38 protein-coding genes and 1 pseudogene are annotated in these 42,683 nt (G+C 45.1%); 22 read left to right on the forward strand and 17 right to left on the reverse strand.

What is annotated here, in order from left to right:
- A partial coding sequence (locus ACLGGO_RS23460; protein WP_446421113.1) for a filamentous hemagglutinin N-terminal domain-containing protein occupies nucleotides 1-2,080 on the reverse strand: 2,080 nt, incomplete at its 3' end.
- Between the two features lie 473 nt (nucleotides 2,081-2,553).
- On the opposite strand from ACLGGO_RS23460, the gene ACLGGO_RS23465 reads away from it, so the two are divergent.
- Nucleotides 2,554-2,715 (forward strand): ribbon-helix-helix domain-containing protein, encoded by a 162-nt coding sequence (locus ACLGGO_RS23465; RefSeq protein WP_006104592.1) that lies wholly within the window; start codon nucleotides 2,554-2,556, stop codon nucleotides 2,713-2,715.
- A gap of 353 nt (nucleotides 2,716-3,068) precedes the next feature.
- Here ACLGGO_RS23465 and ACLGGO_RS23470 read toward each other — a convergent pair whose 3' ends face one another.
- The gene (locus ACLGGO_RS23470; RefSeq protein WP_446336794.1) at nucleotides 3,069-3,485 is read right to left on the reverse strand and encodes a hypothetical protein; all 417 of its coding nucleotides are present in this window, start codon (nucleotides 3,483-3,485) and stop codon (nucleotides 3,069-3,071) included.
- A gap of 102 nt (nucleotides 3,486-3,587) precedes the next feature.
- Nucleotides 3,588-5,168 carry an IS200/IS605 family accessory protein TnpB-related protein gene (locus ACLGGO_RS23475; RefSeq protein ID WP_446336795.1) on the reverse strand — a complete coding sequence of 527 codons (1,581 nt, stop codon included), beginning with the start codon at nucleotides 5,166-5,168 and terminating at the stop codon, nucleotides 3,588-3,590.
- Nucleotides 5,169-5,430: 262 nt separating this feature from the next.
- Between ACLGGO_RS23475 and ACLGGO_RS23480 the strand changes: the two genes are divergently transcribed.
- Nucleotides 5,431-7,452: a caspase family protein gene (locus ACLGGO_RS23480; protein ID WP_446421114.1), complete on the forward strand. Its 2,022-nt coding sequence runs from the start codon at nucleotides 5,431-5,433 to the stop codon at nucleotides 7,450-7,452.
- A gap of 154 nt (nucleotides 7,453-7,606) precedes the next feature.
- Here the strand turns inward: ACLGGO_RS23480 and ACLGGO_RS23485 are convergent, their stop codons facing one another.
- The 3 genes from ACLGGO_RS23485 to ACLGGO_RS23495 form a co-directional block, all read right to left on the reverse strand.
- Entirely contained in the window at nucleotides 7,607-8,002 is a 396-nt protein-coding gene (locus tag ACLGGO_RS23485) for a PEP-CTERM sorting domain-containing protein (RefSeq protein ID WP_446421137.1), read from the reverse strand.
- 239 nt (nucleotides 8,003-8,241) lie between these two features.
- Entirely contained in the window at nucleotides 8,242-9,468 is a 1,227-nt protein-coding gene (locus ACLGGO_RS23490; protein WP_446421115.1) for a family 10 glycosylhydrolase, read from the reverse strand.
- Between the two features lie 346 nt (nucleotides 9,469-9,814).
- The gene (locus ACLGGO_RS23495; protein WP_446421116.1) at nucleotides 9,815-10,339 is read right to left on the reverse strand and encodes a DUF3122 domain-containing protein; all 525 of its coding nucleotides are present in this window, start codon (nucleotides 10,337-10,339) and stop codon (nucleotides 9,815-9,817) included.
- Nucleotides 10,340-10,409: 70 nt separating this feature from the next.
- Here ACLGGO_RS23495 and ACLGGO_RS23500 point away from each other — a divergent pair, with 70 nt between their 5' ends.
- The 4 genes and pseudogenes from ACLGGO_RS23500 to ACLGGO_RS23515 all read left to right on the forward strand — a co-directional run bounded on the left by ACLGGO_RS23500 (nucleotide 10,410) and on the right by ACLGGO_RS23515 (nucleotide 11,455).
- Nucleotides 10,410-10,745 carry a cupin domain-containing protein gene (locus ACLGGO_RS23500; RefSeq protein WP_446336799.1) on the forward strand — a complete coding sequence of 112 codons (336 nt, stop codon included), beginning with the start codon at nucleotides 10,410-10,412 and terminating at the stop codon, nucleotides 10,743-10,745.
- A 12-nt stretch (nucleotides 10,746-10,757) separates the two neighbouring features.
- The gene (locus ACLGGO_RS23505; RefSeq protein ID WP_446336800.1) at nucleotides 10,758-10,886 is read left to right on the forward strand and encodes a hypothetical protein; all 129 of its coding nucleotides are present in this window, start codon (nucleotides 10,758-10,760) and stop codon (nucleotides 10,884-10,886) included.
- Nucleotides 10,887-11,069: pseudogene (locus tag ACLGGO_RS23510) on the forward strand (hypothetical protein); the annotation flags it as partial.
- On the forward strand, nucleotides 11,012-11,455 hold the full coding sequence (locus ACLGGO_RS23515) for a DUF3598 family protein (protein ID WP_446336801.1): 444 nt from the start codon (nucleotides 11,012-11,014) through the stop codon (nucleotides 11,453-11,455). The pseudogene ACLGGO_RS23510 and the gene ACLGGO_RS23515, both read left to right, overlap by 58 nt.
- Nucleotides 11,456-11,512: 57 nt before the next feature.
- Here the strand turns inward: ACLGGO_RS23515 and ACLGGO_RS23520 are convergent, their stop codons facing one another.
- Entirely contained in the window at nucleotides 11,513-12,304 is a 792-nt protein-coding gene (locus ACLGGO_RS23520; RefSeq protein ID WP_446421117.1) for a YdcF family protein, read from the reverse strand.
- Nucleotides 12,305-12,458: 154 nt separating this feature from the next.
- Between ACLGGO_RS23520 and ACLGGO_RS23525 the strand changes: the two genes are divergently transcribed.
- The 3 genes from ACLGGO_RS23525 to ACLGGO_RS23535 all read left to right on the forward strand — a co-directional run bounded on the left by ACLGGO_RS23525 (nucleotide 12,459) and on the right by ACLGGO_RS23535 (nucleotide 15,404).
- Nucleotides 12,459-13,064 carry an HD-GYP domain-containing protein gene (locus ACLGGO_RS23525; protein ID WP_446336803.1) on the forward strand — a complete coding sequence of 202 codons (606 nt, stop codon included), beginning with the start codon at nucleotides 12,459-12,461 and terminating at the stop codon, nucleotides 13,062-13,064.
- Between the two features lie 355 nt (nucleotides 13,065-13,419).
- Complete coding sequence (locus ACLGGO_RS23530) at nucleotides 13,420-15,183, forward strand: S8 family peptidase (protein ID WP_446421118.1); 1,764 nt, start codon at nucleotides 13,420-13,422, stop codon at nucleotides 15,181-15,183.
- Nucleotides 15,180-15,404: a hypothetical protein gene (locus ACLGGO_RS23535; RefSeq protein WP_446336805.1), complete on the forward strand. Its 225-nt coding sequence runs from the start codon at nucleotides 15,180-15,182 to the stop codon at nucleotides 15,402-15,404. The genes ACLGGO_RS23530 and ACLGGO_RS23535 overlap by 4 nt, the downstream gene beginning before the upstream one ends.
- A gap of 223 nt (nucleotides 15,405-15,627) precedes the next feature.
- On the opposite strand, the gene ACLGGO_RS23540 is transcribed toward ACLGGO_RS23535, so the two are convergent.
- Complete coding sequence (locus ACLGGO_RS23540; protein WP_446421119.1) at nucleotides 15,628-16,425, reverse strand: hypothetical protein; 798 nt, start codon at nucleotides 16,423-16,425, stop codon at nucleotides 15,628-15,630.
- 258 nt (nucleotides 16,426-16,683) lie between these two features.
- On the opposite strand from ACLGGO_RS23540, the gene argB reads away from it, so the two are divergent.
- Nucleotides 16,684-17,583, forward strand: coding sequence for an acetylglutamate kinase (gene argB, locus ACLGGO_RS23545; protein ID WP_446334058.1), 900 nt, complete (start codon nucleotides 16,684-16,686; stop codon nucleotides 17,581-17,583).
- 167 nt (nucleotides 17,584-17,750) lie between these two features.
- Here the strand turns inward: argB and ACLGGO_RS23550 are convergent, their stop codons facing one another.
- A complete protein-coding gene (locus ACLGGO_RS23550) occupies nucleotides 17,751-18,098 on the reverse strand; it encodes a hypothetical protein (protein WP_446421120.1) in 348 nt (115 codons plus the stop codon).
- 484 nt (nucleotides 18,099-18,582) lie between these two features.
- Here ACLGGO_RS23550 and ACLGGO_RS23555 point away from each other — a divergent pair, with 484 nt between their 5' ends.
- A complete protein-coding gene (locus ACLGGO_RS23555) occupies nucleotides 18,583-18,942 on the forward strand; it encodes a hypothetical protein (RefSeq protein ID WP_446421121.1) in 360 nt (119 codons plus the stop codon).
- 626 nt (nucleotides 18,943-19,568) lie between these two features.
- Nucleotides 19,569-21,638, forward strand: a complete 2,070-nt coding sequence (locus ACLGGO_RS23560; protein WP_446421122.1) for a DICT sensory domain-containing protein — start codon at nucleotides 19,569-19,571, stop codon at nucleotides 21,636-21,638.
- 169 nt (nucleotides 21,639-21,807) lie between these two features.
- Here ACLGGO_RS23560 and ACLGGO_RS23565 read toward each other — a convergent pair whose 3' ends face one another.
- Complete coding sequence (locus ACLGGO_RS23565) at nucleotides 21,808-22,125, reverse strand: hypothetical protein (RefSeq protein WP_446421123.1); 318 nt, start codon at nucleotides 22,123-22,125, stop codon at nucleotides 21,808-21,810.
- A 54-nt stretch (nucleotides 22,126-22,179) separates the two neighbouring features.
- Here ACLGGO_RS23565 and ACLGGO_RS23570 point away from each other — a divergent pair, with 54 nt between their 5' ends.
- Nucleotides 22,180-23,535, forward strand: coding sequence for an inorganic phosphate transporter (locus ACLGGO_RS23570; RefSeq protein ID WP_446421124.1), 1,356 nt, complete (start codon nucleotides 22,180-22,182; stop codon nucleotides 23,533-23,535).
- Nucleotides 23,536-23,702: 167 nt separating this feature from the next.
- Here the strand turns inward: ACLGGO_RS23570 and ACLGGO_RS23575 are convergent, their stop codons facing one another.
- The 3 genes from ACLGGO_RS23575 to ACLGGO_RS23585 form a co-directional block, all read right to left on the reverse strand.
- Nucleotides 23,703-24,539 (reverse strand): Uma2 family endonuclease, encoded by an 837-nt coding sequence (locus tag ACLGGO_RS23575; RefSeq protein WP_446421125.1) that lies wholly within the window; start codon nucleotides 24,537-24,539, stop codon nucleotides 23,703-23,705.
- 161 nt (nucleotides 24,540-24,700) lie between these two features.
- On the reverse strand, nucleotides 24,701-27,436 hold the full coding sequence (locus tag ACLGGO_RS23580) for a VIT domain-containing protein (RefSeq protein ID WP_446421126.1): 2,736 nt from the start codon (nucleotides 27,434-27,436) through the stop codon (nucleotides 24,701-24,703).
- 729 nt (nucleotides 27,437-28,165) lie between these two features.
- Nucleotides 28,166-28,336, reverse strand: coding sequence for a hypothetical protein (locus tag ACLGGO_RS23585; RefSeq protein WP_446421127.1), 171 nt, complete (start codon nucleotides 28,334-28,336; stop codon nucleotides 28,166-28,168).
- A gap of 334 nt (nucleotides 28,337-28,670) precedes the next feature.
- On the opposite strand from ACLGGO_RS23585, the gene ACLGGO_RS23590 reads away from it, so the two are divergent.
- From ACLGGO_RS23590 to ACLGGO_RS23615, 6 genes are all read left to right on the forward strand, one after another.
- Nucleotides 28,671-30,356 carry a hypothetical protein gene (locus tag ACLGGO_RS23590; protein WP_446421128.1) on the forward strand — a complete coding sequence of 562 codons (1,686 nt, stop codon included), beginning with the start codon at nucleotides 28,671-28,673 and terminating at the stop codon, nucleotides 30,354-30,356.
- A gap of 120 nt (nucleotides 30,357-30,476) precedes the next feature.
- Entirely contained in the window at nucleotides 30,477-30,740 is a 264-nt protein-coding gene (locus tag ACLGGO_RS23595; protein WP_446421129.1) for a DUF4258 domain-containing protein, read from the forward strand.
- Nucleotides 30,727-30,924: a DUF2283 domain-containing protein gene (locus ACLGGO_RS23600; RefSeq protein WP_446354236.1), complete on the forward strand. Its 198-nt coding sequence runs from the start codon at nucleotides 30,727-30,729 to the stop codon at nucleotides 30,922-30,924. Before ACLGGO_RS23595 ends, ACLGGO_RS23600 begins: the two co-directional genes overlap by 14 nt.
- A 210-nt stretch (nucleotides 30,925-31,134) precedes the next feature.
- Complete coding sequence (locus tag ACLGGO_RS23605; RefSeq protein WP_446421130.1) at nucleotides 31,135-31,362, forward strand: hypothetical protein; 228 nt, start codon at nucleotides 31,135-31,137, stop codon at nucleotides 31,360-31,362.
- A gap of 149 nt (nucleotides 31,363-31,511) precedes the next feature.
- Entirely contained in the window at nucleotides 31,512-32,885 is a 1,374-nt protein-coding gene (locus tag ACLGGO_RS23610) for an NB-ARC domain-containing protein (protein WP_446421131.1), read from the forward strand.
- A gap of 72 nt (nucleotides 32,886-32,957) precedes the next feature.
- Nucleotides 32,958-34,664, forward strand: coding sequence for an EamA family transporter (locus ACLGGO_RS23615; RefSeq protein ID WP_446421132.1), 1,707 nt, complete (start codon nucleotides 32,958-32,960; stop codon nucleotides 34,662-34,664).
- 115 nt (nucleotides 34,665-34,779) lie between these two features.
- On the opposite strand, the gene ACLGGO_RS23620 is transcribed toward ACLGGO_RS23615, so the two are convergent.
- The 3 genes from ACLGGO_RS23620 to remA form a co-directional block, all read right to left on the reverse strand.
- Nucleotides 34,780-35,766, reverse strand: a complete 987-nt coding sequence (locus ACLGGO_RS23620) for a GGDEF domain-containing protein (protein ID WP_446421133.1) — start codon at nucleotides 35,764-35,766, stop codon at nucleotides 34,780-34,782.
- A gap of 354 nt (nucleotides 35,767-36,120) precedes the next feature.
- Entirely contained in the window at nucleotides 36,121-36,684 is a 564-nt protein-coding gene (gene gmk, locus ACLGGO_RS23625; protein ID WP_446339301.1) for a guanylate kinase, read from the reverse strand.
- Nucleotides 36,685-36,699: 15 nt separating this feature from the next.
- On the reverse strand, nucleotides 36,700-36,966 hold the full coding sequence (gene remA / locus ACLGGO_RS23630) for an extracellular matrix/biofilm regulator RemA (RefSeq protein ID WP_446339300.1): 267 nt from the start codon (nucleotides 36,964-36,966) through the stop codon (nucleotides 36,700-36,702).
- A 245-nt stretch (nucleotides 36,967-37,211) separates the two neighbouring features.
- Between remA and ACLGGO_RS23635 the strand changes: the two genes are divergently transcribed.
- Nucleotides 37,212-39,197 (forward strand): Rqc2 family fibronectin-binding protein, encoded by a 1,986-nt coding sequence (locus ACLGGO_RS23635; protein WP_446339299.1) that lies wholly within the window; start codon nucleotides 37,212-37,214, stop codon nucleotides 39,195-39,197.
- Between the two features lie 267 nt (nucleotides 39,198-39,464).
- Here the strand turns inward: ACLGGO_RS23635 and rsmI are convergent, their stop codons facing one another.
- Complete coding sequence (rsmI, locus tag ACLGGO_RS23640) at nucleotides 39,465-40,292, reverse strand: 16S rRNA (cytidine(1402)-2'-O)-methyltransferase (RefSeq protein WP_446421134.1); 828 nt, start codon at nucleotides 40,290-40,292, stop codon at nucleotides 39,465-39,467.
- A 213-nt stretch (nucleotides 40,293-40,505) separates the two neighbouring features.
- On the opposite strand from rsmI, the gene ACLGGO_RS23645 reads away from it, so the two are divergent.
- Both ACLGGO_RS23645 and ACLGGO_RS23650 read left to right on the forward strand, forming a co-directional pair.
- Nucleotides 40,506-41,639 carry an AAA family ATPase gene (locus ACLGGO_RS23645; RefSeq protein ID WP_446421135.1) on the forward strand — a complete coding sequence of 378 codons (1,134 nt, stop codon included), beginning with the start codon at nucleotides 40,506-40,508 and terminating at the stop codon, nucleotides 41,637-41,639.
- A gap of 36 nt (nucleotides 41,640-41,675) precedes the next feature.
- Nucleotides 41,676-42,632 carry a hypothetical protein gene (locus tag ACLGGO_RS23650; protein ID WP_446421136.1) on the forward strand — a complete coding sequence of 319 codons (957 nt, stop codon included), beginning with the start codon at nucleotides 41,676-41,678 and terminating at the stop codon, nucleotides 42,630-42,632.
- Nucleotides 42,633-42,683 lie beyond the last annotated feature (51 nt).

Here is a 42,683-nt window from a genome sequence, read left to right on the forward strand (position 1 = left end):
TGGGTTGCGGTTGGGGATTGGGTTGCGGTTGGGGATTGGGTTGCGGTTGGGGATTGGGTTGCGGTTGGGGATTGGGTTGCGGTTGGGGATTGGGTATGGGGTTGGTTTGGTTAGGTGTGATCTGAACCTGACCCATATCGCCTGGTGGGAGAGCATCTTGGTTGATATTGACTGGTGTAATCGAACCCCCTGCTGTCAAGGTTACGTCGCCTGAATTACCTTGTCCTTGTTCACTGGCATCTATACCATTAATGCTAATATTACCTCCGGCTGTTACTGTTACAGAACCCGCATCACCCTGTCCTTTATCACTGGTGTTGATAGTGTCAGTCGTAATATTTCCTTGAGCCAACAGATTTACAAAACCAGAATCGTCTCCACTACCCATACTTGTAGTCGCCGTTATAGTGTCTGTAATAATGTCACCCGTGGCAAACAATATTACAGGACCTGCATCAGCTTGGTTAAGTACAGAAACTTCATCGGAAGTGTTAATATTTCCTACATTGATACTTCCTGGTGGCAGCGATAACGGCGATCCTGGTGTTTGAAAATTGGTTGATCCTTCAGTTGCAGGAACGTTAGTAGAAGTTACCGCATCCAACCCAGCTCGCAAAATCAGGGTTGGTTGACTGGTCAAAAGCTGCAAATCTGAATTAGAAATTCCTGCATTAGCATCAAGAGAATCATCGGGTCTAGTAATCGTAATATTGCCCCCCTGGATACTACCTGTCGCCTCTACCAAAAGGGCTGCACCTGTATAATCTCCAAACTCAACATCACCATCGACCCGAATAATTGGGTCGTAAAGGCTAACAAAATCACCTGGCTCACCGGACAAATTGAGAATCGAGAAATTTCTCCCACTAGCAAAGTGAGCATCGCCAGAAATATTGCCATCGCTGACTAAACTGAGATTACCACCACTTTGAAACGGTGTCTGCGGATGATTCAGCGCTAAGATATCAATACCCTGATTCCCTTGAATGTAGAGATTTCCTCCAGCTTGGGCAAGAAACGGATTGACCACACTATCTCGCACCCGTACTGTATTGTTTGCCAGCAGATTCAAATCTCCCGTTGTCTGTAACTGACTCTCCACTAAGGTAAGATTATGCTGAGCTGACAGTGTAGCCGTCTGGGAATTCACATCACGCGCCACAATATCCCCATTTTCCACAGCGATACCCGATCCCACTAATTGGACGTCTCCATTACCATTCACCTGCAAACCAGGTATCTGCCCACTCCCGGTTAACAACTGAGGTAAATTTAGAGGAGTCAATGGGATTGAAGCAGAGGGTTGAACCTCTAAACTCAGAACATGTCCAGCTTGGCTAATCCGCACCATACTCTCACCAGGGACAGTTGTCACACTAATTTCTCCGCCTAGTGCTGTTAAGCTACCCGTACTGACAACCGTACCCCCAATTAAGCTTAAATCTTGTCCGGGTTCTACTGCCAAATTACCCGCGTTCACAATTGACCCAGGATTTGTGGTATTAAAGGTAAAAGCACTGGGTTGACCAATTAATGCAGCATAATTATTTGCCCCTTGTGCATTAAACCAATTATCGCCAAAACCAATACCCGTAGCCGTCGTAGCGGTAAAGGATGCGGGAACATTAAGTTGGGCATTTTCACCAAATACAATACCCGCAGGATTTATTAAAAATAGATTAGAATTTCCCCCAGTCACTTGCAGCAACCCATTAATGACGGAAGGGTCGCCACCTGTCACACGAGACAGAATATTTTTGATATTAGGATCAGAAATAAAATTAGCGGTTTGGTTCGCGTCTAAACCAAACTCGCTGAAGCTATGAAAACGATTTGCGCCATCCCCAGAGGTTTGCCCCCCGGTAATGTCAAACTGATCGCCATTGGATGTGACAACCGTTCCCGTCCCATCTGGCGCTTCAACAACTGATTGAGCTAACCCCCCCGTTGGTAAACTTGCTAGGAGTAACGTCAACAGTAGATACTGGATTCGTTTACCTTTTTTTTTGGTCATGGCGAATAGATTGGCAACCACCAGCCAGTAATTTGTCAATACTGTTGTGTTCATCTTGTCTGTCATTGGTTGTTGCCTATTTTAGGGTCAGGACTAATCAGAATTAATGACGGTTTTATCAGCTCTTGGGTTTCCTCATATTTTAGCAATTAATAGAGCAAGTTTGATTCATGATTCTACTTCATAGAAGCTTAATAAATTAGATTCTTTGTGAAGCTGCAGCCCTAGAATTAAAGTGCGATATCGTTTTTTTAGTCGCCCCTAAAAATATTATAAATAATTATCAGACTTGTGGGACTTTTGAGGCGCATCCCCTTTGGCTGAATTTGTCCCGTGGATATCTTGGCAATTTTCGGATGACTGAACCTTCGCAGCACAAGTTTTCCACTATCCAGGTTGAGTGTTGCTTGTACTCGCTTCTATCCCAGCACAAGTTTACGTTAAACTATATTATTTTAATGTATAACAAAGTTAGATTGTGCAATAAACAGTGAAAAATTATATACTGGAATATGTTGAAGCATTAAAATTTAGGGCTGATGAAACTAAAAGGGCGGGTCACGGCTTATTTACCGGAAGAAATCCAGAGAGCCTTAGAACAGTGGGCAGAGGAAGAAAGTCGGTCACTGAGTAGCCTAGCGACCTACTTGTTAACTCAGGCTGTCAAAGAGCGTCAACAACAACAAAACCAATCGAATTAGTGCAGTCGGCGCGAAAAAAGCCGACAGGTTGGGCAGTTTTGTTTTGTGGCGGTAGTTTATGGTCGCGGTGAGTTCTGAAAGTTCAAAACTTGACATCCTCACCGTCCTTGTAGGACGGTGATTCCCTACCAGGTCAAAGTTTTGGATAACCATCTATCAGCCAATTGACGTAAAAGATTAAGAAGTTTTGCTGAGGCTAGAACCCATCCTCAGAAGACACAATAGCATGTAGGGACAAATCAGAACCTGAATGGTTTAGGGCTTGGGTATGATGTTTGAGGAACTAGCACGCGACCTCAAACATCATGCACAAGCCCTCTCTCTCTTTACTGATTAGGCTCAGGCTAGGCGGGCTAGTTCGACTGGACTGGCTGGTTAAACTCTAGCAGGGATTGAGTTCCAGGGAAATAGGTTGCCCAAAACGAAACAATAGGACGTCGTTTCCAGTTCTGACGACTCACTTGTAGCAACAAAATGGGGGCGATCGCGTTATTATGTTGCCCAACAATCGTCACGGCGACATCAGTGACCAAAATATCGCCATCGAAACTGCGTTGTGCGGCGGCTCGAGCAACGGCTTCAGCGCGGCGGAGAAAGTTGGCGTAAGTTTCCTCTGGCTGACTGTTCAGAGGCACTTCCACTCGCGCTGTGTAAGCACAAGCCATCTCAGGAGCGATCGCGGCTGTCATCAGCCAACTGATACTGGTACAACCGAACAACACCCATAAACCGAGGGGCGCAATTTGTTTTCGGGCAATTGACTGGATCATCGGGGTAGACGAGGAGTTGAATGAAACAGAAATTTTAACAGCACAAGCTTGATCAGATAACCGCTAAAAAATATCTATGCAAAACGGGAGCATGATACGCCGTCACACGGTATAACGACTTCCTGTCGGATTCTCACCGACCTCTCCAAGCTCCCCGAAAGGATTGTCAACAGCCGATATCGCTTCATCCTCCGCAGGAGAATGAAAGCCCCGTACTGGGCGTAACCTGGAGTAGACTGTCAGTCTAGGCTGGAAAAAAGAATGGCGAGATGAGCCTTTGGCTCGTTTCGCCACTGACCGCCAGTCTGACCAAACGTGCTTCCGTGGTTCCGTTCCTTGGTAGGCTGATTTGGCTGGCAGTCTTTCTGATAGACCCATCCCACGTCGCGCTAACACCAAAGCAGCAGCCGTGGCACTATTCATGCCATACATAGACATGAACTTCACTAATCCAATCCAGCTACTGTAGGCTGGATTCACTTGAATAACCTGGATACCTAACTTAAAGCACCTGGCTTTAAGTAATTGAAGGAATTTGGAGTAGGCAAAGTTACTCAACATACGGCATGCCCTTGCATTTAGTTCGCGCAATCGTTTTTTCTTTTCCGTAAAATCGAGTTTTTCGACAACAATGGGACGCTTATGCTCCAAGGCTAACGTAGTCAAGTCAGTAATGACATCAACCAGAATAGCCTCAGTGCGTCCCTTGGGCTGAGATTGAATATTGACCTTGAGAGGACCAAAGCCGTCTAGATTCCCATCCTGATCAGTCATTGCCCAGCCAATGCAGTTGGGGTTAAGGTCTACACCGATGGCTCCCCAAGAAACGGGGGCACTTATCCTGGGAGCGGGTTCAACATCAAAAGTGATATGGATTTCCCACTCCGTTAAACTTTTCTGGATGAATCGATAGGTTAAGGCTTGTCGGTTATACCAAGCTGTTGCCAATAAGTCTGTCCCATGTTTGGGTAATCGAATCGTCCATTGGATGTATTTTCCATATCGCTTTTCTAGGCCATAAGGAACTCGAATATGAAGGAACTTCCCAATTAGATCCAACTGGCAAATCTGATTCCCGTAAGATTCGTCTTTGGAACCAATCATCTCCACGGTATATTTATTGCCCAGATTTACGTGAACAGGAGCGGTTTTGCTCTGGGCGATTTTTTGCCTCAACTTGTGGGTGTACCGTTTCTTTTGATGAAGTTTAACTTGGGCTTGCCTGAACAGAGTTAAATGATGAGCGCACCGCATGGGGCAAGCGTCTGGGTATTTGGGTTTGAGGGACTTTGGCACTTTCTTCTTTTTCCCTCGGTTTACCTGTTCTACCGCTTGCAGATAATAGGAGTGCGCTTTAATTTTTTTTTCTAAATTCTTAATAACTTCCGTTGCGTGTTTGAGTTTGCCCTGAAGTTCCTCTAGATGATTGCTACGGCATTCTTTGACCGACTTAACTGCGCCTTCAACATAGGCAATAATACTGTTCGCTTGTCGCTTGTTGATGTTGTGGTTTTGCTGTAGTTGAGTATTAAGCTTTGACTTACTGGGAGGCTTTTGCTCTAAAAGTAGCTTTAGGCACTCAATCTTAGCATCATAGCCGAGTGTCGCCGCGTCATTCAAAAACGCCACCGCCCAAGGGTTGGTTGTTGTAGTGACATAAGTGCGGGATTCGCCTTGGGTCATGACAGGAGTAAAACCTATTATTTGTGTATCTTACAGAGATTTATCCGAGGAGTCAACAGCTTCACCCCTATCGACAACCACCGACCCATAGATTTTTCAGCCAAAACCTCCCTTGTCGATTATCGGTAAATCTAGGTATTTGCGCGACTGCTGCAAACCCTGCAAAGGCAGATTTTGATTAAATCTTCCCGTTGGAGACGATTTGAGGGTTATCCTGGCGCAAGGGTAAGGGAAGTAATAGAATGATTGTGTCCAAAACGTCTTGATCAAGACTGAAACATTAGTCATACAAGACGATAGCAAACCTGACCAAGTTCCCGCCGCCAACGTCGAAAACCCTCTCCCCATGGCAAATTACGCTTGTGTTGCAATTGGCATCAATCGCTATCAGTTTTTACCGCCCTTGAACTACGGACAGGCGGATGCTCAAGCCTTGTGGCAGTTTCTGGTGCAGCAAGCGGAGGGGTCATCCCAGGATTATTTATTACTAACCGATCATTCACCCCTGATTGATCGCCAATCCACCTATCCCACTCAGGACAATATTTGGCGCTGGCTGGAAGCGATTCGCCAACCCTCCCCGACGAACGGCAAAAATTCCTCGTCGAGGGGTTGGCGGTGGTTCTTTTTCAGTGGCTATGGTGTCTGTTGGCAACAAACCGATTACCTGATGCCCATTGATGGGAATCCACAGGATATTCCTCGGACTGGGATATCAATGCGATCGCTGCTGAGTTCTCTTAAGCCTCAAGGGGATGAAAACCTGCTGGTTCTGCTGGATATTAACCGATCGCCTGGACTGCAAGCCGGTAAAGCTGTTGGTGCCCAAACTGTGGAATTAGCCCGTCAGATGGGAATTACCCTGATCCTCTCAAGTCAACTGGGGCAATTTTCCCACGAAGCGACGGCGTTGCGGAATGGTTTGTTTAGCACCGCGTTACTGGAAGCTCTGGGCTACTATCAAAGGGATCTAACCCTAGCAAACTTAGAGCAGTATTTATGCGATCGCTTACCGGAGTTAAGTCAACACCACTGGCGACCTATACAGACGCCTTTAATGATCATCCCTTCACAGACAACCCGAAAACAGCTCATTTTGCCCCTGTCCCTGTCCGCTTCAGCCGAACAGAAAACGGCGACAACCATTGCCTCAACATTAACATCGGGTGACCCGACAAATGGCAAGTCAGCCTATCAGGAATCCTCTACTAATAATGGCGCAACAGTCCCTGTCTCCAAGTATGCCGTTGCCATACCGGACAAAAAACCGACCAACTCGTTAATACCCAAGGGTTTTGATGAACATCCCCAGTCAATAAAAGCTTTGGTTAAAGCGCCTGATTCAGCTTCACAGGAGGATAAGCCAGACAATCAATGGAAACAATGGCTGCTGCGAGTGGGTGGACTGATACTGGTTTTGGTACTGATGCTAGTCACTCTCAAGATTCTCAACCGCCAAACTGGGACAAGTCCCCAGATCATCGAGTCTGTACCAGAAACCCAACCCAACGCCGATGAAGAGACTGTCGGTTCAGTGGGTCAAACTCCCGTCGCCTCACCAGAACCTACCCCTTCGCCGCTTCCCCCCTCACCCGTGGAAAATCAGGCTATCGCACCGACTTCTGAGGTTAAGCCCAGGGAACAGCCCCTAGACTCACCCTCGCCCTCTGATCCAGAATCCATGCAAGCAAATCAACGAATTTTGGCACAAGCCAAAGGCACAATCCAACCCAATCAAGCCTCACTCTTCAGTCAAGCGATCGCCCAAGCCCAGAAAATTCAACCCGATGAACCCCTTTACCAGGAGGCGCAACAGGATATCCAGCGCTGGAGTCTGGTGATTCTCGATTTAGCCGAAGGACGTGCCAAACAAGGGAATTTTGCTTCTGCGATCGCGGCGGCAAAATTAGTTCCTTCTACCTATCCCTCGATTTATAATCAGGCGCAGTCGGCGGTTAAAACCTGGCAGACTCAAGCCCAACAGCAGCAGCAAAACCAAGGGCTTATTCAAACCGCTAAACAGCAACTGCGACCAAATCAAGCCTCTTCTTATAATCGCGCGATTAATACCTTGCGTCAAATTCCCGTCGGTCAACCGGGTTATGCTCAAGCGCAACAGTTAATTAACCAATGGAGTCGCCAGATTTATTTAATCGCCCATTCCCGCGCATGGCGGGGTCAGTTGTCACTGGCTAGACAAACCGCTGCCTTAGTTCCGCCGGGGACTCCATCATACCAAGCCGCGCAGCAGGCGATCGCACGGTGGCAGAATGGTCAACAGTAAGCTCTTCCCTTCTTCCCCTATCACAACTCTGATAGACTTACACCATCAACAAGTGGTAGCGTGGTAGCTCCCGTTTTGTAAACGGGGGAGTAAAGCGCTGATGGCAGCTTACTTGTTTGATTTTTTGTCAGTCCGACTTCATTCTATGTAATGACTAGCTTTTGTTCTGCTTTTGGGAATTTCCTCGTTTGAGTAAGGTTCCACAACCTAGTACAGTAGCTAAGCCTAGTAAAGTAGTTGGTTCAGGAACATTTTGGGAAACAGATTCGTACCTGAGATTATCAAAAGCAAATCGAGAATCATTGAAAGTTACTTCAGCACGTACAAAAGGTGTCGTGCTTTCAACACCTAAGAATCCACCAACAAAGTCAGGATCAGGAATTCCATCTGCGGAAATACTTCCCAGAGAAAAATTATTTGCATCGAATAGTTCTACAGTAGTAGCGTTAGGAACAAAACCGAAGAAATCATTTACGGCGAACCCATATCCTAGGCGGTTCTGTGGATTGGGAAATATTAATGATAGTACCCCAGCAGTAGTTCCCTCAATATTAGCTACAGCAAGCTATACATCAATCTTTACATGGCGCGAGTATAATCAGCACCTGCAATTAAAACCGAATTCCCTGCATCTGCGATCGCGTCTTCGCCTAATGCTTCACTTTGCTGGTTAAAATACACCTGTTGATACTCAGACATCGCCCGCTTCCCCCGCTCTACAGTGTGCTTCTGTTCTGGAATTCCTCTATTTTATGCCAATTCGCCTCTCAACCACCATTTTTCGGGGTACTAGTTACTCGTATGCGTAAACGTTTTCAGAGAAGCCGCCGCCTCTTCGGGTTTTCCTGAAGCGGGAAAGACTAAAATACTCTTAATTTTGGGATTATTAACCAGTTCTTTTAAGCGAGAAAACTGCTGATCGGAAATAGAAACTCCCGCATAGTTTTCGGCATAATTCAACTCCTCTTGAAAATTGTCGTCATTATAAACTTGAATAAAAACCCGATCAACATTCCAATTTTCCCAGTCTGCCGCAAAATAACGTTTACCCCAATACGGATTATGATGGCAAATATCGAAACTAACATTTGGGTTAGCTTGCTTCATATCCGCTATCATTTGCTGTACAAAAGTAGTCAAATGAGTCGTGCGATCAACTTTTCCGGGTAAGTCGGCATGATAACCCAGGTAATCATCCCACTGAACCGCATCAATAGTGGGATACTTTTGCACAAACTCGACTAATATATTTTTGAAAAAACTACCGACTTCTGGGAGTTCCACATCCAGTAAGTAGTGATCAATGCTGGGATAGGTTTTATCCACTCCAGGCACAATCCATCGTTTAGAAATTGCTGTGTCAAAAATCGGACTATTTTTATCGAGTTTAATCCCCTTCTCAAAATAGGCGTGAACTTGCATTCCCTGCTTGTGTGCCTCATCAATTAACCAGTCTAACCATTGCTCTTGAAATTTATTGGGACAACTTTTGTATCCAAAGGTTTGCTGCATGACCTCACTGTTATACATCGTGCAACCATTCCCCCACACGCCATGAATAATTGTATTGATGCCTTGAGCGCGATAATACCGAACTCGTTCGCGAATCATTTTTTCGCTAGCATTATTCGTGGCTTGATATCGACTTAAATAAATTCCCCGAATTTCTTTTTTCTGCCAAGGTGTTTGAGGTGATGGGGATGGATTTGGGGGTAGGGGTAATGGTGAAACTTGGGGACTAGTTGTCGGTGTCTGAGTGGGAGTAACTGACGCCACGGGAGAATTAACAATCGGTGCGTTGGGGATAGGCGCAGGAGGTAATGGCGGCGGAGTGGGTTGTTGATTATTAACCGCCGTGGGTTGTTGATTCGTTAGTGGATTATTTGGCAAAAATTGGCTAATCGCGACGAGATCGAGATGCCTAAAGCCCCAATAACCTACTCCTAACAAAACGAGGATTAATGAAATGGGTATCGAAGTACATCCACATCCTTTGTTTTCTTTTTTAGATGGCATGGTAACATTAGTTATTGTTTAATCATGACATGGCTTGGAGAAAGAGATTCCCGTTGCAGTTGGCTTAGGGGTGTGAGTCGCAACTGCCAGAAACCCCTTCCCCCCTACCCCTAGCTTAACCCACGGCTGAGTTGGTTGATTCCGGTTGCGATCGCGTCTTTATTGACCCTAACTCTATTGTGTCCCCTTTTTCGCGATCGCGTCTGGCTTTAAAATCTCTTTTTTGGGGCATAGAAAAATCGAATTAAAATCAGGTTTGGCATCAGTCAAGGTCAGGTTAAGCTAAAAATAGGGTGAGGAATGTCGGAAAAAATCTGCTTCTCGTACAGATTCGGCGAATTATAGGTTACCGAATTTCTGTGAGCAACAATTGCCACTCGATAACCAAAGATTTAGGAATGATTAAGGAAAGGGGTTGTCCACCTTTGAGGGGTATGGAAAGATTCAGAGATTCATCAGCTTGTAATTTGGCAAAGACATCGGTAACATCATACTGACCAACATTAGGTGCAGGCGCGGCTTGGGCAAAGACATCGGCGGCGGTGAGAAGTTTACCGTCTGCTGTGGTAATTTCCAGGAATTGGGGATGGGTAAACTCAGCCATACCCGGAAAGCCAACTAACCGCAGATTCAGGCGCGTTGTCTGACCTGGTATTATTGTTTTGAACAGAACCACCTGCCAAGTTCTTCCTGATTCATCTTTCAACGACTCCTGAGAGTGATAGCGCATAATTCCCGGCGCGTCTTGGTGTTGTCGAAGTACAGCGACGGCTGGCGGAGTTATGAACGTGGCTTGGAGCAGGAGTAATACCAGAAAAAATCTACCAAGCGCTAGAAGTTGAGAAAAGCATTGTTGAATAGGATAAACCATAAGTGCTAAAGATAAAGCCAACTCAAAGAAGTTTGAACATTTTTAAATTGTGCCATAGGAGAAAATCATCATGACCGGTCAAATTCCCAGCCAATCATCATTTTCATTGCAACTACGCGATCGCATCGAATATCCTGAAGGGGGTGTACTGAGTAAAGTTATTCATAAAGATGACAAATGTGACCACACGTTGTTCTGTCTAGCGGCTGACACGAGTATTTCTGAACATACGTCACCTCGTAACGCTACGATTAATGTGATTGAAGGAAAGGGTATCTTTACTTTGGAGGGTAAGGAGATTCCATTAGAACCGGGCGTTTTTATTTCCATGCAGGCTAATGCTCCCCACGCTTTAAAGGCTGAACAAAATTTGGCGTTTCTGTTAACGCTATGGAAAAATGACTGAGGATTAAACCAATTGGATTGTGTACCTGCACCCATCGAACTGCTTCACCCTCATCCCCAATTACGAAATGTCTTAGTTTATTCTGAAGGAACTGGAGAAACAGGGGCGACACTCATTGACAATGTGGATTTAGTCTGTTAAAGTTCATTTAAATTTTCTGGGATGGGGGGTTCGCGAATGGGAGCAGCCGCACTGACAGAATTTATGAGGAAGAAGGCGCTTTTAATTAAAACTGACTCTCAGTCTGATCCGTGTAAGAATACTATATGTCAAGTATTAAAGATGAAATGCCTCTCCTTGCCCGTCATGAAGGAGACTGGGTAGGAACTTACATCCTAGTTGATAATCAAGGAACGGTTCTTGACAAACATGAATCTCACTTAAGTTGTCAGTTCCCTGACACAGGTTCATATCATTATTATCAAATTAATCGCTATCACTGGTCTGACGGCAAACGGGAGGAGCATAAATTTCCTGCAATCTATCGGGATAAAGCCCTCTGGTTTGACACAGAACGCATTCAAGGGAAAGCCTGGGAAGTTGATTCGGCAACAATTATCCTACACTTTACCTACAAGACAATACCGGATAGTTATTTATATGAAATGATTCAACTGAGTCCCTGCAATAACCATCGCTCCCGCACCTGGCATTGGTTTAAAAGTCATCAACTCTTTCAACGCACATTGATTCAAGAAGAACGCAGATAAAATAGTCATTCGTCATTTGTCATACTCAAGGGAGTGAGAAGCAAGCTACGTCATTCGTCATAGCCATCCTCGCAGCCAATAAACGGCTGTACCAATATATTCCTTGATCGCGCGGGTTGTCTTATCTAAATTTTGAGTATCTGGCAAACCATTCAACAAAGTAGCTGCTAGACTACTATTCGATTCATTCAATTCTTGTTGAGTGACCAAAAAATCCGTCGGTGCTGGAATCGCCTCAATCCCCTGACGCAGAAAAATCCGTAGGGCGCGGGGCATGTGCATAGCGGAGGTAACTAATAGTACCTTTTGTATTCCTTGCTCCTGTAAAATTTGCCGCACATTGATAGCATTTTGGTGGGTGTTAAGTGACGCAGGATCTTGTAAAATAGCTGAGGGAGGAACGCCGATCATTTCTAAGATTACAGCCATATCTGCTGATTCCGGAGAACCCCCACCTCGCCACTCAATCCGTCCCCCAGAAGCAATAACTAAAGGCGCTTTGCCTTCCTGATAAAGCTGCGCCCCATAAAAAACGCGATCGCCTGCTTCATTTAAATCCGGTGCAGGGCGCGGCGGAAAAGCCGATCGAGTTGCCCCCCCCAAAACCACGATTGCCTCCGCCTGGGGTAATTCGGTAGGGGGGATATGCTGCCACTCTAGGGATTGAACCATGCTATTGGCAACCCAACCGTTACTGGTGACTAACAAGATAATCAATCCTAAGGCGATAGGTATGGGAACCCAACGGGGACGTTTCCAGGACAAGACTAACGCCACAACCATCAGTACGCAAGCGAGTCCTAATGGATATACAAATAGGGGGAGTAGCTTGGAGAGAAATAGAAACATACAGCAGGAAATTAAAAATACACAATTCAGATTTTATCAAGCCCTTGTGGTAAGGTTAAGAATATAGCAATTAAGCCCTATACTCTATAAAGCGGCTCACTAACCTCAAAAACAATGCAACAATAAAAGTAACCTAGACTTATTCTGAAGTGGAATGCTTCGCCCCGGCGACGCCGATATCTTAAATTTTCTTGAACAAATCCAGCTGGCTCGAAACGTCACGGCTGGTCTACGCTGCTATCGTCTGCGAACGATGTGCTTACATTTTGGACGGTGGCTGAAACTAGATAAAACCCAACTGCGCCAGCTTGTTTTCCTGAGTTACTGTCATGGCTTAGGAAAACTCAGCATTCCTGACTCGATTTTACTCAATCCCGGTTCGTTAAGTGAACAGGATTGGGTAAAAATTCGCGAGTATCCAGAAGTGTCTGCTTTAGTCTGCAAGCAACTTCCTGTGTTGAGAGAATTCGTCCCTCTAGTGCTATCTCATCAAGAACGACTCAATGGCACCGGCTATCCCAAAGGACTCGAGGGCGATGAAATTCCGTTTATTGTCCAAGTTTTCCAGCTTGTCAATATCGCTGATGCTATTATCAGTAAGCGACTCCATCGTACCCGGAATGAACCCCCAAGCGATCGCCCCTACTGGATGCAAGCCATAGAAGAGATTACCAAGGAGATGGAAGTCGGCGCACGAGATCCCAACTTATGCGAGAAGTTTTTCCGGTTTCTTGAGCTGTTCTATCAAGGCGGCGGGTGAAGGGAAGCTGGGGGAGCTGGGGGAGTTATCAGTTATCAGTGAGCAGTTATCAGTGATCAGGAGCAGGGGGAGCAGGGGGAGCAGGGGAAGCAGGGGAAGATGGGGAAGCTGGGAAGAGTTATGACAGTTGTAGGGGCGGGTTTTACTACTATCCTTTCTGACCTCACCCTGATGTGCCTAAACCCGCCCCGATTCGTAGACCAATAACAAAGAACCAATGTGGCAACAGATTTTGCCAGAGGTTGTACGAATAGCAAATGACAAGGGGTTGCTCTAAATTTCCTGTTCCCTGTTCCCTGCAATAACAATAAGCTATCGTAGAGGTTAAACTGGCACGATATACGGATGGTTGCCAATGAAAAAGTTTTTGTTACTGTGTTTGTTTGTCATTGGGCTAAGTTTTGCCCTTCTCAACTTTAAAGGGTTGGCAAATCAAGGGGAATTTGGCTCAATTGTACTGGATTTCCGGGAAGATATTCCCGCCACAGAGATTAGCGCTGAGGTGGACGCGATCGCACAAAAATACGGTGTGACGCCGCGACTCAATAGCGAATTCTCTGACGTTGACAATATTTACATTTTGGAGGGCGATAAGCAACTCCTGCGTCAGCTCAAACGCTCAGAACTGGCAAAGGACACGGAATATATTGAACCCAACTACATCTACAGTACGTTTTTTGTTCCCAACGACCCCAACTATAGCCAGCAATGGAATCTCCGCAGCATTAATGTGGAAGCCGCATGGGATGAAACGCGGGGAAGTGGGATTACAGTCGCGGTGATTGATACTGGGATTAGTCCAGTTCCTGATCTCAAAGATACCAAACTCGTCGAAGGGTACGACTTCGTAAACGATAAAGTTGACGCCTTCGATGATAATGGTCACGGGACTCACGTTGCCGGAACCATTGCCCAATCTACCAATAATAGTTACGGGGTTGCTGGCGTGGCGTATGAAGCCAGTCTCATGCCCTTAAAAGTATTGAGTGCGGGTGGCGGTGGTACGATTTCTGATATCGCGGAAGCGATTAAATTCGCCGCCGATAATGGCGCGGATGTGATCAATATGAGCTTGGGCGGTGGCGGTGAAAGTAAACTCATGCAAGAAGCAATCGACTATGCCTATAACAAAGGCGTCGCGATTATTGCCGCAGCAGGGAATGCCAACCAAAATTCCGCCTCCTATCCCGCCCGTTATCCCCATGTTCTGGGTGTTGCCGCTGTGGATTCGGCTGGCGTAAAAGCCCCCTATTCCAACTACGGTGCAGGGGTTGACATTTCTGCCCCTGGTGGTAGTGAAGCGGGTAAGATTGTCCAAGAAACCATTAATCCCAAAACCAAAACTGCCATGTTTTCCGGCTTTCAGGGAACCAGTATGGCAGCCCCCCACGTTGCTGGGGTAGCGGCTTTGGTAAAAGCCAGTGGGATCGATAATCCTGATGAAATATTCAGCGTTCTCCAACAATCCAGCCGCCCGGTTGAAGATGACCCCCTCAACCACTTTGGCGCTGGACAATTAGATGCCGCCGGTGCGGTGAAATTAGCGACGAAGGGACAAATTACCTTCCGTGATTTCTTCCGTTGGTTGCGCGATAATGGCTATCTCAATCTCCGGTTCTGGATTGATGGTGGTGCGGTTGCGCTGCTGCCGAAAGTTCTTATGGTTCTGGGTTCCTACCTCTTGGCGTGGTTCTTACGGACTTATTTGTCCTTTGGCTGGAGTTTGACCACGGGGTTAGTGGCTGGAAGTTCAGGATTATTCTTCCTGCGCGGCTTCTATATCTTTGACTTACCCCAGTGGCCCCTACGAGTCATGGGCAGTTCGATTCCAGAATTGGGTACAGCGATTCAAGGCAGTGGGTTATTAAATCCCATTTTTGCCAGCGTGCTGATTCCCTTTATCTTAGTGGCACTGTTCCTGGGACATCCCCAATGGAAATGGGTGGCGATTGGTTCAGCTTTAGGTGTTGCCAGTTGCTTAGCGGTGAGTGCGGTAATGTCTCCCAGTCTTCTGTGGTTAGGAAGTGGCATTGGGGCGCGTCTATTTTTAATGGCAAATGCTCTTTTGTGCTTTGGACTTGCCTATTTTGCCTCTAAAGAAGAAGGGAGATTTGCATGAGCATTAATGTAACGGGCAAAATCGAACACAAGGATATTGGCATGGGGGCTTGGGCTTTAGTTGCCGATTCTGGAGAAACCTATGAACTTCAGGATGCCCCCGATGAGTTACAGCAACCTAACCTGAAGGTGAAGGTGAAAGGAGAAGTGCGAGAAGATGTAATGACCACAGCAATGATTGGTCCTGTCCTCGAAGTAAAGTCCTTTGAAGTGATAGATTAAACTGAAAATCTAGGCTCTCCCGTAATTGATGTGATACCTAAAAACTGATCACATTAATAATTACGGGAGAGTTGCTTTTTAGGGGATAACTGACTTTATGGTAGGGGCACGGCATTGCCGTGCCCCTACAGGTAGCTTACTAAGATTGATAAGAACTTAGCTGTTCTTAGCTGTTCGCTTCATTACCCGCCCCTTCAGATAACCAATGCTACCAGACTAAATATTATTGAGCAGAGGGATAGATTGATTTAGCAATGAATACAGGCTTATTCTCGTATTCGGCTTCCAGTTGGCGTTTGACATCCAAATCCCAGGTTAAATCATAATCCCGTTCAAATTCAGCAGAGACAAAGGAACGTATCTCACCCGTCACGACGACATCTTCACCTTCGACCATGGTTCTCTCCGGTGCGACTAAGGTGAAGACCAATAAATCACCGCCACCCGCTAACTGATCTTCATCGAGGGTAAAGGTATTATTACTCCTAATCTCTTCCACTTCACCCTCTACAGCCACGGTTTTATTGTAGAATTGGCTAGGATTTTGGGTAATTTCTCCGGGTTTGGGTGCAAGTGCCAGTGATTCGGCAACAATCGCGGGTTTGTTTTCGTAGTCTGTATCGAATTGCAAGTCTAAGTCGAATTCTTCCTCAAACTCTACCATATTAAACTGGCGCACTTCACCGATGACTTGGACTTCAACATCGTCATCTTCTGGCAGGGTAAAGGGTTCGCCTGAGGTATTGACCACGATAATTTCATCACCGCCAAAAAACTCATCCTCTGAGATGGTAAAGGAGACATTATCCAGAACCTGTCTCACTTCGCCTCTGATTGTCACGGTTTGACCGATGAGTTGTTCGGTGTTCTCCTCGACTTCCTCCGCCGTCACGTTTTCTTCCTCTTGTCCAGCGGTGACAACCTCTTGCGTGGTGTCGGCGCAGGAGGGAAGTAGCACAGCTATTAGCGCTAAGGCGATCGCACTAGCAGGTAAGCTTTTACGATAGTGTTTAATAAACATGTATGAATGTCCTCTGAATAGTCAGCAAATCTTAGAAGTAAGGCTTCCACCCTTCATTCAAAGGCTTTTCTTGCGGCGACGCATCTTTCTGGTGGAGTAGCGATGAACTCTATCCCATGGATGATTTTGGCGAATAGGGAGATGGGGAAGCAGGGGGAGCAGAGGGAGCAGGGGGAGCAGGGGAAGCAGGGGGAGATATTTAATAAAGAAATGATCTAAACTGCTTGGGATATCTTATTGATCTTCCAGTTCCTGTCGATGACAAAAGAAAACAATCACGATTTAATCCGGGAAGCCGAAGCAACCCGTGTGCAGATACTCAGTGAAGCTCTACCTTACATCCAGCAGTTTGCCGGAAGGACAGTTGTGGTGAAGTATGGGGGGGCGGCGATGAAGGATAGCAACCTCAAAGATAAAGTGATTCGGGATGTTGTCTTCTTATCCTGTGTCGGCGTTCGTCCCGTCGTGGTTCACGGCGGGGGTCCAGAAATTAATAGCTGGTTGGATAAGCTGGGGATTGAACCACAATTCAAGGATGGGTTGCGGGTGACGGATGCGCCTACGATGGATGTTGTGGAGATGGTTCTCGTGGGTCGAGTTAATAAGGAGTTAGTCTCTTTGATTAACCGGGCTGGGGGTTTAGCCGTGGGACTTTGCGGTAAGGACGGGAATTTAATCAAAGCCCGTCCCGAAGGGCGCAAGGGGATTGGCTTTGTCGGAGAAGTCAGCAGTGTTGATATTAAACTGGTGGACTCTTTGGTCAAAAGTGGCTACATTCCAGTTGTGTCAAGTGTTTCAGCCGATGATACAGGTCAAGCCTATAATATCAACGCTGATACCGTTGCTGGTGAAATAGCAGCCGCTTTGGGAGCAGAAAAGTTAATTTTGCTCACCGATACTCCTGGGATTTTGCAGGATTACCAAGACCCCTCCACTCTAATGGCTAAGCTGGATATCCAACAAGCACGAGAGTTAATGGTATCGGGCGTTGTGGCTGGCGGTATGATACCTAAGGTCAACTGTTGTGTGCGATCGCTGGCTCAGGGGGTACGGGCGGCTCATATTATTGATGGTCGAATTCCCCACGCCCTACTTTTAGAAATTTTTACCAATAAAGGAATTGGTTCTATGATTGTGGCATCTGAATTTACGACTTAGCACTGCTTAGCTTCAACTATCCACCAGTCAAAATTATTCCCAGACGTGCCCTATTAGTCTGGAACATTGCTTCCCTTAGAGGGGCGGGTTTAGTCAAGTTATCGGACATCGACAAAACGTTATCGGTAAAACCCGCCCCTATGATTTGGTGTTTGGTATGTGGAAGGTTACTTACTTCTGTTTAATAATCCCGTCAATGAAGTGGGGCGTTTCTGGGCACGCTTTCTCGCTTTAGCCTCTCGACGCTGTTTCGCCAGGCTTAATCCACTTAGCTTGACGGGTGGTTCCTCTGGCTCATCTTCTGGCTCATCTTGGGGTTCAGAGGGTACGGTACTCGGTTCATCTTTACTTTTCCACCAAGCTACAACCCAGCCGCCAGCAATTCCCCCAACAGCACCCACTAAAATACTGAAGGGAACCGAGTATCTCAATAAGAACAGGCATAGCAAAAATACTAACCATAGTCTCAGCGCGACTGGGAACCCATCTGAGAAACCTGGGAAAAGTTTATTCATTCCTTTATTCCTTTATTCTTTGCCGTTACATATTATCTTGAGAGGTTCATCCTACTAAGGTAGGATATTAATGAGACTGGCACGAAATAAACCTACCTATAGGTCTGCATAGATACTATGTTTCATTTACTCACCCTTTGTCCTTTTGTCAAGGGGAAATTTTTAAATATTGTGTGAAGATAGAATACATTGGCTTTGATAACAAAAATTTATACGTCAAGGGATTTGCCTGGTTAAAACGGTTAAGTTTATTTAAGGATTGTAAATATATTTTACGAATATTCAGGCAGCTTCATCAACGTACATTGAGCGAAGGTTTTCAACTCCTCATATATGTAAACTTTTTCTTAACAACTATTTAAATTAATAATAACTTAATTTCTTTATTTATGTAAAGTTTTTGTGAACCTGGCAAAAAACCAGGAATTTAAATTATAAATCACTGTATTCTAAATATTAAGATACAGATTACCCCATTACTAATATGAATAAACTCTTAATAGCTGTGACTTTATCACTGTCTATTCTTCTAGAAGCTTTAGGAGGAAATTCGGTAGGCGCATTAACGATAAGAAGTTGGAACAGCGCCAATCAGCGTGGGGGTGATTTATTCAATGCCGGAAATGGCACATTCCAATATAGTGCATTCAGTTCTAGTCTTCTTGAACGTTCACATACTATCCTTAGTTCAGATGATTTTTTGTATAATTCTAACAATCAAAAAGCCTATTTAAATTTCATCGAGTCTAAACAATTGAGAATACCTGTTCCGGAAACATCAACGGTATTGGCTCTATTGACATTAGGAATTTGTGCTGTCGGAAACAAGTTCACTAAAAATTAAACACAGGTGTCAAGGCTAGCCAGTTTTTGGTTTAACGTTTCGCCTGTCATTTTGGGGTCATTTTTCGTCGGTATATTGATTCGGCTCTCCCGGATGCTTGGGTCAAAATGTAGCAAATCATACAAAAATTAATTTTAAATAAAGACTGAAAGCATTGTTCAGGCTCATAGGGGACATATCAGCGTTACCAGCACCCTGAGAAAGGGTTCGACGTTTCAAATTGCTCTATCCCTGATTCGAGCCATTCCCTCAACTTGACATCTTCCCAGGGGCATGGGGTGACAAGCTTGCTTGTTCATCAAAATTTGTGGCTTTCCTCCGCTCTGAGAGCGTCAGGTAAGCTGGGGAGGAAAGCCGTCCTCCATAAAGGTACAATCTAAAAAGGAATTTTATCGGGTTCGCTAGGTGGAAGTTACCTCATTTTGTACCATAGGTTGATAGGACAAGTTATCAAATCTAGATGACACCAAAGCGGTTCTTTGCAGAATCGCGTCCCTTTGGTATTCCCCATACCTGCCGATTGTTCTCGATCAATTGGGTATTGCGGCGATTTAATTCATAAAAAAGGGGATTTGTCAAGGGTTTGTTGCCAAGCTCAAGCTAAAAACTGCTTATCGCTTATTTGAATGATCATCAAAACTTCGGTGCTGGCTCACTTACTCCAAGCCATGCCCCAACTGCGGCAACAAGTATATTTCAAAGCGTCTTTGACCGCACTCTCCCATGCAATGGAAGATCAGGTCTTGGCTGGTTCGGAGCAGCCGTTGGTGATTGCCTGTTTTCAGCGAGAACGCTTCTATCGTCAGGAAGCCCATCGCTATCGGCGTATTGCTCAACGGACACCTCATGTCTATGTATTAGCCGCACCGGAAACTGATTTCAAGAATAGCTCAGAGCACCACGAAACCGTGGCATTTGATCCGGGCGATGGCTTAAGTCACGAGTGGCATTTAGTCGTAATTGGTTCGTACTATGCCAACTGTTTGATTTGCCGAGAAAAACCTGTGTCTGTCTCCAATAGCGTCAATGGCGAGATGGATACCTCTCGACGTTTTGAGGGAATTTGGACATTTGACCGAACGGTTAGTGCAAAAGCCGCCGAGTTGCTTCTGGATCGCATTGCCAGCTATCGACCTGAATTAGCGGATAAAATCGAACAGGCAAAAGCTCAGTATATTGGCGACTCATTAGGGGTAAGTTCTCAATCAAGTCAAACCTCAGACGTGAATCCGCAAGACTCACCTAATCCAGATCCGTTTGTGCAGCGGTTGGTGACTTACTTACAAGCTGGTCAGTATAAACTCCTGAAAGCATATCGCTCGATCGCGGCTCAAGAACAACGAGAGCGTTTGGTAAATTCGATTAGCACGGCAATTCGGCGATCGCTCGATCCTCATGAAGTCCTAGAAATCGCGGTGCAAGAGTTAGGACGAGCCATGGGTTCCTGTCGCTGTCTGATTTATCGCTGTAAAGCAACGGATACTCAAGCTACGATTACCCATGAATACATGGAAACCCGAGGACGCGATCGCACCATCCTTTGCTCAACTTTAGGTAGCCCTTGGCCCCTAAAAGACAATTCTCTGTTTCAAGGAATTGTCGAACATCAAGAGTCCATTTCCGTAGAAGATACCCAAAACGATCCTCGGCTGAACCAAACACCGAGTAAAAGCGCCAATTCCCCGTCTTCTAACTTAAAGGAATTGGTGCAAACCTTTAGTATGCGCTCTTGGCTAATGGTTCCCGTATTATATCAGGGTCAGTTGTTGGGTATGGTTGAGTTACACCACTGTGGGGAAATCCCTTATCGGTGGAAGGATGAAGAACTCGCCCTCGTCGAAGCGATCGCGACTCAAGTGGGTGTCGCCTTAATCCAAGCTGAAGCCTATGCGAATCTGCAAGATTTGAACCAACAACTCGCAGCCCTTGACCGCACTCGTAGTAATTTAGTCGCAATCACGGGTCACGAACTCCGCACCCCCCTGTCAACCATTCAGGTTTGCCTAGAAAGTCTGGCTAGCGAGCCGGATATGTCGCCAGAATTGCGTCAAGTGATGCTCAATACCGCCCTTGATGACGCCGAACGTATGCGGAAACTGGTGCAAGACTTTCTCACCCTCTCCCGCCTAGAAAGTGGTCGTGTGGAATGGAATGTAGAAGCCATTTCTCTACAAGAGTGCATTGAGTTAGCCCTCAGCCGGATCAACGTCCATTGGTCACAGGAGCGGCGACCGAATATTATTAATCAAGTTCCTACCGATCTGCCCTTAGTCCAAGCAGATGGCGAGTGGCTGGTGGAAACCCTTGCCAAACTGCTAGACAATGCCTGCAAATTTACGTCCTCCCAAGGAGAAATCACAATTGGGATTCAAACCAATGGGAATTCTATGTTAAAAGTGACCGTAGCCGATACAGGGCGGGGTATTGAACCCAATCGCTTAGAAGATGTCTTTGATCGTTTTTATCAAGAAGAAGGGGCGCTGCGACGGACTACAGGCGGCACAGGCTTAGGTTTAGCAATTTGTCGCCAAATTGTCAAGGGGTGGGGCGGTAAAATTTGGGCAGACTCGGCGGGTAAAGACCAGGGTTGTCAGTTTCACTTTACGGTGCCAATGATTGCACCGACATCAAAATCCCAGCCATCTAAAGCGAAGGGAAAAGGTAGTCGTAAGGGGTCAAGAGTTAAGCGAAAGTGAATTGAGGATTACTCGGTTAGATCAAGTCTAGTGGTATGAATTATATTTTTTTAACGCAGAGTACGCAGAGGATATCGCAGAGGTACGCAGAGGAATTGAGCGGACTTGAATGAAAATTTTAGAGAATTTGGAAACAACTGGAAATCGAGGAGCTATCCCTATTTTTTTCTTAAATTTTATAGCAGGGATTATTTTTGATGATGGGCGTTTGGACTTCGTTCATCCAGGAATAATCCCAATCTGGTTCGGATTGTTCAGTTAGGGACACCATATCGCCCTGATAGTTTTGATTGATTTGAATGGCTTTAGAGTGCAAATGTTGAGGGACATAACACAAATCAACTGGCAATCCATGGACTAACAGAAATTCTGCTAATTGCTCAGAATGAATATATATGCCCTCTCGATGCAGACGTTGTAACATTTCCTTAAACGTGTGTCGGCGCTGATCAGTTTTTTGGGGGAATGGTAAGGGTGTGGGTAACATGCTGTGCTAAAACCTCAAGCCGTGCAGGAAATTTTGATGAATAAGGAATAACGAGTGATTTCAATAGCTGTAGTTCAACTCGGTTTAACTGCCATTCTTGCCTTCTATGTAGCCTGGAATTTAGGCGCCAATGATGTTGCTAATTCCATGGGAACATCAGTTGGCTCAAAAGCGGTTACTCTACGGCAAGCGCTAATTATTGCAGGTATTTTGGAGTTTACGGGTGCGGTTTTATTTGGTCAAGGGGTGGCGACAACGTTAGCAACGAAAGTTATTGATCCAACGTTATTTGCCCAAACGCCACAGGTGTTATTACTGGGGATGACTTCGGTGTTACTCGCTTGTGGTTTATGGTTACAAATTGCCACCAGTCTGGGATTACCTGTCGCATCATCCCATGCTGTGGTTGGCGCGATCGCAGGATTTTGTTGGGTGGCGATTGGGGTGCAGGCGGTAGACTGGGGAACGTTGGGTCGTATTTCGTTAACCTGGATTATTACACCCGTTATCAGTGGGATTTTAGCCGCCGGATTTTATAGTATTATCAATACCTCAATTTTAAGGCGAACGAATCCGATTGTTCGGTTACGGGAATGGATTCCTTGGCTAAGTGCTATTCTTTTGAGCATCTTTGGCGCGATTGTGATGCCAAGTTTATTTAATCGTCCTCTATTTTATGCTTTGCCAATTCCTGCTCATGATTTACCCATTATTACGGTTTCAATAGCGGCGATTGTCCTCAGTCTGATTAGTTGGAATCAGTTAGAAAGTGGTTCCTTAAATTTACCTGTTAATACTGAAGAATCGAGAGACAAAAGTATTCATAACGGGGAAACTGGGGAAGGGGAAATTGAAGCTAATATTGTCCCACCCCCTAATTCTGTGTCCCCCTTTCCCTCACCAATTGAGCAACAACTGGCGCGTTTCCAAGTTCTCAGCGCTTGTTTTGTGGCGTTTGCTCACGGTTCCAACGATGTCGGGAATGCGATCGCTCCCTTAGCTGTGATCGCGTATATCATTGCTACGGGTACGGTTCCACTCACTGCGTTTAATATTCCGTTGTGGATTCTTATCGTCGGTGGTGCGGGTATCGTTGCAGGTTTAGCCGTTTGGGGTAAAAAGGTGATTACTACCGTTGGGGAAAATATTATCCCTTTACAACCGAGTAGTGGATTTTGTGCCGAAATTGCCACGGCGACAACTGTTTTACTCGCTTCCCGCTTCGGCTTCCCGGTTTCTACCTCTCACGCCTTAGTGGGTGGTATTGTTGGCATTGGATTGATTCAAAATTGGCGCACAGTTCGCTTTCAAACCCTTAAATCCATTGCTCTGGCTTGGTTAATTACGCTACCCGCCGCCGCTAGTTTAGGGGCAATTATTTTTATCAGTTTACGTGGGATTTTTCTTTAGGCTCTTAAGCAAGGGCGGGTTTTGTTGCTCATTTATCGGCTTTTAATTAGCGTTAGTCCCTAAACCCGCCCCTACAATTGTCCATTTGATTGACTTTGTTCGAGGGAATGCTTATTCCTTAAACCTTATGTGCCTTCAGAATTATAGTGTAATGCTTGTACCCGACACTACTCTTGTCCCCATTGATTGACTTGCTCAACGGACAATCCTAAAGCCTCGGCAACCTGCTCAACACTCAAACCCATGTTTAAGAGTCGGGGAATCGCTTCCTGTTGGGCGCGTTGGGCATTCTCGACTCGCTGTTCGGCAGATTCTGCCCGTTGCTGTGCTGCTTCCGTCGGTGTGGGAATCCAGTTTCCTTGGGCGTCGTACCAGCGCAACCATTGTCGCTCTAATCCGCGATAGTCTCCGAACCACAATCCGATTCCCAATTCTAGGGTGGGCAACCAGATTCTGGGTTCAGTGAGTTCCCGTTGCCGATAGCGATCGCCTTCTAACCAAAATACTCGCAATTCGTCAGTATAGCGGTCGAAGACGATGTAGTAGGGAATGGCTAAAATTTGCTCGTACACTTCCCATTTGGTTGGGGGTGAACCGCCGCGTTCCGTTTGTCCCAAGTCTTCCTGGCGAGTTCCTGGAGAGAGTAATTCGATTGCGACGATAGGGCGAACTCCTTCTTGCCAAATCACATAGCTCAAGCGCAGTTCCCGTTCTTCGTAGAGTCGAGGAACGCCCACTACAGCATACCAATCGGGTCGCTTGTACCAGTTGGGATGATTCACGTCATAGTAGAGATTCAAGTCACTCGCTACAAAGATGCGATCGCTCTGATAATTGGGTGGACAGAACGTGGCACTGCATAGTTCAGCTTGCCACAGATGGTACTCGTCGGGCAATCCAGATTCCTCCACAGATTCACTCTTGAGATCGTACATCGTGGGCAGGGTTTCTCTGGGAGAACGAGGGGGATCAGTTTGTTCGATAAAGGGTTTAGTAATGGACATAGACAACGCGATCGCTTTCTCTGGTTAGTATTGTAACAATTACCTTGTGTCCAGGACATGGGAAGGGCGGGTTTAGTCGAGTTATCGGTTGTTTCCAGAACGTTATCGGTTAAACCCGCCCCTACACCTTGGATTCCTCTTGCTGTATTGGAAAGAGGATATCAGGGTTGAATTCCTATCACTAGGCAAACTTTATCAACAGTGGATTGAGGGGAATGCCAAGTTAGAAGCGATCGCCGAATTGCTTCTATTACCGTCTGATCCTTTACTGATGAGGCTTTCTCGTTAATCGTTAGCTGTTGTACAAGACGTTTGCTAATGTAGAACTCGAAGACGAGAAACCCGTTAACATTTGGGGATAACTGGATCGATTGTAGGCGTTGAGTCAAACGCGCGATCGCAGCTTGATTCAGTCCATCTGTACTAACAATTTGTAGGCGATTAGCTGTAGGCTGAGCTTCCCGATGCTCAACTTGCCAAAGCCTTGGAGCTTGCTTTGGAGCTATAGGTTGTGGTGATCCAAAGATGGAAGCTAACGAATCATCAGAACACTCATCCAGCCATCCTTCACATGACCCATCAAACTCATAGGTAGCTTCTACTTCTACATCGCCAAAAATTCCCTGATAGCTAATCCCTTCCGGCATTTCCACGGGGACTTGTACAGAGACAGAACCTTCTTTGGGATTGACGCGCACCTCATCGCTGACGGCAACAAAGGCAGTATATTGGCACAAGAGTTGATAGGTTAAGGCAGTATCGGTGACAGTCTCTACGCCAACTTTTGTCTCTCCCTTCACCATTTGATTCATCAAGTCTTTAATCCGGTTACGACCCCACAGTTGTGCAATGGCAGGATTTCCCGTATCCTCAAAGTTAAGCTCAAAACTCTGCTGGTACTGCTGTCCTCCGGCAATCGTTCCTGTTACTTCTAGCCTTCCCGGTAGAGCGTCTTTTTTGCGTCCAAATAGAACTAATGGCTGTTCAGCAAATAAATCAGGTGGAGTCGCCGGATAAATGATGGGAGGTTCACCCTCGCCTTGCCAGTACAGTTGAATATTCGTCAACACTGGGTTATTAATTTGCCCAAAGAACTGTTCAGCAACTTTATCAGTCGGCTCGTCGTAGCGGACAATCCGGGAAATTCCCCGTCCAATTTCAGCAATTCGATTCAGGAGAAAACGATTAACCGAACTTCCTGCACCAAAACTGTGCAGGCGATTCCCTAATTTTAAATGGCGTTGGATTTCTGCCAGAATTTGATTTTCGTTGCCAATATAACCGTCAGTTAACAGTACAATACTCCGCAATCGTCCCGGATCAACCTCTGGGAAGTTTAGCACCGCCTGAATCCCCCGCATCAGTTGAGTTCCGCCACTGGCGTTTAACTGATTAATATAATTCATGGCGCTGTTTCGGTTTTTTTCTGTATTCGCCAAAGGAACTGGTGAAAGTTGGCGGGTGGTATCCGAGAAATCGATAATGGTGAAGGTATCGTGGGGATTGAGTCCCTGGATAAAGCGGCGCATTAATTCTTGACATTTGTTTAAAGGTTCACCGCTTTGAGAACCTGATGTGTCAATCAAAAATACCACATCTTTGGGGACTAATTGATCGGGGTTATACTCAATCGCTGGAATCAAATAAACCGCAAAATATCCGCCGTGATTGTCGGTTTGAGATAATACTGTGGTTTGCCTGCGATCGCCTGCGACTTGATAGCGTAAAATTAGGTCTTTATTGGGAATTGTGTCTCGTTGAGATAGCGTGACTCGCATTCGCTGATCTTGGCGCTCAATTTGAATCTGATGTGAGGGTGAATGCACCTCTTTAATCTCAACCCCAGCCTCAATATCTACAGTCACATTAATATCATGTCCAGAACGAGTTCCGGGAGGTAGAATTAGCGCATTTAAGCGAGACGCATCTGGCACTAAATCGGTGTCTTTATTCAGTGTCATCGGTGCAGGTGCTGAACCCCCACCTGTGGTATTCTCATCAATCGTGGTTCCAGGAATATAACGAGGTCTTACAACCATAGGGAAGACAAACTCGTAATTTCCCCCAACAAATTTTAGGCTATCAGTGTAGCGAATTATGACATCAATTTGCTCACCGGGTTGGATGTTAGCCAGGGATTGGGTAAAAATGTTCGCCCGTTCCTGTTCTAGCAATCCGGCGGTGCGTCCTTGCTTTTTGGCTTGTTCGTAAATGGCTACCGCTTCTTGGCGTTTCTTAATGTTACCTTTAATTGTGCGATCGCCGATGCGAATCTCCATATTATCAACAGCGGCTTCATCGGGTAAGGGGAAGATGTAGGTGGCTTCTAGGGGAGTGGAAAAAGGATTCTCAAAGGTTTGTTTTACCTCCACCCGCGAGATATTTCCCGTCACCTTGGCTTGTACGTCAGTATGCTTCAGGGGAAAGACTAGGGGGTTTCCTTTTTCAGATTGAACGTATAAACCACCTAAGTTTGGTGATGGGGATGGAAGAGGTGATTTAGCCTTTTTGGTCTTATATTTCATTTTCCATTGACCTTGTTTTTTAAGCAGGTAGTATTTTGCACTAACATTGGGATCAAAAACAATCTCATCTTCATCTTCAAGATCATGGACTTGACATTTTTGTCCATTAGCCAATAGTCCATTAGCACTTTGCTTGCCTTTGGCATTACCATCGACAACTTTGTATACATAACTGCCATCATCTATAATTTGTCGAATTAATGTTGCATGGTGGCGAGACATAAACATTGAGTGGATGCGGATATCGCATTGTGGATCTCTACCTAGGGAGTAGACCCTTTGACTCAACCTTTGACTCAGTAATTGACTCAGTAGAGGTTGTGGTATCGTATCTCTACCCGATGGGGCTGATACCAAATCCGGGTTAGCCACCCCCTTTATAATCTAGTCCGCGCAGGCGGACGAAAGTTTGTGTAGCAGCGATTTCAATCGCCTCCTCTTGCTGGAGTTTAGACCAAATCCGAAACTACATATAGGGGGTGAGCAACGCTTACCTTCCCCATTTAATTTTGATTATTATTCTCATACACAGACGACCAAGAATTCAAATACATGGCTTAGTTTTCAGGGTATGTGGCGCAACGAAGGGAGGTAAGTTTAACAAAATACTTATGTCCAAGGGGATGTTGAGCGTAAGACGAAAATCATAAACTATACAAAGTTTTTACCAAGATTCAAGGGGTTTAGCTGTGCTTGGATTGTTTTTGCCCAGAAAATAGCCACCATAGAGAGTATACCTGAAAATCGCACACTCTTCTCACAATTGCCGTAACCCCTGAAAAATCGTAGCTTTTTCCCAAAAAGAGGTAAAAAACGAGCAATTATGACGTTTTGTTGAGACAAGACTCTGATTGAAAAATTTAAACCGTTCTGGGTGAAAGAATCGTTTAACTTATCAGAACTTGACAAATTGAGCCGAAATGACATCGAGTCAAGGGAAGCATAACAGTAGCGAAGCCGAAAGAAAAAGCCAAGGGGTATCTAGTGAATCGTGATTATCAAAAGAAGTGCGATCGCCCAGGGATGATCGGCTCTAATTAGTCTAAAGTCCAAATTGCCGAAACCCTTGATATCCCGTAGGGTGGGCATTGCCCACCAGCCTTAAATCAGTATCATTATGTTACTTTTAATCGTGCGATCGCCAATGCGAATCTCCATGTCATCAATGGCGACTTCCTCCGCTAAAAAATGGAGGTGGCTTCTAGAATACTCAAGCTCAACCTTATTTTTGAAGTATGTGGTACTCAACAATTTGGTAAAAATAACTGCCATCGTCTCGAACTTGCCGGATTAATGTCGCATGTCTGCGGGAAGCAAACATTGTGAAGAGGCGGATGGGTGGATTGATTGGGCATGATAGTTCTCCAGTAGGGGCTTTGGTATCGTACCCCTACCCGATGTGGCATAAGACGGATTTGTTAGAATGTAGGTTCTTCAATCCCATTTCACTCCAGAAACAAACGTATTTGAACTAGTGATTAGCGAACCTCAAGCAGAATTTTTACTGTCTCAGTGTGAGACGTGGCTCGGCACAGAATTAAATAAACTTCGAGAACGTCTTAGAGGTGAACATGAACAGACGAGATCTCACTTATGGGAACTTATCGTGCTACATGCAACAGCTTCTGCGGTTATTTCAAGGCATCATAAGCAAGACGACTCAAATTCAGAAGTTTCATCTCTAATTCAGCCTGAGGGAGAGCAAGAAGCAGTTCCTGATATTTTCTTGCAGCCTGATGACTGTGATCCTTTTTGGGTAGAAGTTGCATATATTATCCCTCGTAACCAGCAACAAGAAACTGATATAAGGCTTTTTCCTTCTTGGGTGAGAGAAGAATTATCTAAAAGAAAGGTGGCTGATTCACAACACCTAAGAATCAGACTTAAGCCAGCCGATACTAGCAAAGATGTACAAGTACCGCCAAACAATTCCTGGGGACAGTTACTTAAGACAGATAAATGGAAAACCTTTGTAGCTGAGCTGGAATCGGGTAACTTCAAGTCAACTTTATGTCTTGAAGAAACTGAAAATACAAATTTAATTGTGATAATTGAAGGGATAGAACAAGGGGGTTTTGTCTCTTCATCCTTTCCAGCGCCAAATGTACCAAAATGCCCTAAAAGCCACCCAATTTATAAAAAAATTGAGGAAAAGGCAAAGCAAGCCAGCAAGTGGGCAAAATCTGGCAAAAAGTATAAACCGCTCGTTCTTTTTTTAGGTGCTTCTGAAAAGCTACATCAAATTAATGATAGCGGTACACCTTCTTCTATTAGCCCTAAACAAGCAGTATACTCCGCTCTAGCAGATACAGAACAGTGGGATTTGACAACAACTTTGAATGCCATAGGAACAGCACCTTGGCCTGGGACAAAAGCACGGAGACAAAGAGTCAAGGGTTCCAGGTTGATTTCGGCTGTGGTAATCGTCACGATTAAAAATGAATATTCTGGCTTAAGCTATGGATGCAGAAAACGAGCCAGTCAACCTATCGTTATCAAGAACCCTCATCCTGATGTAGAGTTAACGGCACAGCAGGAACAATTTCTTAATCAAATAAATCTTAATCAGGTTGAATATGGCTCTGGTTATGAAAGCTGGGAGGCACAACAAACACAGAGAATTCCTATAGCATCACAAAGATACAAGGAATGGGAAGGTAGTTTTGTTTTTAGCCCTGGATCAGATTTTTCTTTTAACATAGAGATTCCCTGCAATCTTGTGGCTCTGTTCCTAGCAGGAGATATTACCGCTTGTGAGGTTTGGGATGATCGAAAATCAGGCAGTGATGATTATCCAACTCTCAAAAAGCGAATAGGTGATTATCTGTGCTTGGCTACAGAAGTGAACCAACAAATAACCAATGTTAACTTTGTAAAAGTAGATCCTAAATTGAGAGAGCAATCACGCATTAGGTTAGAGTTTGGTGCATTCACTGCTTCTACAGAGCCTATTAATGATTCTCCTCAAGCCTACATAGAAACTGATGCTAGCGGTGCTTTTACACTCAAGCTTCCCCAGAACCTTATAACGCGCCTGTTAGCCGGAAAAATTACGGCTGGTGAAGTGTGGAATATTGATAATAATAAACAAATTAGTGATTTATTAAAAAATGCAGTGAGTAGAGGTCAAGAGATTATAGATGCAAAGCTCGTTCAGGTTAGTTCTGACCCTGAAAGTGAACCTGCACTCAGCTTAACCTTCAGCGCTCCTACCGACACGACAATACGTGAAGACAAAAAAATAATTCGTGAAGAAAAAAAGCGAAGAAAAAATAAAATATCAGAAAACTAGACAACAATGAATAGATAAATTAAACAGGAGTAGAACGAATTAAAACAGATGAAACCACTTTAACCGCCTGAATAACCCAAAACATTGAAGCCTTGGGAGTTGAATTATCGGATTAAATCTATGTTAAAAGAACTCCGGTTCAGTGACCATGCTCTGTTCAAACTTGACTTGTTAAGTCAACGAGGAATTGTAATTCACCAGGACTTTGTTATTGACACTATCCAGTCTCCGGATAGACGAGAATTAGGAGAAGGAGAAAAAATCACAGCACAAAAAAACTTAGATGAAAACTTAGTGTTACGAGTTGTTTATCGAGAATATGAGGCATTCATTTTAGTGATTACATTGTATCCAGGTAGGAGGAGCCGTTATGAAAAAAATTAGATACAGCAAAGATGTAGATGCACTTTTGATTGAGCTTTCAGAGGATGCGATCGCCTATGCAGAAGATGAAGGACGGATAATCCTTCACTACTCACTTAATGACCAGCTCGTGCTGATTGAGATTTTAGATTTCAAGCAGTCTATGTCTGAAGAGATGATTGCTGAACTTGTTTCAACATCTTGATTTTTATCAATTGCGATCGCAGCAAGGGTTAAAGAGCTACATATAATAGGGCACGATAGTATCGTGCCCCTACGAATGGTGCTTTAGATGCCAAGCCAGCGTAACTGTTGGACTTATTATTTCTTCCCTACCACTGCTATTATGGCATCGACGCTCTAGAGTCCCCTAGCTAAACTAGAATGAGTTGAGAATTGTATACAACAGAGCAATATGGATACGCCTCTTTTGGATAAGCTTATTGAACAACTAAAAATTATGCCTCAAGACTTGCAGTGGCGAGTGCTTGAATTTGCCCACGCTTTAGCTAGTTCAACAATTCAAGGTGTATCCGGGCGAGAATTACTACATTTCGCAGGTTCAATCCCACCCGATGATGTTAAGTTAATGCGCCAAGCAATAGAACAGGACTGTGAACAAGTTTATCTCAATGAGTGGTAGATAGTTATTAGACAATAGGGGGATATAAAACACCAGTAAACCTGCATTTTTACCGAATTAACCCATAACTAAAGTCCATAATTAATAGACAGTATAGGGATTTTAGTCCATTTTAATGGACTTGAGCTTTTAGCCAAGAACTTGAGTTCTTGGCAGATACTATCCTGACCGATCATGCTAATATGAATAACTCGCTCTGTGCATCCACAGAAGGATTAACTATTGTAGACCGAGCAAGGCAACGTCGCGGCTGGACGAAAACTAGCACCGCTTGTTGGTGGGAGGATGCACATACCTCCAGAGCGACTCTACGCCGCTTTTGGCGCGGGGAACGAATTCAACAGGATGCCTTTATTGCTATCTGTCAAGCTGTGGGTATCAGCGATTGGCAGGCGATCGCACAACTTCCCGAAAGCCTAAACCCTAATGTACCCGCACTTAAATCTCCCCTGATTGATTGGGATGAAGCGCCGGATCTGGATAATTTCTATGGACGAACTCAACCGTTAAATCAGTTAGAGGAGTGGATTACTACAGACAATTGTAAACTCGTGGCAATCGTTGGCATGGGTGGGATTGGCAAAACAGCCCTCACAGTTGCTCTATGCGATCGCGTCCAGTCTGACTTTGATTGTCTCTTATGGCGATCGCTAACTTACCAACCCTCCCTGCTAACGCTACTCGACAGTATCCTGAATACGTTGGAACCAACCGTTATTCAAGATATTCACTCAGGAATAAGGCAACTCAGACATCATTTACAACAGCGTCGCTGTCTACTGGTACTTGATGGACTCGATTCGGTTGTGTACAAGAAAGACGATATTGAGGAATACAGTAAATTGTTGCAATCCTTGAGCCTCAACCGCCATCAGAGTTGTATTCTAGTTACCAGTCGCGAACAACTACCTGGATTTGACGCGATCGCAGCTAACTCTAAATGGGTTCGCTGTTTAACCTTGCAAGGCTTAGAACAAGCTGATGCAATGGCATTACTGCAAGCCGGAGGATTCACCAGCAAAGAACCCGGACTATCGGCTCTGTGGCAACTGTACCGGGGTAATCCATTGGCATTGAAAACCATAATACCGCTGATTCAGTCGATTTTTGCCGGGAATGTAAACGCATTTCGCCGTCAGAATACTATCGTTGTAGGCGATCGCCTGGAAGCGTTGCTTAACCAGCAATTTGACAGGTTGTCTGAATCTGAGCTATCAATTGCCTACTGGTTAGCCATTTGGCAGGAACCAATCTCATTATGCCGATTGCAAAGCCATTTGCTCTATGCTTCTGATCTGAGTGCCGTTTTAACTGGAATTGCAGCTTTAGAGACGCGATCGCTCCTAGAAAAACGATTCAGCGCTGATGAACCCTCGTTTACTCTGCAACCCATGATGAATTCCCAAAGCGGATTGAGTATTACTCCCTCTGTGTCCTCTGTGTCCTCTGTGCCTCTGTGGTATATAAAAAGTATTCTTCCGCAAGAAAGTAAGCGGTACATGAAGAGACATCAAAAGACTTGACGCTCTACGTTTGCGTGGCTAAAATTCATCATCCGACTCAAAGCGGTGAGGTTAATCAAAGGTTAAATGCAAATGGGGCAACTAGACAATCAACCGGACAACGCGGAGAATCGAGAACAACAAGCCGCCGCCGATCTCTTGCAATCCATGACGGAGAGTATTGAAGGCATAGAGACATTGCGTCACAGTCTCATGACTCAGTTTACTCAGGAGATTGAGCGGCTACAACAAGAAAAAGCCCAGTTGACCGAGGAGATTAAAACGCTGCACGATCAACGACAGCAGCACTTGACTCAACAGCCAGAACTGGAGTCTGAGATTGCCCAAGCTTTAGCCAATCAACTGCAAGACTTACTCAGTCAGCGACTCAAACAACTCGCCCAGTCTTCAGAAACACTCTCCCTGGATCAGACGGTGGGAAATCATCAGCAAACCATCCAGGAAGTAGTCGCCTCCTTAGATAACACCCTGAGAATCACGTTTAGAACACTACAACAGGATCTCAATAGCTATCAAAGCTCAATTTCCCAACAGTTGAGCCAGATGTATAGTCTACAGGAACAAGGGTCGGTGATTCTAGAGACGCTGGTGAATCGACTCAAAGCTGAAATGCCTCCCCTATCCTCTACCCCTGAACCCCGTGCTCAAATCCCTCCCGCCGCCCCTAATCATCTAACGTTACCACCGCCTGATCAGGATGGATCTTCTCTTCCCTCTCATCAAGGTGAAATCGTCACGTCTGCGTCTCAATCACCTTTACCCGCTGTTGGGCCTACCCAGCTTCAAAGACGCCCGCAAAAACAATCCATGGGGAAACGGCTGGTTGGGTTAGTGCTGGTGTTGTTATCCTTGCTAGCTTTAGCATTTGAAAACGTTTTTGTCAATATTATTTTTAATGCCACAGCGATCACGGGATTCCCAGTAGGGGCTTGGTTACCAAGCCCCTACGGCGGTTTTTGGCTGCCGACCCTAGGGAATGCCTTACTGGTACTATGGTCACGCATGTTGGTGGTTGTACCGATGGCGGCAATTTTGAGTCGGGGGTTTTATCCGGGGGTGTGGCGAGATATTCAGCAGGTTGTGCGATCGCGCAATTGGGGTTTATTCGGTACTCTCGTATGTAGTGGGTTTTCGGTATTCTTATCCAAAGTATTGCTGTATTGGGCATTAGGAATCATTGCGCCCGGTGTTGCCGTGATTATTTTCTTTATCTATCCCATCGTGCTGTTACTACTGAGCGATCGCTTCAATCGATGGAGTCATTTCATTCCCTTCGCTATGGTGATTGCTGGGTTTGTGCTGACGACTTTACCCAGTGGTAGCGGGGAACTGTCACCATTTGGTGTTACCCTGGCATCAGGATCAGCGATCGCCTTTGCACTGCATTTGATGTTTATGCAAAACCTGGCAAAACAGCTTCATCCGATGCCAATTCTGTTGCTGAACTTAGCCATCGTCCTGATATTTTCCGCCTTGGGTGTAATGATATCCTTCCCAGCATCGTGGGGTTTGGTCTATGCGCCGAGTTTGGGGTCAAATCTAATGATTAGTGGTTTGGTTTTAGGCGGTGTTACTCTGATTAGTTATGTCTTCAACACCATGGGAATGAAGAGAGTTGGTGCAGCTAGTGCTTCGGTTTTGGGGGCTACCTTACCTGTGTTAACGGCATTGTTAGCTTGGATTCTGATTCAGAGTCCATTAACGGTTTCTCAAATTGTGGGTATGGTGCTGGTAACGATAGGAGTGGCAGCTTTAAGCATTTTAACCATTGTGCGGTAAGCGAAGCTATCCCGTAGGGAATCGCGCCATCCCAGAAGCAGGGAAACAATCTAATGTACCAGACGTGCCATGGCACGTCTGGGAGTAACGTTTGAATTTTGACCTCCATTTGAGCTCAGGATGCTGTGACAACGCGATCACGTCCTCCGGCGATCGCCAGATTTAGGGCTATCTGAGCCGCTTGCAGAACTTCCTTCGCCGTTTTACCATGTTCAGCAAAACTGGCTACCCCTACAGAAATTGTCACAGAACCCAAGGATTGACCCCGATATTCTAAACTGAGTTGCTGAATTCTCTGTCGCATTTGTTCGGCGCGTCGTTGGGTGACGGCTAACGCAGCTTCTGGCAATAATAGGAGAAATTGTTGACCGCCGTAACGACAGGCAATATCAGATGTCCGAATTTGGCTGGGCAATAAAAAACCAATCTCGCGTAACAGAAAATCAGCCATGGCTTGCCCAAATCTGTCATTTAACTGTTCCATCCCATCAATTTCCAATAAAATCACCCCGATAGGCTGGGGTTTACGTTGAGACTTGCGGATCTCTCGTTCCAAGCATTCTTCTAGATACCGTCGGTTATAAAGCTTCGTCAGCGGATCTCGAAACGTCTGGGTTTGCAGAGTTTCTCGGAGTTTTAAGTTGGCTAATGCCAAGCCAATATGCTTCGCCACTTTCTCCGCTAATTGTCGAGTTTGGGCAATTCGCCCCCGTTGGAGTGAACTGACGGACAGCAAACCCACCGCTTCTCCATGGGTAATCATGGGAACACAAAAGGTTTCCACGGCGGGAGAATTAGCGCGAATATGCTGGCAGTTTAAGCAATAATGAGTATCATCGACCAAATGAGCCTGTCCGCGTCGTAATGCTAGGCATTCGTGGGGCGAAAAGACTGAATCGCTCGTCAAGGGGATAGAACCCCAAGTCGCGATCGCCTCCAGTAAGTTTTTTGATGAGTTCATCACAAAAATCGCCCCAATCTCATGGGGAAAAAGTTGTCGAACTAAGGGTTCAATGGTTTTACATGCCTCTTCCACCGAATAACTTGATTGAAGTAAATCAATCAATTGTTCTAGTACAGGGGTATTTAATTGGCTTTGCATGCTTACGTGCGGTTTTAAACGGTGAGATGTCGTGATGCCCCTGATATCGGTTCTTCTATACTGGCATGACTGGTCTGTTGAAGCCACTCATCCGGTACGTTAGCTGGTTTAGCGTAGGGTTGACTACACAGGTAAGCTTGCCTTTCCCTGAAATCCGTTGTGGCGGCTGAAGCCCTGGATCATTGATAAAAGTCAATCGATTAAAAATTTAACGGGAATCAGCATGAGAACAAATACCACAACTCGACGCTGAAGCTTGTCAAGTTTTTTCAGTTGCTCAAGGGCAGGCATAAAAAGCATTGCCTGTAGTCAACTAAATTGAAAACCCCTGTAAACTGATCGGTTGATTACGAATTACGAATTCTGAGGAAAGATAGCCGCTTCCAGACTGACAAGAGCATCTTCCAGGTTGTCATTGACAATTTGCAGATCAAATTCATCCGCCGCCTCGATTTCAGCCTTGGCTCGTTCTAGGCGTCGCGCGATCGCATCCTCGCTATCCTGACCCCGCCGACGAATGCGCTGTTCGAGTTCTGCCACATTGGGGGGCACAATAAAAATACGTAAGGCGGTGGGAAAGGTTTGTTGAATTTGCCTTGCTCCCTCTAGTTCAATTTCTAAGAGAACAGACTCACCCCGTTGAATATGCTGTTCCACGGGTTTGCGGGGTGTACCATAATAATTTCCCGCATATTCTGCCCATTCTAATAACTCATTGGCGGTTACCATCTCCTGAAACCTATCCCGACTGACAAAATAATAATGCTGTCCCTGCACTTCGCTGGGACGCGGTGAACGGGTGGTGGTGGAAATCGATAGATACAGTTGCGGGTGTCGCTTTAAAAGTAAACGGACTAGAGTTCCTTTCCCCACGCCAGAAGGACCCGTTATTACAATAAGTCTGCCTGGTTTGCTCATCGGTTCCTTGTCGAATTAATTATGGTTAGTTGCTCCATCTTTGCCAATGACAAAGCGATGAGCAACCGTTTCGGGTTGAATCGCTGATAAAATAACATGACTAGAATCGGTAACGATGACGGCTCGAGTGCGCCGCCCATAGGTCGCATCAATCAGTTGCCCGCGATCACGGGCATCTGTAATGATACGCTTAATAGGGGCAGACTCTGGAGAAACGATTGCCACGACACGATTTGCCGAAACAATGTTACCAAAACCGATATTGATCAGTTGAATGTCCATGAAAAATTAACGGCAAAAGCCGCCTGAGGAGCGATTACGAGGGATTTGATTACAATGTTATCTACAAAAATTTAGGCTTACAAGGTTAAATCGCACAGAAAACCCTGATTTTCGGGTTTACCCGAAAAAAAGATTAGATTTGCTTGACATAAATTCGGCTTACTTGTCATCTGCTATTAAGTAGATACTCAGACGACAACGGACGCTTTCTTTGCACCAAACACCGTTACCAAGACAGAATCGGCATGCAACAGGTTGACTTTACGACCTTAACAGCCGCTTGTACACAGTTACAAGCTGGTTGGATACCAGGACGACTTGAACAAGTTTATCAGCGCGATCGCTATACCATTGCTCTATGCTTGCGAACGCTTCAAGGTAGAGGATGGCTGACAGTGGCTTGGCATCCCCAAGCCGCCCGAATTTGCTTGAGTGATCCGCCGCCTCGAATACCCGATACATTTACGTTTAGTGACCAACTGCGACATCAGTTAAATGGGTTGGCGCTGGTAGGGATTCAGTTCATTGCCCCTTGGGAGAGGGTGTTAGATTTGCAATTTGCCCGACGTCCCGGAGATCCGATTCTCTGGCATCTGTATGTGGAAATTATGGGTAAATATAGTAACGTTATTCTTACAGACGCTAAAAATATCATCGTCACAGCCGCCCATCAAGTTGGTCCCCAGCAATCCAGCGTCCGTCCCATTCAAACCGGTCAGCCTTACGAACATCCGCCGGCTTTGTTGGGTAATCTGCCCAGTTTGAGTGAGTCTCAAGAGCGTTGGCAGGAACGAGTTAGCTTAGTTCCAGGAGCGTTAAAACGGCAATTACTCAAGAGTTATCGGGGATTAAGTCCAGCACTGGTGCGTTCCATGATCCAAGCTGCCGATTTAGATCCCGAAGGGTCAACTGAAAGTTTAGGAACACAGCATTGGCAACGGCTGTTTCAGCGCTGGCAAGAATGGCTATGGGCGCTGGAGGATTGGGGAGCCGAGGTGCAGGGAACCAGAGTTGTAGGGGCGGGTTTTACAGATAACGTTTTGGAGAAAACTGATAACTTAACTAAACCCGCCCTTGTTGGGGAAGATGGGGTTGTAGGGGCGGGTTTTACGGATAACGTTTTGGAGAGAACTGATAACTTAACTAAACCCGCCCTTGTTGGGGAAGATGGGGGCGGGTTTAGTAACATTAGAGTGACAACAAATGATAATAGTGAAAAGAGCCCCTACAAACTCAAACCGGGTTGGACAGACGATGGATACAATGTTTTAGGTTGGGGTGTGGTTAAATCGGCTCCAACTGTCCAGGTTTTACTGCATCGTTACTATACTGACCAACTCAATCGACAAGAGTTTAGCCGACTGCATAACCAATTGCTCCAGAAGGTCAACAGTTTTTTAGTGCGATCGCGCTCCAAGGCGTTAGGCTTTGAACAACGGTTACAGCAATCGGAACAAGCGGATGAGTATCGTCAACAAGCTGACTTATTGATGGCGCATCTGCAAGATTGGCAACCGGGAATGAACCAGATGACGGTTCTGGACTTTGAAACCAATCAGCCATTGACGATTTCCTTAGATCCTGAAAAAAATGCGGTGCAAAATGCTCAAGCCCTCTATAAACGTCATCAAAAGCTGAAACGGGCGCGTCTGGCGGTTGTGCCTTTACTACAAGAGGTGCAAGCGGAAGTTGAGTATTTGGAACAGGTTGAGGCGTCTTTAGTTCAGATTGATCGCTACACCACGCCGGAAGATTTGCAGGCGTTACAGGAAATCCGCGAGGAGTTGATTGGACAAGGCTATTTGGATGTTCGGGATCAGCGTAGTCGTGATGTGACTGAAGCCTCGGAACCGTACCGATATCGCACACCGAGTGGGTTTGAATTGTTAATTGGTCGTAACAATCGCCAAAATGATCAGCTCACGTTTCGCAAGGCTGGGGATTATGACTTGTGGTTTCATACCCAAGAGATTGCTGGGAGTCATGTTTTATTACGGTTAGATCCGGGGGCTGTGGCAGATGAGGCGGATCTCCAGTTTGCCGCTGACTTAGCTGCCCATTATAGTCGAGGTCGTCAGAGTGATGTGGTTCCCGTGGTGTATACTGAGCCGAAGCATGTCTATAAGCCGAAGGGTGCTAAACCGGGGATGGCGATTTACAAGCGAGAACGGATATTGTGGGGGCGTCCTCAACAAGCTGAACACTATCGGACGGCAGATATTTCTGGATAAAAATGTAAAGTTTGATAAAAAACGTATTCTCTGTTACGATAAAAACATGAAGAAATCTTAAGCTGCACGCTTGGGAACGGGCAGCATATTTCCTCCCAGAACGACAACGAAACTAGTAGCACAAAAAAGACCATCTGTCAAGTTGATGGTCTTTTTCAGTTTTCATTGGTCATTCGTCCTTCGTCAACCTTTAACGATAGTGCCATTTGATCAAGACATACCGTAGGGTGGGCAATGCCCACCAGCCTTAATTCAGCGCCATTCTACTTACGGTAATGAGAGTGCCATTTGATAAAGGTTGCGTCGCGGCAGATTGGTGAGGTGAGATAATTGACGGGCGGCTTGCGATCGCGAAAGTCCTTGGTTGATGAGTTGGCTGAGTTCCGCTTTCAGGGCGGCTTCCGAGAGGACGGGGGATTCAGGGGGTGCGCCAGCGAGGATGAGGGTAAATTCGCCTTTGGGTTCGTGGTCGGTGTAGTATGCGATCGCGTCTTCAATTGTGCCTCGCCAGAACTGTTCATGTAATTTGGTTAATTCCCGTGCTAGGACGATTTGACGGGAAGGACTAAAGATGTTGGCGAAATCTTCCAGGGTTTGCTGGAGGCGGTAGGGTGATTCGTAAAAAATTAAGGTTCTCGATTCAGCCGCTAACACCTCCAACCGTTGTTGGCGTTCTTGACCACTGGCGGGTAAAAAACCTTCAAACACAAATCGGTCTGTGGGGAGTCCAGAGGCGCTGAGGGCGGTAATTCCCGCCGTAGCACCAGGGATGGGGATCACCGGGATTCCAGCTTCTATTGCCCCCTGGACGAGTTCATAACCGGGGTCAGATATACTGGGCATTCCCGCATCCGTAACCAGGGCGATAGTTTTTCCTGTGGTTAACTGATTCAGCAATTCAGGTAGACGCTGCTGGCGATTGTGCTGGTGGTAACTGATTTGGTTCGTTTTAATTTGAAAATGCTGCAACAGTTTTCCCGTATGACGGGTATCTTCGGCGGCGATAGTATCGACCGTTTGTAAGATGCGTACTGCCCGAAAGGTCATATCTTCTAGGTTGCCAATTGGCGTCCCGACAACATACAGTGTCCCCATTGGTCTAATTTCATACCTGCTAACTATGTTACTCTAGCTTTTTTTTGGGCTAGAATCGACAAAGACATTTTGAGTCGAAGTTACCAGAGGTGGGTAATCATGGCTCCGATATACTGGCGAAGTATTTCATGGAGTAGCGTAGCGGCGGTTTTGGTTCTAGGGAAAGATTAGACAGACGGCTAATTTATTTTTTCAGAACCTTATTTGGAGATTATGGTAAATTCAGTCAAACCAATCCAAAAAATTCTTTTTGGCAGTCCCGGTACGGGTAAAAGTTATCAGGTGCGCGAGATTGCCAAGCATCAACTAGGTATAGAATTTGATGAAGATACCAAAATTCTAAAGAATACGGTTAAAACGGTATTTCATCCTGAATATACTTATTCTGATTTTATGGGCAAGCTATTGCCGTACACGTATGGTAATTCGGTAGTTTACAAGTATTACCCCGGACATTTCCTACAGGCATTGGGTAAAGCATATCGAGGTTTAATTGAAAATCCCGAAGAAGAATATCTATTAGTAATTGATGAATTGAATCGAGGAAATGCTGCTGCTATTTTTGGATCAATATTTCAGTTATTAGATAGAGAAGATGATGGCTGGTCAACTTACGAAGTGGATATATCTGAGTTGGAACTGGTGGGTTTGTTTAATGCCATGGACTATAAAGCTAATATTACAGTTGATCGAGAGATACAGGTAGAAGGTACAATATTAGAAAAATTTTTTCGTTATGAATTAGAAAATAAATTAGGCAGCAATTCTGAGGATAGGGATAAAGTAAGAATGAGAATGTTGGAAAACTTAAAAGCTTATAAAATTAGCCTTCCTCCTAATTTATCCATTCTTGCTACCATCAATACCTCTGATGAGTCCATTTACTATCTAGACAGTGCTTTTAAGAGACGTTGGGATTGGAAGTATGTGGATGCTCCTAGTCAGGCTGACATAAGAAGTGAAGACGTAAGAAGTAAAAAGGTACCAGAGATAATATCACAAGCCATTTTGGAACTAGATAAGGGTGAGCATCTAGAGTGGTATCGATGTATTGTAGGCATCAATGAGTTTATCAAATCCCATCATCAAAGTATTACAAGAATAGAAGATAAACAAATTGGCTGGTGGTTTATCAAGCCTCATGATGGAAAAATTTCGCTGGATCAAGTAAAAGATAAAGTCATGTTCTATTTGTGGGATAGTGCATTTGCCAGAGACAAAAGACCTTTAGTAGAACTTTTCACAAAATTATTGAATGATATAAACTTAACTACTTATGCCGATTTCGTGAGGCATGCAGAAGAGTTTATAAAAAATATGCATGAGAGGGGATCTGCTTTAGAGTAGAAAGATGAGTTAGACGATATTCCAATTTCTTGAATAATGATAGATTTTAAAGAACTGCAATTAGAGGTTAATGAAACCTATTCGTTTGTAGGTATAAAAAGGCGAGAGTCCCAGATAATTTTCTGTTTGCCTAAAGGATTTGATCCAAGCTTGTTTACTACTTACGACAGCAAGCGAGACTTGTTTTTTCAGTTTTATAAGGTATTGAATCATTTTAAAGATATTTGCCTCCAGAAAGATGCTGATATCAAAACTCAGGATAGGGATGGTGTAATCAGAAATCAGGGAAGTATTCAGCGAATCAGTTTACCTGATGTTGAGATAGAAAAGAATATTTTTTACTCGAAGTTAGATCTGATTGATTCTATTCTCAACGCTTATGATGAGCTTAAAATATTGTCTTTGGCTGATAGGTTGGGAAAATCGGAGAAAATAGACTACAGCAAACTGCATTTATTTCTACACCATGCGGTGTATCTGGATAACGGCGCAGCACATATTGATGCTATGGCATTACCCCGGCAGATGGTGCATTACCAGCCCACTGATATCGTTGGTATGTACTGCTATATCCTGGTAGAGGTTAAGCAGCAGTTGCATGAAGAAGTTAGCGGTGAAGTTACTGCTTTAGCCGAACGGTTTAAGCACAAGTATATTAATGCCGAGTCTGGCTTATTTCATGATGAGTATAGCAGTCAAACTGTTGATAGTCTTAAAGATGCACTGGAATTAATTGATAGAAACACTGCCCTTAAAGATACAGATTACTGGTATTTTTATGATGCAATTGAGTTATTTTTGCATGGGGAGCTATCCCAACCTGATAAAGGAGAAATTTGGGGAATAGAGAACTTTTATAGCGTTTGGGAGTCGATGTGCCTGACGTACTTAGCAAAGACAGTATCACCCGAATATATTTTGCACTTAGATACCAGATTTCTCTCTAATGATGTAGCGTCATTAGCTACTAGTGGTCTGTCAAGCCAATTTTGACGGATAATAGAATTGTATATCTACCAATCCAGTTGACAAATGTGATATTAG

It is taken from the genome of Coleofasciculus sp. (assembly GCF_046565525.1).
Classification (GTDB): domain Bacteria; phylum Cyanobacteriota; class Cyanobacteriia; order Cyanobacteriales; family Coleofasciculaceae; genus Coleofasciculus.

Bases quoted from the DNA above. Each gene is read 5' to 3' on its own strand.
- ACLGGO_RS23525 (WP_446336803.1), top strand. From the start codon at position 12,459: ATGCTTCGCCCCGGCGACGCCGATATCTTAAATTTTCTTGAACAAATC.
- argB (WP_446334058.1), top strand. From the start codon at position 16,684: ATGACAAAAGAAAACAATCACGATTTAATCCGGGAAGCCGAAGCAACC.
- rsmI (WP_446421134.1), bottom strand. From the start codon at position 40,292: ATGGGGACACTGTATGTTGTCGGGACGCCAATTGGCAACCTAGAAGAT.
- remA (WP_446339300.1), bottom strand. From the start codon at position 36,966: ATGGACATTCAACTGATCAATATCGGTTTTGGTAACATTGTTTCGGCA.
- ACLGGO_RS23565 (WP_446421123.1), bottom strand. From the start codon at position 22,125: ATGTTACCCACACCCTTACCATTCCCCCAAAAAACTGATCAGCGCCGA.
- ACLGGO_RS23540 (WP_446421119.1), bottom strand. From the start codon at position 16,425: ATGTTTATTAAACACTATCGTAAAAGCTTACCTGCTAGTGCGATCGCC.
- ACLGGO_RS23495 (WP_446421116.1), bottom strand. From the start codon at position 10,339: ATGGTTTATCCTATTCAACAATGCTTTTCTCAACTTCTAGCGCTTGGT.
- ACLGGO_RS23530 (WP_446421118.1), top strand. From the start codon at position 13,420: ATGAAAAAGTTTTTGTTACTGTGTTTGTTTGTCATTGGGCTAAGTTTT.
- ACLGGO_RS23470 (WP_446336794.1), bottom strand. From the start codon at position 3,485: ATGATCCAGTCAATTGCCCGAAAACAAATTGCGCCCCTCGGTTTATGG.
- ACLGGO_RS23475 (WP_446336795.1), bottom strand. From the start codon at position 5,168: ATGACCCAAGGCGAATCCCGCACTTATGTCACTACAACAACCAACCCT.
- ACLGGO_RS23465 (WP_006104592.1), top strand. From the start codon at position 2,554: ATGAAACTAAAAGGGCGGGTCACGGCTTATTTACCGGAAGAAATCCAG.
- ACLGGO_RS23490 (WP_446421115.1), bottom strand. From the start codon at position 9,468: ATGCCATCTAAAAAAGAAAACAAAGGATGTGGATGTACTTCGATACCC.
- ACLGGO_RS23575 (WP_446421125.1), bottom strand. From the start codon at position 24,539: ATGTCCATTACTAAACCCTTTATCGAACAAACTGATCCCCCTCGTTCT.
- ACLGGO_RS23645 (WP_446421135.1), top strand. From the start codon at position 40,506: ATGGTAAATTCAGTCAAACCAATCCAAAAAATTCTTTTTGGCAGTCCC.
- ACLGGO_RS23550 (WP_446421120.1), bottom strand. From the start codon at position 18,098: ATGAATAAACTTTTCCCAGGTTTCTCAGATGGGTTCCCAGTCGCGCTG.
- ACLGGO_RS23500 (WP_446336799.1), top strand. From the start codon at position 10,410: ATGACCGGTCAAATTCCCAGCCAATCATCATTTTCATTGCAACTACGC.
- ACLGGO_RS23555 (WP_446421121.1), top strand. From the start codon at position 18,583: ATGAATAAACTCTTAATAGCTGTGACTTTATCACTGTCTATTCTTCTA.
- ACLGGO_RS23560 (WP_446421122.1), top strand. From the start codon at position 19,569: ATGATCATCAAAACTTCGGTGCTGGCTCACTTACTCCAAGCCATGCCC.
- ACLGGO_RS23605 (WP_446421130.1), top strand. From the start codon at position 31,135: ATGGATACGCCTCTTTTGGATAAGCTTATTGAACAACTAAAAATTATG.
- ACLGGO_RS23635 (WP_446339299.1), top strand. From the start codon at position 37,212: ATGCAACAGGTTGACTTTACGACCTTAACAGCCGCTTGTACACAGTTA.
- ACLGGO_RS23615 (WP_446421132.1), top strand. From the start codon at position 32,958: ATGGGGCAACTAGACAATCAACCGGACAACGCGGAGAATCGAGAACAA.
- ACLGGO_RS23520 (WP_446421117.1), bottom strand. From the start codon at position 12,304: ATGTTTCTATTTCTCTCCAAGCTACTCCCCCTATTTGTATATCCATTA.
- ACLGGO_RS23585 (WP_446421127.1), bottom strand. From the start codon at position 28,336: ATGGCAGTTATTTTTACCAAATTGTTGAGTACCACATACTTCAAAAAT.
- ACLGGO_RS23595 (WP_446421129.1), top strand. From the start codon at position 30,477: ATGTTAAAAGAACTCCGGTTCAGTGACCATGCTCTGTTCAAACTTGAC.
- ACLGGO_RS23535 (WP_446336805.1), top strand. From the start codon at position 15,180: ATGAGCATTAATGTAACGGGCAAAATCGAACACAAGGATATTGGCATG.
- ACLGGO_RS23600 (WP_446354236.1), top strand. From the start codon at position 30,727: ATGAAAAAAATTAGATACAGCAAAGATGTAGATGCACTTTTGATTGAG.
- ACLGGO_RS23515 (WP_446336801.1), top strand. From the start codon at position 11,012: ATGTCAAGTATTAAAGATGAAATGCCTCTCCTTGCCCGTCATGAAGGA.
- ACLGGO_RS23620 (WP_446421133.1), bottom strand. From the start codon at position 35,766: ATGCAAAGCCAATTAAATACCCCTGTACTAGAACAATTGATTGATTTA.
- ACLGGO_RS23650 (WP_446421136.1), top strand. From the start codon at position 41,676: ATGATAGATTTTAAAGAACTGCAATTAGAGGTTAATGAAACCTATTCG.
- gmk (WP_446339301.1), bottom strand. From the start codon at position 36,684: ATGAGCAAACCAGGCAGACTTATTGTAATAACGGGTCCTTCTGGCGTG.